The following is a 57,671-nucleotide window of genomic DNA, read 5'->3' on the forward strand; positions in this document are numbered from 1 at the left end:
CACCAACAATTAAAGACCATATAAATGCCATATCACTATACCTCCTTAATTTTACAAAACAAAAATAATACCTATAAATTATTGCTTACCATTAGTTATGCTACTATTTTTGATAAGTTATACCTTAAATGCCACGTATAGCTTTTTATACAATTGAATTAATACAGTTTTGTATCCATTCAAAATAAATTATTTTTCCAAACCATATTATTCCTCGATGATCTGATAGCCTTATTCCCTAAGAACAATCTGGTTTCAACATTGTTCTCATAAATTTTTTTAAAACGTTTGATAGTTAAAATCAATGGTCATTCTTTGTACAGACCGATTATCAAATCTTATGGGTTCAGCAATCTTTCTAAAATCAGCTACACTTTGTCCTCGAGTTTCGTCATTTGTTGTACTTATCCATACAGCAGACTTTTTATATTCAAAGATATTATCATTCATTAATGAAATAAACGGTAATAAATCATGAATGGGACTTCCACCAATTCCAAGGTATTCTTTTTTATAAAAGTTCTCATAATAAAAATCAATCATTGGCTTAATTAGTTTTGCTAGCCCTCTTCCCTTTTCATTAATAATGTTTCCATTTCAGGAGTAATAAGTGCCTGCTGCGTTACATTTAACGGATAAACACTAACATTCTTGGCATATTTCATGACAATATTAGTTGCAATTGGATCTCCATAAAGTGAAACTTTAATCAGTGGGGGTTTTCTTCATCCTCCTCTGTTTATTAGTTGAACGAATCGGGCTTTTATGGGCAGTTGATCCCCCACCTAACTTCTTTGCTTTCGCTGAACTTTGAGGTGGGGGTCTTACTGCCCGTTAATGCGGGGTAAAAGTTAGCTTCTGAAACAGGAGTAACATTACCTGGAAATAAAAATGCGCCACCCATTATATAATAAGCGCATACTTGGTCCATTACATCTGGATACAAAAGAAATAATATTGCATGTTTTATCGGCATAAATTAAAGCAACTGCATCATCGATACCTAAATCTCCAAAAAAGATTTTTTATTAACTCCTCTCACCCTCCTCATCATTTTCTACTATTATTATTATGCGAAAAAGACAAGGCGGTGAAACAGTATCAAATAAAAAAACCGCCTATTTACTGGCGGTTATATGGAGATAATAAAATTGTTTATATTTTATTCAACTATCGTGTATTTTTCACTATGAATACAATTTATTTACCTTTTCATTTTCCTCTTAAAGCCCAAAACAGCGATTACGAAGATAATGATTATATAACCAACTACCCATAATAAAGGTACAACAAGATCACCATATTCACCAGATAAAGCAAATCGTGTAGCATCAACCGCATGAGCAAATGGCAATGCATAACCGACTGTTTTAAACGTACCACCAATCATATCTAACTTAAACCAAGTGCCACTTAACCATGTTGTAAGATTAACAAAAATCGCAAAAATCCCACCAACTTGCTTATCCGTAAAATACGTACCAAGTAGTAGACCAAATCCAATATAAAGCATTGCAATGATAATGAGTAGAATAGTGGCACCTAATACATTCGCATTAAATGATAGACCTAAGAAGAATGCTGAAATAAAGCAAATAACAATTTGAAGAATGGCAACCGGTAATAGTGGAAGAGCGTACCCAGTAATATAATCAGAGGCAGACATAGGGGAAGCAAAAATCCGCATTAAAAATGAACTGCTTTTATCCTTACCAATCAGCATCCCTGAAAATAACGTAATAAAAGAAAAACTGAAAACGATTACACCTGGCGTTAAGTTTTCTATATGATAAAGGTCCAAAGGCATATTTTTCTGCATGATTGAAAAAAGACACATAATAATAACCGGAAGCACAATCCCAAAAAGAAGCGTCAGAGGATCTCGTAAAATCTCCGTACGATTACGTGAAGCAAATGCTAAATATCTCATAGTCCGCCTCCCTCTTCAGTTAGCGTAAGGAAAATATCTTCTAAAGAAGATTGTCCCGTATTTTCTTTTAACTCATCAATCGTTCCAAGTGCATGCAATTTACCACCATGCATAATACCGACGCGATCAGCAAGTGCTTCTACTTCTTCTAGATAGTGCGTCGTTAAAATAATCGTGATTTTACCCTTTAATTCAAGTAGAGTCTTCCACAGATCATGTCTAGCACGAATATCAAGTCCTAGTGTTGGCTCATCTAAAAAAATGATTTGGGGAGACGAAATAAGTGCCATCGCAATGCTTAGCCGGCGCTGCAACCCACCTGATAATGTTTTTGCTTTATTTTTTGCTCGCTCCGAAAGTCCAAACTTTGTCATCATTTCCACCGCTTTTTGCTTAGCCTCTTGCTTATTGCTTCCATAAATACTCGAGATGAATTCTAAATTTTCCTTTACAGAAAGATTCGGAGCTACCGCAGTTTCTTGCGGAGAAATGTTTATTTTTTGTTTTACTGCCGTAGGTTTTTTGATGATACTATCTCCGAACATCAGTGCATCGCCACTTGTAGGTGTAAGTAAGCAACTAAGCATTTTAATCGTTGTTGTTTTTCCAGCAGCATTTTGCCCTAAAAGTGCGAAGAATTCTCCCTTCTTAATCGTCAGTGAAAGATTGTCAACAGCTGTGCGCTCTTTAAATTTTTTCGTTAGATTTTTTATAATTATGGCCATTATTCATCACTTCTCCCTTCAAATTGCCTTGATTGAATCGCAGCATTAATTTTTTTTATATCATTCTTTGAAATCATGTATTGAATAGTCCATGTGATGACATACGTACCTAAAAAACCAATAAAAAAAATCAGTGTGCCTATAGATGTTTTGGGCATCCACAGTAGCGTTACAATCGGCCCCCATACTAGTGCTGTTATACAAAAATGAACGATGTACTGTTTTAGTAGACTCCACTTCACTATGTCAAAAACAAGCGAACTTGTAGCGAATGTGACCCCAATCAGCCCTGTTAACAGTATTTGTACCGTGACAGCTGACATCTCACTAACAAATAAAGAGCGAAACTGTTCCACAACTGGCATATATTCTCCTTGACCTAATGTGAGCGAAATAAGGAGTTGTACGATTTGTCCAATAATCACACCGATAACAAAACCACCAACAACTCGACTAATTATATTTTTCAAGATATTTTCACCTCATATTCCGAACAGTTTCTTAATTTTTGAAACATAGCGTCGAGAAGCATACGTTTTGATATTCCCTGTTAATGACACGCCAATTGTTCCTGTCATACTAATATCCATATTCGTAATCATTTTAATGTTAACAATCTCTGAATTTGAAATACGAACAAAAAATTGACTATTTAATTTCTCTTCCAGTTCATATAACCTTGAGCGAACGGTATAAATACCAGCAGCGGTTTGGAGAAATACCTTCTGTTTCTCTGTATAGATTCTAACGATATCTTTACATTCAACAATTTCAACACCTCTTTCTGAAAATACAGCTAATGAATCCATATGAGTCTCCGATAGTCGCTTCATAATATCAGATATCTCATCTGTCATTTTATCCGTTAGAATGATAATTTTCGGCTCTTTATAAGATGGATCAATCGACACTTCAAACTTCACTTCACTTCACCACTTCCCTTTCACTCGCTCTAAATATAAAAGCTATTTAAGTTACTGTAAATGGATTTTCGATAACCGGTTGTTTTCACACGATAACTGGTCAAAAGACAAATATAACAATTAGATACTCCAGGAACATATTCTCTCTTTACAATAAATAGGCACACAAAACAGAACTTCTGTGTGCTGATTCAACTTATGTATTTCTAAATAAAAATCAATTTATTAAATTATTTTTCCATATAGATGTATAGCTTATATAGGAAGGAACGAAATATTCAAAATACTTTTTCGCTAAAAAGTTCTCCCCTGTTAATTATATTTTTTACATTTCTATTATACATGAATAGAAAAAACGACACTGTATTTTGTGTCGTTTCGGCTCTCTATCATTAAACAATTTTATTGTTTTTAAAGGACTTTATTATTTGTGAACAGCATTTTCCATCTTTTTATACGACAAATATGCTAATACATTCTTACTTGTATCATATTTAGGATTGTTTCCTTTTTTCGGCTCTCTAACATGTGTCTTTTCAAACCCAGGAATTTCAGGCATTTTCTCCAAAAATTCAACAATCTCTTTTTCCGTTCCCTCAACGCGTACACGAATCATTGTTATTACTCCTCAATTCTCTATTTCTCTGTACTAAGTATAGCGTACTGAGAAAAGACTGCAAGAAAATTATCTTTTTAGCGTTGAACTTTTATGACATACAAACAGTGCCATCTCCGTATAAAATGATTCTACTTTATTATTGTTAAATTGTATGTTGAAGAACTCCTTCATTTCATTTGACGTTTTCATCATACAATCCGTTAACTTGGAGCGTGTTGGCGATGGGACATCCATCATGTTACACCACCAATCAAAATTAAATTGTTTTTCAAATGTGAAACATGATTGCATTTGTAAACCTTGCTTTTCTAATAATGAAATCCACTCTGTTTTTCTAAGCGCTCTCCTGTGACTTGGATCTCGCTTTTTCTCAATAAAATTATAAAATGTATCATATTCTAGGTTTTCTGGGGAGACATTATCAATTAATATAAATAATCCGTTCTCTTCTAACTTTCGATGTACTTCAAAAATAAATTGAGAAGGGTTTGAAAAATGATGCGCTGCAATGCGACAAATAATCGTATCAAACGATTGATTAGAAAATGGTAAATCCTCTGCATTTCCTACTACAAATGATACATTTTCATGTCCGTTTGTCTGGATAAATGCTTTCGCTTTTTCTAGCATTTTTTCTGTTAAATCGAGCGCAACAACCTCTTTAAATATCGGGGCTAATAAATTAGCAACATGACCGCCACCTGTAGCGATATCAAGAAGACGAATATTTTTACGATTTTTCACTTGTTGAACGACATACTGTAAATCTGGCCCTTTTGCATGAATTTGACTATTCACATACTTTTCAGCATTACTACCAAATTGTGTTTTCACAAGTTCTTCGTTACTCATTTCAATCATCTTCTTTCTACATATATTTACATATTCTTTTTCAGCAAGAATATATAAATATCCTCTTTATTCAATGAACTAAGCACTCTATTTCCTTCCAATTTTCTTCTTGTTTTATATATTTACATACATTTATACCATATGCTTGTACAATGAAGGGAAGTGACAATACAAATAGTTCTTTTAACACATTCTCTTCGTATTCATCAACCCAATCCTTTGTTTCTGCACAATAATTAAAAATCAACGTATAGAAACTTCCGCATTCAATTTCTGTTTTACCTACACCTATTTCTCTTAATAACTCTTTACATAATAACGAATGTCCATCAATAAAGCGTGGAAAGTAATAAGCATAAATCATTTCACGACACTTCTCCCTAATCATTTCCTCAAATTTAATATAGTATATTCTACTTTCAAAATAGAACGCTCCCCTTGTTTTCCCACTATACTCGCGTAAAAAATCTCCAATTGTATCATACGTATAGCCTTCATGCGTTTGATTCATATGTACTAAAATACCACTAGAATTCACCATATATTTTGGGACTGATATGTAATAATAGACAATCCAAAAACAAAGCTTTGCTATTATTTCCTCTTCCTGCTTCTCTAAAAACTGGTCGAACAATTTTTTGAAAAATTGTTGAATCATAAGTATCCCTCCCTCGTACATTTTAAATTTATTCCAATTTATTTTCTAATATGTAAATTTGATTTTTCAGCTCTATAAAAGCAAAGTTTTATCCAAATCAAAAAGATTGAACTTTCATTATCAAACACGTAATATAGACTCTGACTCTAAAAAATAATGATTCAAATGTATGAATGAAGAGGAGGATTTATATACGATTTTTCCTATTTTATAAGACTGAGAGGTTTTGTTATGTGGCGTAATAAAAATGTCTGGATTGTTCTAATCGGTGAGTTTATCGCTGGGCTTGGTTTGTGGCTTGGGATTCTTGGCAATCTAGAATTTATGCAGAAGTATGTACCTTCTGATTTTATGAAGTCGGTTATTTTATTTATTGGATTATTAGCCGGTGTTCTTGTTGGTCCGATGGCTGGTCGTGTTATCGATCAATACGAAAAAAAGAAAGTCCTTCTTTATGCTGGTTTCGGCCGTGTTATCAGTGTTATTTTTATGTTCTTCGCTATTCAATATGAGAGTATCGCCTTTATGATTGCCTTTATGATTGCCCTTCAAATTTCAGCGGCTTTTTATTTCCCTGCATTGCAGTCTGTTATTCCGCTTATTGTTCGTGAACATGAACTATTACAGATGAATGGTGTCCATATGAATATCGGAACAATCGCTCGTATTGCAGGAACCTCACTAGGTGGTGTTCTTCTTGTCGTTATGAGTTTACAGTACATGTACGCGTTCTCAATGGCAGCATACGCTTTATTATTCTTTTCGACCTTTTTCCTACAATTTGAAGATCAAAAATCAGATACATCAAGTAAAAAAGCAGCAAAAGATAATAGCTTTATGGAAGTATTTCGGATTTTAAGAGGAATCCCGGTTGCATTTCGGGCACTTATTTTAAGTATTATTCCCCTTTTATTCATCGCTGGTTTCAATTTAATGGTTATTAATATTAGCGAAATGCAACATGATCCGACAATTAAAGGGTTTATTTATACCATTGAAGGTGTGGCTTTTATGTTAGGAGCTTTCGTAATTAAGCGTTTATCTGATCATTTCCCACCTGATAAATTACTTTATTTCTTCGCCTTCTGTACTGCTTTTGCGCATCTCTCATTGTTCTTTAGTGATGTGAAATGGATGGCACTTGTATCATTTGGTCTATTTGGATTTAGCGTTGGCTGTTTCTTCCCTATCATGTCAACAATTTTCCAAACAAAAGTTGAAAAAAGTTATCATGGACGTCTTTTCTCATTCCGTAATATGTTTGAAAGGGTAATGTTCCAAATTGTCTTACTTGGAACTGGATTCTTCTTAGACACAATTGGGTTACGATATATGGTTCTTATTTTTGGCGCTATTTCATTATTAATTATTTTTATGTCGTTATCAAAGCACAAGCAGGCAAGTAAAAACACTTCCCAAGTATCGAACATGTAAAATCCATCTCCAAATTGAGATGGATTTTTCTCTTATTGTAAGAGATGACCTAAGTCTCCTGTTGTTATATTCCCACTATTTGCTTCATCTGTATCAATATGCATATCTAAGGCGTATGTATCTTTTACACGAATTAACACTTGATTAAAAATCAATCCTCTGCTTCCTTCTACTTTCACACTTGCATATTGTCCATCTTTCACTTGAAATTTTTCAGCATCTTGAGGTGTCATATGGATATGGCGCTCAGCGATGATTACACCTTTTTCAATTTTTAAAGAACCCTTTGGACCAATAAGAGTAATCCCTGGTGTTCCATCAATATTGCCTGATGCTCGAATCGGAGCATCCACTCCTAATTTACGTGCATCTGTTTTTGAAATTTCAACCTGTGTAAACTTTCGAATAGGACCAAGGATACGGACTTTTGGGATTTCCGCCTTTTCAGTCTTAATCGTTACTGTTTCTTTCGCTGCAAACTCTCCTGGTTGTGAAAGTTCTTTTGCAACCAGGAGCTCATATCCTTCCCCAAAAAGTTTTTCTAAATCTTCGCTTGTCAGATGGACATGCCGATTTGATACACCAATTGGAATTTGTTTCACCTTTAACACCTCTTCATTATGTGGTAGTATTCATACTCTTTAGCCTTCCCTTCTTTTTCTTTTTACACAACTGCGTTTTGAATTCTGACTCAAAAGTGATAAAATATAATTATGTGTTTTCAGAATAATAAAAGAATATAAAATTCAGAAAATGAAAGCACAGTTTTTTAGGAGGGGTTTTGATGACTTATACGTTAGCAGCTAGAATGAAAGCATTTCAATCTTCTATATTCAGTGAATTAGCAGCTTATAAAAAGGAAAAAATTGCAGCAGGTCACAAAATGATTGATTTGAGTATCGGCAATCCAGATATGCCTCCTGCTGATATTGTAAGAGAAGCTATGGTACATACAGCAAATGAAAAAGAAAGTTACGGTTATACTTTAACAGGTATTCAAGAATTTCATGAGTCAGTAATTGAATATTACGATAACAATCACAATGTTAAATTAGATCCAAACAATGAAGTTTTATTATTAATGGGTTCCCAAGATGGACTCGTTCACTTGCCTATGGTTTTTGCAAATCCAGGTGATCTTATTTTAGTACCTGATCCTGGATATACAGCATATGAGACGGGTATTCAAATGGCAGGTGCAAAACCTTACTTCATGCCTTTAAAGAAAGAAAATGACTTTTCACCTAATTTACAAGACATTCCTAAGGAAATTGCTAAACAAACAAAAATGATGATATTAAACTTCCCTGGAAATCCAGTCCCGGCAATGGCTCATGAAGATTTCTTCAAAGAGGTCATTGCATTCGCAAAACAGCACAATATCATTGTGGTACATGATTTCGCCTATGCAGAATTTTATTACGACGGAAAGAAACCAATCAGTTTCTTGTCTGTTCCTGGCGCCAAAGAAGTTGGTGTTGAAATTAATTCCCTATCCAAAAGCTACAGCTTAGCTGGTAGCCGCATTGGTTATATGATTGGGAATGAAGAAATTGTAAGTGCACTAGCGCAATTTAAATCAAACACAGACTACGGCGTGTTCTTGCCAATTCAAAAAGCCGCATCAGTTGCCTTACGTAAAGGGGCCGATTTCTGCGCCAAAAATCGGATTATCTACCAAGAACGTAGAGATACTTTAGTTGATGGATTTGCTTCTTTCGGATGGCATGTTGATAGACCAGCTGGTAGTATGTTTGTTTGGGCTGAAATCCCAAAAGGCTGGACTTCATTAGACTTTACCTATGCACTAATGGATCGTGCAAATGTCGTTGTAACTCCTGGTCATGCTTTTGGACCACATGGTGAAGGTTTTGTTCGCATCGCACTTGTCCAAGATAAAGAAGTATTACAACAAGTTGTTGAAAATATTGAAAATAGCGGTATTTTCTCTCCCGAAAAAGCAGATGCATTAGTCAATAATTAATTACAAATCCCCTGCTTACTTTTAGCAGGGGCTATTATTTTCCCATTTAAGGATTAAAGATCGGAGACCTTTATGAATATCAAAAATATTAACGATACACTTCCTCATCGCTACCCATTTTTAATGATTGATAGAATCACAGAAATTGAAAATGAAAAATCCGTAAAAGGATATAAATTAATCACAAGTAACGAATGGTTTATAAATCCGAATCAAAACAGCATGCCACACATGCTAATTGTAGAGGCCCTTGCACAGCTTGGAGCATTTGTAGGAACAAGTGAGTCTACCGGATTAGGATTCCTCTCCTCATTAGACGGTGTAACATTTAATGGCACTGCTATACCTGGTGACAAGCTAGATTTACAATATGAAGTTCTGCGGAATAAACGAGGATTTGTTCTCGGGAAAGGGATTGCTTCTGTAAACGGAAAAACGATTGTTACAATCGAAAAATTACTAGTTTATATCACAAAATAAAGGTTTTATTATAACTATACAATGACAAGGAGTACAAGAATGAAGAGCGCTGTCGGTATTGATGCTGGTGGAACATTAACGAAAATTGCTTATTTTAATGAAAACAATACATTGCATTTTAAAAAATTTTACTCCTATGAACAAAACAAAATTAAAGATTGGTTACATAATCATACACATATTAATAGATTATCTATAACTGGCGGTAAAGCTGAGCAATTACAAACATTATTTTTAGAAAAATACACTATAGAGTATGTTGCAGAATTCGATGCCACACTTGCAGGCGTTCATTACCTCATTAATAAAGAAAAACACTTTATCAATAACTTTGTTTTAACAAATATCGGTACAGGAACGTCCATTCACTATGTCCATAACAAAAAATATATCCGTGCTGGTGGAACTGGCATTGGCGGAGGGACAATCATGGGGTTATCAAAGCTGTTAACAAACATAGATGGTTTTGAAGAAGTCATTCAACATACAAAACTAGGATCTAGACAGAATCTCGATATAACAGTTGGAGATATTTATAACGGCGTTCTTTCCCCAATTGATAGTAGTTTAACAGCTAGTAATTTTGGAAAAGCTGCTATGAGTGAAGCGGATTATAACAAGTCTGATTTAATTGCTACCCTTCAAGGTCTTGTTGGTGAAGTAGTTACTGCATTAAGCCTTCAATTTGCAGAAGCAAAAGATATGGATCATATCGTTTATATTGGATCTACACTATCAAATAATACACATCTACAAGAAATTATAGGTAGTTATACTTTGTATCAAAATAAAAAACCTATCTTCTTAGAAGATCACGGTTTTAGCGGGGCTATTGGTGCCTTCCTGAGTATAGCGAAATAAATATATTACAAAGAAAAGAGCCTCTGTGAAAGAGAAAACATGAGTCGAAATTTTACATAATAAAAAAGCTGGTTTTTAGACCAGCTTTTTTATTTGAACTATAGCTCTACATACCCTTTTTCTCCACCGAGATACTGAAAGCCAGTTACACCAAATTCTTTCGTTACATATAATTTTATCGCTTCAATCCCTTCACCAAAATAAGGAATAGGGTTTTTCAAAAACGAGATTGTTTTTTCTCCATCATAAATTTTAGCTTTTATTATATCTTTGTCCGAATGAAACAATATATATATTCCCTTATAATAATATTCATAATATCCCTCTTCATCCTGTTCACTCTTGTCTTCAAAAGGTATACATTCCATTTTATAAGTATCCCCATTAATATTTATTAATTCCATGTAATCCGCCCCTTTAAGGAAAACTTAGGTACATTAACATGTAACAACCTCTTTTATTCCGCTTCTACATTTTCTTGTAACAATACGTTTTTGGAGAAACAGACTGTAAAAATTCATTCATCTCCCCTACAGAATAAATATATAACTCATGCATCGCACGCGTACAAGCGGTATAAAATAACTTACGTTCACTTTCTCGGCTGTATTTTTCCTCTGATGCATCGTAGATAATGACCGCATCAAACTCTACCCCTTTCGATAAATACGATGGGATAATCAAAATACCTTCATCAAACGAACTCGTTTCTTTCTTAATGAGGCGAACTGGTAATGATGTTTGTAGGGCATAGTACGCTTCTTCACTTTCTTCCGCTGTTTTACAAATAACCGCAATTGTTCTGTGACCACTTTGCTTCAATTGTTCGATTTGGTCCACAATCTTTTTATGATGAGCTTCTCCTTCTTTCACTTCTGTTATAATCGGTTGTTTTCCTTCACGCTGAAACGGTTCAATTTCATCACCGTCAATTAACTGCTTCGTAAATTCAATAATTTGCTTTGTAGAGCGATAACTACGCGTAAGAACAATTTTTTCACTTAGTTCTTCCCCATACAAGGTACTTAACTGTGAAAATTCATTCTCTGATGCATGTTCATAAATGGTCTGATTAAAATCACCTAGTATTGTCATTTTTGTATGCGGAAATATCCGTTTCAAAAATGCATATTGAAATGCAGAATAATCCTGCGCTTCATCAATAAATATGTGCTGCACAGATGTATTTTTTTGTAATTCTTCCAGTTGGTCTTTCATGTATAAATAAGGCGTTGCATCTTCATACGCCATATAAAAACCTTGCATTTTTTCTATTGTTTCTCCGCATATTTCATCCCATTTTTGTGGTAATTCATTTTCTTCTACAAGTTGCTTAGCAAACTGCGGATCTTTAAATAACTGCATATAGAGTGCTGGTGTATGAATAAATTGTAATTTTTCCACACGTCTTCGGAGCGGTTTAAAATATTTTTTCACAACAATAGCTGCTAACATATTTTGTTCACGTTCAAAATCATCAAACGTACCATCGGAATATTCTTGTCTTTTCTGTAATTTCTGATGAACTTTTGCGTATGTTTCTTTATCTAATAACTGTACTTCTTCTTCCACCCAAAGTTTTTTTCTCTCTATTTTTTCTTGCTCCTTCAGCTCCTTTAACAACCACTCAGAAATTAACTTTATTCGATTCGGAATCCGTATTGAAGGATCAAATTTATAAAATTGTTCTTTTATTTGTTCTTTAGAGATTAATACTTCCCCTCTAAATTTTATATCTTTAAATAACATACCTTCTCGTTTTAAATAAGATACATACTGATCTACTACTTCAATAAAATCAGAACTTGCTTTATATCTAATCCCTTCTAATCGTGTTTTATAACTCTTTTCTTCCATTCTTGTCAGTACATATTCCATTTGTGTAAATGGATCTTCTAATTCAAATTTCTTATCAATATGACGCTCTAAGTATTCTTGGAATGTCGTTTGCTTCATATTGTCTTCGCCAAGTTCCGGCAATACTGTAGATACATAGCTATTAAACATCGAGTTTGGAGAAAAGAGAACGATTTGATCGGCGTGTAATGTCTCTCGATAACGATATAATAAATATGCGACGCGCTGAAGTGCTGCCGATGTTTTACCGCTCCCCGCAGCTCCTTGAACAACAAGTAAACGACTCTTTTCATTCCGGATAATTTGGTTTTGTTCCTTTTGAATTGTTGAAACAATGCTTTTCATTTGTGTATTGGCGTTATTTCCTAATACTTCTTGTAGCAATTTATCGCCAATCGTCACTCCTGTATCAAACATACTTACAATTCGACCATTCCGAATAACATATTGCCTTTTTAAGGTCATTTCACCCGAAATCGTATCATTAGGTGCTTCGTATTTAGCTCTTCCTACAGAATAGTCATAATACAAACTTGATATAGGGGCTCGCCAGTCATACACAAGAAATTGTTCTGTCTGTTCATCGTAGAATGAGTGAATACCAAGATAAATAGCATCCTCACTTTTTTCACCGTCTTCTAAAAAATCTACCCTTCCAAAGTATGGTGATTGCTGTAATCTTTGTAATCCTTTTAGTTGATTGTAAGCATGGCGGTGACTTTGCTCTCGTTCAGATAATAACTCTGCTTGTTGTTTGATACTTGCTGCCGTTTCGATAGCCTCTTCTGTATTATCAACATTCACAGTTACATCGTCCCAAAAATGTTTTCGAATCTGGACAACATCTTTTGTTGCTGCACTTGTATATTGCTCTAATGTATCAATATGTTTTTCAATCTTTCCAACTACTTCTTTCACACGATGTTGTTCCTGTTTCCACTCTTGACCGGTTTTCTCCATATTGCCACTCCTTATCAACTAATCGTTCTGATGCTCATTGTTTGATGCTATAACAAATTCAATAAAAAGTTTGACAAACAAGCAATCGATTTGTTATAATTAAATTGGGTAATTATTGAGTTTTCACAAAAATAAACAATGAGCGTTTTTCCATTTTAACACATATATATGAAAAATCAATAAAAAGGAGATACAAATTTGTATCTCCTTTTTATTTTGGAAGTTCCACTTCAAATTCTATTATTGATTCTCCATCTTCTCCAATACGTTCAATACTTACTTTCTCAATTATACATTGCAATCGCGTGCTTAATTTCAGCATCTTCTCTGCGATTTTTATTGCCCGTTGTTCATTTTCTTTTCGTCCAACTGTAACGTGTGGTATATAAGGTATATCACTTCGCAAAAATTCCGTCAAAGGCCCTTTGTATAACTCATCATGTAACTCCCTTACCTGTTCCCTTCCCTTTTCAACACGTAAGAACAAGTACTCACCTTCATGACTTATTCGATCAATAAGCTCAATTTCTATTGGATGAATCCCTTGCAATTTCCGGGCTATATGCGCTCTTAGTTCATCATTAGAAAGTGCACTTTCAAAAGGAAACACAAGTGTAATATGTGGTTGAATGAATCCAAATAAAGGATCATGCTTTTTTCTAATTGCTTCAATTTCATCTATTTGCGCCTCACCTAGAAAAAGTAAAATAGTACGCACTCTCCACCCTCCCTCCAACGAAACAAAAAACTCAGCTCTATGAAACTGCACGAAAAACTTTTCTAAACTTCATATAACAAGCAATTCTCCATGGAACTATATAAGAAATCGCAACAACATAAAACAATAACCCTATCGTTTGCTGATCCAAATCAATTATATATTGCCTAGAAACGTACCTTAAAATTACAATCCCAATAAAAGTAATGAGAAAAGCTACACTTTTCTTCGTATAGACATTCCCATCTTCTCTTCTCTCATAATTTGTAAGTATAATAAGTGGAATCGCGAAAAGAATTCCAAATAACATCGCAAAGCCAATGTATACTGTAGCCGGATGAATAGGACCAAAAAACATTAAAATTCCTGGTGATAAAAAAAGCAGTGGTAATAAAATTCGCTTACCATTTCCCTTTATCGGTCTATGCATAGAGCGGTAACGCCGCCATAAAATCAATAATGCAATACATAAAAACATCGTTATTAATGAAGATGTATCTCCCATATGTTTTCCTTCTCTCCTAAAATATTTTATCTAACACTGCTATACAATTTATTAAACCGTTTGCTCAAAGGAAACTTTACGAATAACTATACTACTAACTATGAAATAGACTACAGTTAATCTATTGAAATCATAATAAAATATGGTATGTCTATTAAGGTTGCACTATTTTTAAATACTAAACCTTTTATTCCTACCTCTCCATAGAGTACACTCGTTAATCCTAAGAAAATCGCCCCCCCCAACAGCAAGGCCAATCCACTGAAATCGTTGCTTAAAAATAACTACTACTTGAAAAAAGCTCGCTATTGTAACGTAAAATAAAAACTGCACAAAAAACTGTCCTACTGAATGTCCTCCTAAACTAGCACTTTCCGTACTATATAATATATTCTGTAAAAGAATCACTTGAAGAAATGAGAACAATGCAGCTTGTAACGTCATATAACAAACTGATCCAATAAAAAACTGTAATCTTGTTACTCCAAACGAAACAGCTAAACGAAATACATCATCCTGTATAACAAAAGTGCTTACTACTATAAAAAATGTAATTGCAATCGAAGGATTATTTAAAACATCCTGTAAAAATCCTACTTTTATTCCGTTTAAATCTGCTGCACTCGTTGTTCCTTTTATAAGTAACGCCACAATCCAAAATATAAGAATAGCTTTATAATGAAAATTCATATGTAACTTCAATTGTTTCATTAACATCATCATTTCACCTCATCATCTGTTATATAAATAAATAGTTTTTGTAGTGTTACTCTATCGATTTCTAATCCTTCTTTTTCAATGAATCGATAATCTTCAGTAGAAAACTCCCCCCATATAACAGCAATCCCCTTATTTCCATATCCCTCTCGGTGTACAACATTTTTATTTATTAGAAACTCATCGACTTTATCTTTTCTTCCTGAAATAGAATGACCTTGCTGTAATAAATCTTCCACTGATGATTGAATAACTACTTCCCCATCTTTTAAAATCAGCACATTTTCTATAACATGAGCTACTTCTTCTACTAAATGAGTCGATAAAATAATTGTTCGGGCATAATTCCCATAGTCTTCTAGCAACATACTATAAAACAATTCACGGTGCGCTGCGTCTAAACCAGTAGTTGGTTCATCAAAAATTGTGATCGGTGCCCTGCTCGCTAAACCTTGAATAATTCCAACAACAGTCTGCATACCATGCGATAATTTATGGTATTTTTCTTTTACATTAAGCTGAAATCTTTTCGCAAGCTCTTCAGCATAGGCTTGGTCCCAATTTTTATAAAACATGTTACATAAGTTAAAAATCTCTTTCACTTTATAACTTAAATGAACTTCTTCTTTCACTTTTACAAAACAAATACTTTGCAGCGCTTTCCTATTTTCAAAAACATTTTCACCAAATACGGATACACTTCCACCATTTGAAACGATTTGTCCAGAAAGAAGATGTAATAATGTCGTTTTCCCTGCCCCGTTTCTACCGAGCAAACCATATATTTTATGCTTTTCCAACGAAATTGTTACTGCATTTACAGCCGTTTTTCTCCTATACTTTTTCGTTAAGTCTTTTGCCTCAAGTGCGATCATGATCATTCTCCCTCCTTCGTAATCTTTTGAATCATATTCATTAATTCTTCTTTTGAGATTTCAAGAACTTTCGCTTCTTCCCACACTTTAGGCAAGAATTCATTCATAAAAGCACTTTGCCGCTTCTTTAGTACAACTTCCTTGGCTCCTTTTGCAACAAACATTCCAATCCCTCTCTTTTTATATAAAATACCTTCATCGACTAGTAAATTTACCCCTTTCGCAGCTGTCGCTGGATTGATTTGCAACATCTTTGCAAATTCATTTGTTGATGGAACCTTTTCTTCTTCAAGCAGTATTCCTTTTAAAATATCCGACTCAATGGCTTCTGCAATTTGTACGTATATTAACTTATTTTGTTCGAGACCTGTTTTCATACCCTCACCACCTTAGGTTCATAGGTTAATTACTTATGTAATTAACCATATCACAAGAATATATTACCATTCAATATTTTTCCATAAATTCTTTCAAAAAAAAGAAGTATCCTACCTTGAAGGATGATACTTCTCTATAAACTATTTATAAAACTGTTGTATTTTTTATACGTAGCCTTAAGTTCTTCTCATTTAAACCATTTTGGCAAAAGTCCAGTTTCTGTCCTCTTAGTAATTTTGTACGATCTACAATCTGTCCTAGATGATAACTTGTATGCTCCACTAAATGAAAAAGATCATGCATATCTATACTACTTCTTTCATTACAAGCTTTAACATACTCTTTTTTCCATTCATCAAATGTCTCTTGTACAGCTTTAGATAACATTTCTGGACTAAAATACATAATTGGAAAATACTCCTCAATCCCTTTTTCAAAATGTATATTCGGATTTGAATAACGAATGGCATTCCTTTTTACATGCTCACAAATATGAAGTACAATACCACCGATAGAATTCGCTGACTCTCCCTGTTTCCACAACTCTTCTGCATTTAAGTGCCCAATTGTTTGCATTAGTTTAGGTAAATAATGATCATACATCCGATGATAGGCAATCTTGTAAAATAACTCCACTTTCTTCCTCCATCTCTTCACTTAGCTTCCTTCCCGAATGAAGTTAAGTAAAAACTCAATTTCTCTAACTACTTACAAAACCATGCTCCACTCTCCTCATAATTAATACGTCAATTTATTTAATCACCTTTCAAGATATACGCATTTTAATCAAAATTAAAAATTTTCATTTTTTATGTTTACAATTATCCATTAATTGTATATACTTACTAACGTAAGAAAAAAATTCTAAAAGGAGGTCGAATAAAATGATGAAATTACAATTACATGTTGCATCTATTTTACAATTAAATATGAATTCGACCACCCTAATGGAGAATTGAAAATCGTTCGGTATTTTCTTTAATTAGCAAATTCGCCACAGGAGGTCGTATACTTTCCTGTGGCTTTTTCATGCCTGTCACAGGAGAATTATATCTTCCTGTGGCTTTTTTGTGCGATTTTTTAATCTCTAACACTATTTCTTTTCGGAAGGAGCAAATTTTCAATGACTTTTCACGTACTTTTTTTCAGTATTACAATCCAACGAAAGCAATTATCTGAAGTTGAAATGTTACACGATCAACACATTCAAAAGACTATGAATGACATAAAGGAGCGTCAATGTCCTTACAGTAGTCACCTGTAATTCCTTTACGAAAGGAGGAATTCATTTATGACGATTCATATTTTCTTTTTTACGTTTGCTCTTCAGAAAAAATCTTTATCTGAAACTGAGATTTTACGTAAACAACAATTAAAAGCGATTACGGACGAAGTAAAAGATCGCAAGAGTTCTTATTATAATCAAATGTATTAAAAATTAATTTATAAAAGGAGCAATCTTCTGATGAAATTTCGAGTATTCTTTTTAACCATTACTGTTCACAAAAGTAAAGTCTCTGAAACTGAAATTTTACAAGAACAGCAAATCAAAAAAATGATGGATGAAGTGAAAGAACGTCAAGTTTCTTATTACAACCATATGTACTAAAAATTTATATAAAAAGGAGCAATCACCTTATGAAATTCCAAGTTTTCTTTTTAACGATTACAATTCACAAAAACAAATTTTCTGAGTTCGAAATGTTACACGATCAACACATTAAAAATGCTATGGATGAAGTGAAAGAACGTCAAGTCCCTTATTGTAGTCACCTATAATTCCTTTACGAAAGGAAGAATTCATTTATGAAATTTCATGTTTTCTTTTTAACGATTACCATTCAAAAGATGCGATTATCTGAAGCTGGAATTGTGCAAGAACAGCAATATAAAAAGATTATGGATGACATTTGAGATCGTAGAAGCAAATATTATACACATCTATAATGATGCGATTTAAATCTTATGAGAGGAGAGGATTAAGATGTTAATGGCGCGTTGTAAAGAAATGATTTGGATTATTGAGAGGGATTCCACATAGTCCAATGTATGATGTTTTAAAAGGTTATTTTTTTCAAATAAACACGAAAAGATCACACAATAAAAACGCCTAATTTCCATTTAAAACTAGGTGCTTTTATTGTGATACCTAAAGTTAACTTTCATCCTCATTTATAACAAGGTAGTAATTTTCTCTAGTATTCCCACGCCTTCAAGTAATCTTTTAAATCATGCGGATGAACTTTCGCACAGACCCCACCCCAATGCGGGTATATACTTGAGCAATTACCTCTTCTATTAATCTTGAGTTTTCGACCTTCAAATCGTTCAATTGCGAAAATGCCGTAAATAACGTCTCTGTGTCTAGATTATTTGGTGAGGAACAAAATGCGTATGTAAAATCATAAAATAATGACCCCACCATCGGCGAAGGATCAATAATTCCATTCAACACTTCATGATGAAACAAAAAATTATGAATACTGGCGTCATCATGTAGAAAATATTTTTCTTCTTGATCTTCCCATTTTGATCAGGAATGAACAAAAGCTATCACTTTCTCATAGTCTTCTTTTGGTAATACGCCACTCGTGATACCTCTCCTCTATAAAATCAAGAAGGATACATCGCTTAACAAGCAATGTATCCTTCTTGATTCATATGAATTCTTTTTATTTCCGATTATTTCTTTTCATCTTAAATAATCTCACCAAGTTTGAAACAACTGTTTTTGTCACAGCGTAAGCTGGTACTGCTAAAATCATCCCAATAATACCCGCGAAATTACCTACACCAAGAATTAACACAATAATTGTTAAAGGATGGATATTTAATTTCGAACTCATAATACGCGGTGAAATGATGTTACTCTCAAATTGTTGTACAATTGTTACGATAACAATTACCCACAATGCTTGCATTGGAGATACAAATAATCCAACAATTACAGCTGGTGCTGCCCCAATAAAAGGTCCTAAATTCGGGATAATATTTGTAAATGCCGCTATAATACCTAAAACAAAAGCATATGGCAAATCCATGATGACATATCCGATAAATGTAAATGCACCGACGAATAAACAAACGAGCGCTTGCCCCTGAATATAGGCAGACAACGTTTCACCTGTTTCTTTTATAATACGAAGTCCTTCTTCACGATACGATTCTGGTAAAAAACTAACAGCTTTTCCTGGAAATGCATGACCATCTTTAAACATGTAAAACAAGATAAATGGTACTGTAAATACGACTAATGCAACGTTTGTAATAATACCGAATAAAGCCGTTGCACTCGACGTTATTGTATTTGGTATCTCTTTTAAATACTCAATTGCGTTTTTTTCAATCGTTTCAATTGATACATAATCTTGTGTAGCCAGCCATTCAAATAGCCTATGATGAGATAATTCTTGTATGTATACTTTCCCCTCTTTAATATATGTTGGCATGTTTTTCACTAGGTCCATTAGCTGCTGTGAAATCGTTGGAACGACTACACCAATTGCAACTGCTGCCAGTGTAATGATAAAAACATATAACAACAATATCGCTAAACTTCTAGGAACTTTTTTCGCCTCTAAAAACACTAACACTGGATTAAAGATAAAATATAAAAACATAGCGATTAAAATTGGGAAAAATAAAGTGGAAATGAATATGCCAATCGGTTGAAATAAAAATGATATTTTTGTGCAAATAAATATAATTCCTACAACCATTAGCACTTCTAATGTCCAAAAGTGCACTTTCGATTTCAAAAAAACGTCCTCCTTTAAACTAGCACTTCCCTATATTGTATCAAAACATCCATGAATTTTACATGCTATTTTCATCTTCAATGTTCCAAAATGCGAATAAATACACTACAATGAGATTACATACAAATTTGCAGGGTAAAAGGTGATAAATATGACGCAATGTATTATTTGCAGAAAAGAAACGAAAGAACTTAGTGAACAACATGTTATCCCAGAGATTTTATGTGGACATTATTTTACAAATTCAATTTGTGATACTTGTTATGAACATCTCATAACAAACGTGGATCGACCATTAATTCGGCATAAACTGATTCAATATAAAATCGAACAAATGAAACAACAAATTGATTCTCCTCTTTATACGAATGAATATGGTCAAGAATTAGCTGCGGCAGAAACTGAAGAAGTTGAAACAAACGATGAAATATACTATTCTAATGAATTAATTATGAAACTATGTAAAAAACATGATATTTCATTGCATAATGAAATTTGGAAAGAAGAGCGCGTAACAAAAGTAGCAAGCTCAATTCAACGTGAATTACTTTTAGATAACCGTAAATATAAAATGAGTATCTTAAAAATGGCTTATACATTCGCAGTACATACAATTGACGGTTATTTTAATGATCCAGATGCGATTGATATTTCTACTATTATATCGAATGTTGACTTTATCGAATTAAAAGAACGAAGCATTGTTCGTGACCTAAGTAAAAGTTCATTGTGGAATACCCTCAATACCACTAGCGATAATCACTACTTTATTTTATTAAGTGACAAAGATGGTCTATTCTGCTTCATTCGTCTATTTGATATTTTTGATGTTGTTGTCCATCTTTCTAGAAAAAAATATCAACTTCCATCTCCAATTGTTGGAGTGAATGATATAGAAAAACAAGAATTCTATATTGAAAATTTAAAACAATACATGGATAAGTTATTTAAACAAAAAAGCCCAAAAACTCATATCTAATTACAAACCAGAACATACGGTCTCCTTTCTTGATGAAAAGACACTATGTTATAATGTGTATGAAAAGAACAATACAATCACATAAAACAATTATAAATTGTATATAAATAAAAAAGACTAGTGTGCGGCTACACACCAGTCTATGTAACTTAGCAGATTGGATTGTTCATTTATCCTATTTGTTTCTTACAAACGAGACAACCCACATTCTATTGGCATAGGTGGGTTGTTATTTTTTGAGCTTGTCAATTAATACGACAACAAACGTTAACAATGCAACGAGAAATAATCCGCCTTGCAGTAACAACGCAATTTCACTCATTTATTATCACCTCCCTTCTATCCGGAGAAGTGATAATTGAACAACCAACCATACCATAAGTTACCTCTTAATTTTATCATATTTTCTAATCTTTTACGATGAAAACCGGCAAGTCTCTCGCTTGCCGGTTTTACTGATTCCTATTCTTTTATTCTCCATCTTGCACTAGTTTTCCAACAATCGCTTCATAAAATTCCCGCTCATCATCCACATTTACATGTACACGATTCACCTTTTTGGTAAACCCATATAATAACTGCGCTGTTAACGGCTCTTTTAATTTTATTTCAAAAGTAGCCGGTTCCTTTATAAATTCCATTACCGTTGCTTCGAATACTTCTTTTCCTTCTTCCTTCGTTAATACCTCGCCTTTATAAAATGTAATCTCCTTTATTTGAGTAAATGGGATTATGATTTTCTTCCCAAATCCAACTTGGATAATTACTTCCGTTTCCGTCATCATATATGGATTCGTACGAATTGCTTGTATCTCAGCTAAAAAATAAAGAATTCCATATATATTTACAATAAGTAAGCCCCAAGCAACTACCTCATTCCACTGATGAAGTAAATAATGAAATCCAATTGATTCAATTAATGTTGCGTGAATCAGCATAATATAAAACGGGATTGCTCCGGTCTTTTTATGATATGAAAAAACATGCTGACTTTCCGGCATCTTTGTACACCACGAGAATAAAGCGTAGTAAAATAATTTACATTCCGAAACAATAACATCTACTACAGTATTTCTTTTCAACACAGTATCAAAGGCTTTATCAATTGCAAAGGAGAATGATGGATATTCGTTCTTATATTGTTTATAACATCGTATAACCGTAGGCAAAGCTCTAGCAATCTTATACAGCATAAATAACTCTAAACCTATAAACGCAATTTCTCCTGCCACTAAAATATAAGAAACAAACGAAAACGACTGTAAATAATCGCTTGGAATAACAAATCTTGCGGCAATATAGCCTGCTATTACAACTGGAAATATATAAGTTAACGAATAGCGTTTACGTATAATAAAGAAATACGTAATGACTGGAATGACAATAAGAAAATCTAACAAGGACCCTAACACCATTTCCTTCGGTACAGCGGGTACAATAGGAAGTGTATATGCTAGATAATTTGATATTACAATTAAAGCTATAAAACCAATCGAAATATTTCTTCTTTTACGTGAAATGGATTTACTCATATAATCCCACCTTTTTATTTAAAAATCTCATTAAGATGATCTTTATAGAACAAAATAGCTCGTTCATATTCTTTTACACCTTCTAGTTTTACAACAGTTTCAAGCAATAATTTCATTGCTTCTTCATATTCTTTAATGTTATATTTGGCAATGGAAAGAAATACTTTCATGGTATCATTGTCTGGAAACTGTTTGATTCCAGCTTCTAACGTAACAATCGCTTTATTATATTGACCAATACAGCGATATGTGCTACCGAGTCCAATATATGCCCCACATAATGATTCTCCTTTAAGTCCATTTACAATTGCTTTTTCGTAAAATGGAACAGCTTCTGTTTCAAGTCCCATTACATCATGTATACAAGCGCATTCATAGAGGACTTCTGGATTTTGAGTAAAGTTAGTTAACCCAATGAGTATGTCCCTTGCTTGTGCATATTTTTTTTCATTCCGAAATTGAATCGCTTGCTCAAATAACTGTTTCACCTGCATCGCTCCTTATTTGATCCAGAATAGATGCTACACCATCATCTTCATTGCTATCAGTTATGCAATATGCTAATTCTTTTAACTCTAAAATTGCATTTCCCATCGCAATTGGATAACCACATTCTTTAAACAAACCAATATCATTCCAATCATCACCAAATACCATGACTTGCTCTGCACTTATCTCATGCCTTTGGCACCAATTTAACACAGCATTCTCTTTCGAAACATTATGCCCCATAATTTGGACAAGCTGATTTTGATCTGTACAAATTACATTTACTTTATGTCGAAATTGTTCTTCTAATTTCTCATGATGAGAAAACGAGTGTAACAGTATTTTAGATACAGAGCGTTGCTTCATTTCTTCATTTGTAATCACAATAGGCTTTGTTGCTGTTATAAAATTTGTTTTTATATTTTGATTAATGTAACATGTATCTTCCACCTCAATAGCGATGAAAGAATCAGGTTCCTTCTGCGTAACAAAATTGATAATTTCTGCGGTATACATAGCATCAATTGGGTAATGGTAATTCATTTTTGTTATTTGATCCCGTAATAGAGCGCCATTGTAATACACCATCATGCCAATATTCTGTAATTCCTTGGGAAGAAACTGCTTTACAGAACGAGGAGCTCTTGCTGTCGCAAAAATGATATGTATACCTTTTCTATGGCAATCCATAACCGCTTTTATATTTCTCTCTGATACCTTCTTTTCGTTATTTAATAATGTGCCATCTAAATCTAATACAATAACTTTTATATTTTTAAAAAGCATAAGCTCCTCCTTCTATTTACATATGACCAATACTTATTTCGTTTACACGATTACACAAATCTTCTAACCTGTTTACAATCTCTTTCGCTGTTTCATCTTTCCCTTCACAAACCCAAACATTGCCATCTTCTCCAATCACATGATGAATGGCTGCATGTGAATACAGTGAATGCGGAGAATTTGCTATCATCAGATTTGCTTTTGCCTGTTCCATTCTTTCACTTGCTCGTTGGATTAATCCAGCTTCTGTGACATCGCTTTCAAGTTTAAATCCAACTAAAATCGTTTCCGGATCCCATTGTTTAATTTATTTTAATATTTTAGGTGCCTTTTGAAAATGAACGATTGGTGCTATATCACTCGAAATCTTCCCATTCTTATCAAGTTCATTTCCTTCTTGATCACAAATTTTATCAACAATCCAATCCGATCCAGCTGCCGCCATAATCACAGCATCGATTTTCTCATGTGTAATGATACTTTTCATTTTATCTTGTAAATCAATAATACCTTCAAATGGATGTAATTCTAATTCGCTATTTGTAGCATTCGGTTTTTCAGCAAAATAACCATGTAAGTATATGACATGTGCTCCTTTTGACATCGCTTCTTCAGCAAGAATTTTTCCGATTGTACCTTTTGCTAAATTCGTATGACCACGTACTTGATCCCATTTTTCTAAACAGCCACCACTCGTAATTAAAATCTTTTTCCCCTTCATCATAACCATCCCTTACTTATTTTTCGAACGAAACCATTGTACACCAAAGTCAACAATTTCTCGTTGTTTCATTAATCTACACGTTGCATTTCCCACTTTACCAATTGTTACAGCGTTTATATGTTCAAACTCTTTTCCAATCTCAACAAACAAGTCAGAATCATAGTCCATTTCATCGAACTCTTTCCATACTCTGACACCGTTTTCTATAATAGGCGCCCCCACTTTCACCAATTCACGTGCACCGGTACGTATTTCAGATAAATGAACTGATGTGTTAGAATCATAGCCTACACCTATCAACAATACATATCCATCTAAATCATATATTTTCTTTAGTGGTGAGTACTCTCCAAAACTAATTGAAAGTGAATGCTCCGCTATAATAGCCTCCGCATGTTTCCCCCATGCAGCAAAACTATTTAACGGATGATTACTACGTTTTACATTTGGATATGTACGAAAACATTCTACAACTTTCCCCATCGCGCGTGTTGGAGTTATATCCGGATGAAACGCTGGAACATTGTCTCGAATAATTTGCCACCAGTTTTCTGGAACGGGTGGCCTTACCCAGTTTTTCGGATCAGACAAATCCGACGTTTGAGTTGGCATGATAATCGTACCTTCTTCAGTAATTACATTCATTAAAGCTTCAACTACGGCGACGGCACCACCAGATACCCAGCCAATTGAGCTCAAAGAAGAATGGACGATCACTGTCATTCCTGTTTTAAGTCCTAATGCCTGTAAATCATTCGATATAGTTTCAATTGTATTTGGTAATTGCGTTTCTGCCACAATGTCGTTTATTTTCATGATTACTCCCCCATAAGGTTCTCTCTACGCTTATAAACTATCAAATTGAATTTTAAATCTCATCAATATATTATCATATTTTTCTTAATTTTTAATCCAAACGCCAAAGAGACCTCCTAAAAAATTCTGTTCATACTGACTTATGTATCCTAGACAACTGAACCATAGCACTACTCCATATACACTTGTATTATTATGGTAAATATTATACAATAAAACCGACTGGTCGGTCTATAAAAAGAAGAATTATGAAAGACTATCACAACCTTGCATAGCGTCAACATACATAAAATGTCTTTCTTAGTCTATTTTCAAGGGAGATGAAACCATATGTTCAACTGGATCTTTGTATTCAGCATTGCTATACCAGGAATTGTTACAATGAGCTTAGCGGAACAAAAAATAAACAAAAAGTTAGAAAACACTCCAGAAACACCCTCTATCTACCTAAGTCTTTTTATCCATACTCTACTCGTTTTACTTTTTTCCGGAATGGGTGCATTTTTCTTATCAAATATCCAAGATGGAAATATTATTTTACCGAGCAACATTGGTGAAGCAGTTCTAATTGGAATAATTTGCTCCCTCGGACACGTTATTATATATTATGGATTCTTTAGAAAAGTTATTGATAAAGAAACGTTTCTACAAATTGAACATCAGCGCCATAGTGTAGGATTAGGAGCCAGAGTCCTATATGGCGGAGTTGTTGAAGAAATCATCTTCCGGTGGGGTCTTATGTCACTTTTCATCACGTTGATGAGTTTTTTTCATGCTGTCACTCAGATTATTGTAGTTCTTGGAATTATCCTATCTAGTATTCTATTTGCAGTCACACACTTTCTAGGTGTAAAAGGAATGAAAAAATCAAGATGGCTATATTCTTATGCTGTATTAGGAAATTTGTGGGTAGGTATTTTTTGTGGCTGGCAATTCTGGTTGAATGGTTTAATTGCCGCTATCATTGTTCATATGCTTTTTCACCTATTATTGTATCCTTGTGAACTGTGTTATCGTAAAAAGCTAGGGAATGATGAAACGACTGCTGTAAACATGTAACATTTTTCTTGCCCCATTAAAGGTGCAATAATTGAACATGTATGAATTACCTACATATGATAAAAGCCCCCTTTTGTATTCACTTTAGAAGGAGGCTTTCAATCGTTTAAAAATAATCAAAAAAGCATGGCGGTGAATCCGGAATTAAATTCTCAAGCACCTCTATCATTTCATGCCTTCCTTTTATTCTTCCGATATCATACAAAAATGCAGGACTTTTATAACTTAATAACATAGTTGTTAATGTTTGAATCGTTAAGGACATTCCCTCCATATTATTTGGTTCTTTCTCATATGTTATATGTAATTGTTTGTCATAATCCCACTTTAAAGAAAAAGTCCCTTTATTCCACTCCAACATTGGATCATCTATATGTAAAATTAGCTTTTCATTTTTTACATGTTTAAATGGATATTGTTTCAGAAAACCAACTACATCGACAATTCTTCCCATATAGTAAGGGGCGATTGTCTGTTTTATTTCACTATCTTCAAGTAAGAAAGCAACCGGTTCATGAACGCATGTCTTTCCTTTAACATAATACACCATTGAAAAGTGTGCACTAATGAAATTCCATAACCCTCTTCTCGCCTCTTCATTTAAGTAAATCATTTCTTCTATATAAAACTTCTCTTCAAGGACACGATAAAATAAATAGCCATGTGGAATATCTTCATCTGTATAATAAATTGCTAATTGCAAATCAATTGTTTCCTCACGAAATCGTTCTTCCCATGCAAGTGTATTTCGAACCATCGCTCCATTTGTTTTTCTAGCAAACTCATCATAAACTTTTTCTTTTTCTTTACTTTTTAATCCAACTCGCCTTACTCGGCCACTAATGTTTCCACGATACTTAGGAAGCTGTGTATCTTTAATTTGGTATTCGATGATATCAGAAATAATTTCCCAGCCTTTTTTGCGATAATAAGGAATCGAGTAAGGGAACAAATAAGAAATATATTGTCCATTTTCTCTCATCGTTTTTAAGCTTTCTTTCATTAATGAGTTCATTAATCCATGCCCTGCATATTCTGGATATGTACCAACTCCAGTAACTCCTCCCATTTCATAAATCACACCATGGATATTTATTTGGAATGGCAAAACAACAATTTGAGAAATTAATTTATCATGATCAAACCAGCCTAATGCAGTCCCTGGCTTTAATTGATGGCTTTTCTTTTGTACCATCTTCTCTTCATCATTAATCATCTTTCTAGAAACTTGAAACACATATTTCATTAAGTTTGAAAACTGATCCACTTCACTTTCCTTAATAGGTCTCATAATCAAACCTTTATAATACTTCTCATTCATTTTCATATGCTCCTTTGTAACACAAACTAAAATATCATATTATTTTTATCATTTAGTTAGTATATACAAAAGATAATAAAAACACGCATACAGCATTATCAAGACTGTATGCGTACATTTTTATAATTCCACAATTTCTCTTCCTTTTTCAGCATAACTCATATCGCCAACAGATTCGACTTTATATGCCCCATCTTTATAGAGAATTTTAGTTACACTTGCATTTTCTACTCCCATTTTTGTTTTACTACTATCAAGCATTTCTACTAATGTAGTGATCATCAGTCCATGAGATACGACTAAAACGTTACCTCCTCCATTTTTAGCGGTGTCTTCACTAATTTTATCGATTTCTTTTTTTATACGAGTTGAAAATACTTCCCAATTTTCAGCTTGTTTCGTAGTGTCTGCTTCTGCAATGAAATTCGTAATTTCTTTAATAGAGAACTTCATTAATTCAGATACTACTTTAACACCAGCAGTATCTTGCATAGCCTTCCACATATTTTCAATCTTATCGCCTTCAAAAATCCCAAAATTCAATTCACGTAAATCTTTCCGTTGTTCAAATTTTAACTTTGATTGTCCACTATACTTTAGTACTAAGTTAGCAGTTTCAATTGCACGGCCACTATCACTACTATACGCATCAACAAAAGGTATATCTTGTAGTCCATTTCCTAAACCCTTTGCTATTTCAATGCCCTTCTCTACTAATGGAGAATCTGCCCAGCCTTGTACACGTTCACTAGTGTTTAACATTGTTTTTCCATGTCTAGTAATATATAACGTAACGGTATTATCCTTGTTATTATCTGTTAAGTTCATATCTTTTTCCATATTCATTATTCATGTCTCTCCCTTTAGAGTAATCCATTGCTTGTAAAGTCACTGCTTCTTATCGACCAAAACTTAAAAATCTGCTTCCTTTACTAACAACTATATTATAATTTTATCAAAATAGTTTCATACGTGGATAAAATATATAATTTTAGTTTCCATCAATTCATATTTTTTAAACGGAACAAAAAAGAACAGACCCTTATAATTACGAATCCATTCCTTTTCTATCTTTCACTTTTTATGCTGTTATCTTTTCTTCCTTTTTCATAACAACTGCAACATAACTATGCAGAATCATTCCTACAACAACTAAACTCATTCCAATCCATGATAATGATGATGGAAATGGAGCAGATAGCCAGATTAATTCTCCGAGTAATGCAAATAAAACTTCACCTGACTGCGTTGCTTCTACTGTTGCCAATTTCTGCGGATCATCCTTTACAAGATCTGTTGCAAAGAAAAATAATACAGTAGCAATTAAACCAGAACTAATTGCTACGATGAAGCATTGAAAAACTTGGTCACTTGATGGTAATCCATTTGTAGAAACCTCATAGCCTGATAACAAAAACCAAAATGGTAAACTTGCGAGTGTCATTCCAAGAACTCGTTGAAAAACATCTAACTCTCCTTTACATACTTGCATCATTTTTCGATTTCCAAGCGGGTAAGCAAATGCTGCTACAATTACGGGCACCACACATAAAACTGTTTCACGAATCCCTAAAGAAGAAGCATGTTCCACTTGCATAAGAAGCACACCTAATAATATGACAGCAGACATCATCAATTCTTTCATTGGAATTTTTTTATGTAGCGAATTTGTTGCAAATAATGGTGTTAATAAAATCCCTGCTATAATTGTAATTTGCCATGTTGAGGCAACGAGCCATCCTGGTCCAAATGCACCTGCGAAACTAAGTGGTGCGTAAAAAAGACCGAAGCCAACAATACTCCATAACAACCACTCTTTCGGATTACTTTTCATATATTGAAAGAGTTGCTTTAAATTCCCTCTATACATGACAATAATTAAAAGTAGTGGAACCATAAAGTAATATCGTAACGATGCACTCCAAATCCAGCTTCCGCCTTGTAAATCCATCGCACGGTTTAAAATAAATGTAAAGGCAAAGAAAAACGATGCCAATACCCCCGCTGCAATTGCTTTCATCCTAAAACCCCTTATACATTTTTTCTTCTACTATATAACAGAACACAATTAATTTAAAATAAATTTCATACTACAAGTGATATCTTTGTACATTTATCTAGAATCATATCGGTACAATTTCCGCAATCGACTTATATGAGCTTGATGATACCGATTATGATCAGCTATATGCCAGATTCCCCACCTAATCGTAGCAGTTTCACCATCTTCATAATATACTTCTCGTGTTAAGTCTGCCTCTGTTAGCTTCATACATTCATCATAAAACATATTTTGAACATCTTCATAATCTCGCATGATTTCTCGCAAAGAACCTTTTGTTGTATTAGGTAATTCTCCTTTTTCATCAAGCATAGGACCATATTTTTCTTGTAATGATAGTGGAACTTGCGCATCTTTCAAGCGATACACCCAATGTAAATCTACAACCGCTAGATGTTGAAGAATCTGCCCAATGTTATTTTCATCATTAGAAGAACCTTTGTAATGTAGTTCTTCTTTCCCTACATCCTTTACTAATTCTCTTAATCTTTTGAATGTATCACTTACAGTAGCATATAACACTGCAACGTGAGGGTTCATATCCCTTTCTACATATAAATCTTTCACTGCAATTCTCCTATCCAACTCTTAATCCTTTCATTGATCTCATGTGCCTTTTCATGATGAATATAATGCTTTGTATTTGGAAATATAATCTGTTCCGTTCTTGAAGATATTTTTAACAGTTCATTCTGCGTTTTCTCCCAATTTTCATATCCATTATTTGTTGCGGAAAATTGCAATACTGGCAGAGTTCCTAGATCCCCTTGTTCTATTACCTTTTTACCATTTCTACTCATCCACTCTAATTCTTCTTTCATATTTCGATTATTTGTATTTTTAAGAGCCATTGAAATTTTAAGTTCTTGTAATTCTTTTGGTAAATTAGGGATATCTATAAATACGTTATCCATGATTCCAAACAATGATAACGTACGCGATATGCCGATATTTTTAGCTGTATTCATTGTGTGCCAACTAACTTTCATACCTATATCCATTTCAAAATTCTGTGCGTATTCCGGACTAATTCCATCGATAAAAACTAATCCCTCAATTTCATTTGGATATAATTGTGCATAACGAATACTTTCTAATGCTCCCATTGAATGTCCTAATGTCCTACTAATATAAAGGGAGGTTTCTCATCAGACTCTATTAATAATGCATGCAATTCGCTTACAACTGTATCAATATCCCTACTTCTCTCTGTTTTTTCACTGTATCCGTAGCCAGGTCGCTCATACACAACTACTCTATTTTCTTTTTCTAACTTATTATACAGTGGATAAAAATCTGCATACGGTGTAGTCGTTCCACTTCCTACTGTCATAACTATCACTGGTTTATCCTCACGTTTTCCTGTTGCAAAAATGTGCATATCATGATTGTTAACTTCAATTATCTTACCAGGTACTTCCGTATAATTATTTACACAAATAGCTTGATACAGTACACTAGCAATAAAAACAATTAACGCAATAAACAAAACAATACGCTTTTTGTTTTTAAACATCAGATACTCCTTTTGGATATATTTTTAGAGAAATAAAACCATATGTTCATCATCGCGGTATATGCCATTCATTTTTAGTGCCTTTTTTTCTATCCCATACGTTGTAAAACTCATTGATTGATACAATTTTTTTGCTGCTTCATTATCTGAAACAACCCCTAAACTAATTTGCTCTATTTTTAGTTCTCTTGCCTTTTCAATTAACGCTCGAATTAAGCATTTTGCTAAGCCTTTCCCTCTACTTTGATGATCTACATACATGGCAACAAGATGCCCCTTATGCTTATATGCTGCTTTTTGTTCCGTTAGTAACGTTACTACACCCATTAGTTGATTCTCTTTATTAAAAGCACCGAATGTGTAACTAGTTTTTGAATTTAAATTTCGAACAACTTCCTCAACAGGGTTTTCTTTTTGCATCGCTTCTTCATAAGTTGTCACGAATGATTCTGGATTCATTTGTAGTGCTTGTAAGCGTAAGTTCCAATATTGTACTGCATCTAAGTCTGATAAAACTCGAATCATTTGTATGCATCCTCTCATCATTAAATTTCTAAACTTAATCCACTTTTGTTTACATAATAATATTATATGTTCAAAACTTTTTTATTAATAATTTCATATTCTTCTTTCAACATACTAAAACGATGCCGATTAATAAATGCACCTTCTCGTAATCTATCATTTCTCATGATTCCTTCACAAACAAACCCAGCCTTTTCATAACTTTTTATCGCATTTATGTTATCCGCATCAACACGTAGCCACACTTTCTCTAGACCAAATTCATAAAATCCAATTTGTAACATGCTGTATAGCGCCGCAATACCATATCTTTGCCCCCAATATTCTTTGTTACCAATTGCAATTCCTAATTCAGCATTTTTATTCGTTGTATCAAAGTTTTTTAAATCGACCCAGCCGATATGCACACCATCTCTAGTAACAATAGCTCGTTGTTCATACCCATTTTCTCGATTCATACACATCTCAATCCATCTTTTTGTCTCATCACGTGTAAACGGTGGATATTGATCAGGTACAACTAAATGTTTTGTTACTTCTTTATCTAATGACCATTGATATCGATCTTCTATATCTTCTAGTGAAAGTTCTCTTAATTGAACAATTGGTACATTCATTTTTCCATCTCCCTTTTATTTCCCTATAGAAAAACCTTCAAACAACCTGCCTCCACAGTTTTCTAAAGTGTTCTCTACAAAAGCAATAAGTTTCTTCTTCTCTCCAGTTTTATAAAAATGATCAAAAGCTTCAACAAACTCTTCTGCAAATGATGTATCATATTTCCTTAACACCCTAATAAACCATTTAGAATTGCCAACCCATTGTCCATTTACTCGAAGTACAAATTCATGAACTAAATCAGCCAAAAGATTAGCAATAAACAATTCTTCTTCCCTCTTTGTCGCACCAATAAAATCGTCTAGTGCATCCGTAATAAAGTAACGCTTCTGTCTGATAAGTTCTTCTGTCCACTTTTCAGGCCCTTTATCTAATAATTGTCGTGCTTCCAGTTTTAAGCTAGTTACAATTCCTTCCTCCCCTTTTAAAATGATCCCTTCCGAAACTAATTGTGGTAAACTAGGTCTCCCACGCTTGCAGTCACCTTTAAAATATTCTTTATATGTTTTAAAATTATGTACAAACACTTCAACTGGCCAACCATTGCTAAAAAAAGATTCACGATAACAATGAGATAGACTATCATCCAATATTATAATATCAAGATCAGATGTTTTGGTTGCTTCTCCCCTTACAATACTTCCTCCTAATAAAGCGACGTCGCAATGTGGAAATTGTGATTCAATAATTTTTTGTGCAGCGTCAATTGCTTTCATGCTGTTCTCCTTCTTTCATTTTCTTTTTTTATTTCTTTCTCTATCCCGTGCTTTTATAATATATGCCTCTGCTTCAGGTGTTTTACATGAAGTGGCACCATGATCAACATCAACCTTTCCAATTTCACGTGCAATTGTGATTGCTTTTTGCTCAAGCTCATCATTTCGAATTCCAATCGCAATAAGTGCACTATTCATTGCTTCTTTTTTTCGATTTTTTTCAGTATGTATATGAGCCTTAATTTCTTTTAAAAATGGTAGAAAAAATTCATCTTCTAACGATTTATCCTTTATAGCAACATGAGCGAGTAAAGACCAACCCGCTCTACCAATCCATTCATCTTGAGATGCTGTCCACTTTTTCAATTTCTCTATTGCAATTGGAGACGAACTTACAGCTGACATGAGTACATCCATCAAACAATAATAATCAACCTTTTGTACCCATTCATCCAACTGCTCTGACGTGAATTTTTTTGGATCAACAATCATTGTAGCTAATGTCATTGCATCCATATTTTTTGTTTCCCATAATGACATGGCTAATTCATGATCTTTTTTGATTTTCTTCTTTAATTGTTTTAAATTTGCAAAACTAACACCGAATAGTGGCTCTTTTGCCCCATGGTTCTTATATGTTTTACGATTTTGTTCTGTTCCACATTCCTCAAGCTGATGCGTGACTTCTTCTAATATCATTCGGGCACCTCGTTTTTATGTTATTTCTCCTTGCCCTAAATACGCACTTACGATATATTCGACATTATTTATTATTTTCCTAGTTTTTATTTTTAAATACGGTATGTGAAATTAAATAAACCTAAAAAAAGATGCAATGAAATATCTTACCTAACTAAAGAAGGAATTTTGATTTTTATGTTATATAATATTACACATATGCAATGAATAAGGGGGTGAATGATACATTGCTTTCGAATTTTGAATTAATGTCTATTCAGACTGAAGTTTTATTTTCTCATAATCAATTTGGAAAAATAACAAGTATTAACGAACCTGAAAGCACAGTTGCACCTCGTTTTTTTCTTGGTCATACAAAAGATGGTACGATTAGACGATATCGCTTTGATCTACCCAACGTTCTAACAAATGAGATTGAAGAATTATTTACCAATCATCCTAATCACATAGATTTAGCAAAAATTATGCACATACTAAGCGGAGAACAGCCGATACATAAAATCTGGATAGGGCCTGCTTTTGTATTTCCAAATAAGCTAGATAATCCTATCCGAGCAATAAAGATTACGGAGACAAATAAAGAACTTCTTCAATACAGCTTTCCAAATTTATTACATCAGTTAAAATGGCGACAACCTTGTTTTGCAATTCTTGAAAACGAGATGATTGTTTCTATATGCTGTAGTGCAAGAAGTATAACTATAGCCGCTGAAGCAAGTGTAGAAACATTAGTGTCCTTCCAAGGGAAAGGATATGGCTATAATGTTGTAGCAGCTTGGGCGAAAGCCGTACAAGATGAAGGTCGTATTCCTCTTTATAGCACTTCTTGGGATAATTTCGCTTCACAAGCAGTAGCAAAAAAATTAAAACTGATTAACTATGGAACTGACATTCACTTCTCTTAAAACTGCATCTATATTACTTTCTGCTATCCATTTCAGCTGATTTTTCAACTTGTTTTGAGCTTGAGCCCTTCCAAACCCCTTATCATTTTCTATCCTCCTCGACAAGATGGGATCCACAAAATGAATTAATTCTACCTCCAATACTTCAAATGCTCTTTCTATATATTCAATATTTGAATGATGGGCATGTAAACAAGCTATTTTTTTCACTTTTATCACACCTTTTTCATTTTAAAAACGCATATGTACAATTATAGAATTTAGATTTTTTTAACCAACGCATTACTGTTTTTTGTCCATTTCTCTTTTCATTCTCAAAAACCTGCTAAGCAAGAATAATTATCACAGTAAAAACAACAAAATCTTGCATACTTTTTTACAAACTTTTTTGTACTTGTAAAAATCTTTTTTTGCATTTACCTACCTAAAATTGCTAATATAGTAGAGTAGAACTATTATAGAGAGAAGGAAAACTATGCACAATGGAATTCGAATGACAACCTTAGTAAAAAGGGCATTGTTAATTTGCGTCGGGGTATTATTTTTATACGAAGCAATGTACGGTCCAACTCATATTGCTCGGGCAAGTACGGGAGATGAAACAAAATCTGTTCAACTTGTAAGTGAAATTCAAACTGCTCTAGCTCCGAAAGAAGCTCCAAAACAATATAACGGGCAAGTTAGAAAAGTTGCTTACTTAACATTTGACGATGGTCCTGGAAAGTACACTGCTGAGCTATTAGAAATGTTGAAAAAAGAAGATGCGAAAGCTACATTTTTCCTAATTGGAGCAAACGTTAAAGCATTTCCAGATCTTGTGAAACAAGAATTAGCCGAAGGACATTATGTTGGTATGCACAGTATGACACATAACTACAAAAAGCTATATACTGAAGGACATTATGTGGATGAAATGAAAGAAGATCAAGGTTTAATTGCTGGGATTATCGGAAAATCCCCTATCTTAACACGTCCACCATATGGCTCAATGCCAGGATTGAATGAAGCGCTCCGCAATAAAGTTGCTGAAGGTGGTTTTAAGGTTTGGGATTGGACAATTGACTCTTTAGACTGGAGATATAATAAAATGCCAGTAGATGCTGCCTCGGCGCAAATTGTACAAAATGTTCTTGCTGGTGCTACAAATCCAATCGAGGTCGTGTTAATGCATGATATTCACCCACAATCAGTAAAAGCTGTGCCTGGGATCATTAAAGGTCTAAAAGAAAAAGGTTATGAACTGGAAAGTTATCAAGAAGATGAACATTTCCCATTAAACTTCTGGCATGATAAACGTATGTAATAAAAAAAGACTTGATTTTCTTCATAGGAAAATCAAGTCTTTTTTTATTTTTATTTGTTTAGAAAATAGAAGTTATTAATTTTACAAGTATAGATACTAACTTTGCAAAATTAGATTGTTTCAATCACTTTCTACTAATATAGTATCTTGTATCTCCCATTAAATTAAGTCCAAATTATCGTTTTTGTAGTGTGCAATAATTGTACTCTTTTCATACATTCATTATACTCTATCAATTCGGTATGTGAAATTATCAAATGTCTCCAAAATAGAAAAGCCTCCTCACAAGGATATTTATCCTTATAAGGAGACTAACGTTGATTTATTTTATTACGTTTAACCTTCTTGCGTAGTTTTTACTTTCGTCTTATTTTTATCACGATGATTATAGTTATATTTCGAACGATCTACTGGTGTAAATCCTTCTGGTGTGTAGAATCGTAATAAATCTCCGTTTACAACTTCATCAGAAAATTTAAGTTTCTGTTGAACTATTTTTTCATTTTGTTTGATTTCATCCGTTGCTTCTACTGGTTTTCCAGTGGTTGTGTCATAATACTTTCCATTAAGCGCAGTAACAGCCGGACTTACATAGTTACCATTACGGAACGGAACAACTTGTTGATGCTCTGGTGATAATAAATCTGTACCAAATTGGATATAATTCTTTGTATCGGTACCTAGTAAATGTAACAGCGTTGGAAGAACATCGATTTCTCCGCCATATTGGTGTTGAACTCCGCCCTTCATTCCTGGAACATGAATGATTAAAGGTACACGTTGTAATTGTGCATTTTCAAATGAATTAATTTCTTTACCCATGATTTGTGACATCGCTGCATTATGATTATCTGAAATACCATAATGGTCTCCATACATCACAATGATCGAATTGTCATATAAACCAGATTGCTTCAAGTAATCCATAAAGCTTTTTACAGATTCATCTAAATAACGGGCTGTTTGGAAATACGTATCTACAGATGAATCACCAGTTTTTGCTGGTTCAATTGTCGCTTCATCCTTATTAATTGGATAAGGGAAGTGATTTGATAACGTAATAAACTTCGCATAGAACGGTTGTTTTAATGTTTGTAACATTGGAATAGACTCATTAAAGAATGGTTTATCTTTCAGACCATAGTTTACAACATCTTTTTCATTCATATCATAATATGATGCATCAAAGAATTTATTAAATCCAAATGATTTATAAATATCATCACGATTCCAGAATGTTTTATAGTTACCATGGAACACCGCAGATGTATAGCCCTGCTGTCCTAAAATAGCTGGTGCTGCTTGATACGTATTATGAGCTTTGTTTGTAAATACAGACCCTTGTGGTAAACCGAATAGTGAGTTCTCTAACATAAACTCCGCATCAGATGTTTTACCTTGTCCTGTTTGATGGAAGAAGTTATCAAAATACAGTGTATTTGCATCTTGTGTAAATGAATTTAAGAATGGTGTAACTTCTTGTCCGTTCAACTTGTAATTAATTAAAAAGTTTTGGAACGACTCTAAATGAATATAGATAACGTTCATACCTTTCCCCTTACCAAAATACTCTGGGTTAGGGCTTGCATAGTTCGATGTAATATAGTTTCTTACACCGGTCATGCTATCTCCATCCGCTAAAGCACGTTCTGTCGATGCTTTCATACTTTGGATGCCATCATATATTGTATAGTTGTACGCACCTAAGTATTTCACAATGTAGTTGCGGTCAAACGTTCTTGTTAGTAATTCAGGACGATCAGATTCTGCTAAACCTAAGTTGATGCTAAAAATTAAAATCCCCATAATAAATACAAGTGACAATTTATATTTTGCAACACGAATTGGTTTTGGATTAGCAAATTTTGTTATTACCAACACAAGCAAGATAATTGTGTCTAAGAAATATAATGGATCATATAGATGTAATAACGCTAAAATACTACCACCTAAATCTCCAAAGTTATTCGTTTGTGTTAATGTCGGGAACGTAATAAAATCGCTGAAAAAGCGATAATATACTACGTTTGAGTATAAGATAATTGACAGTAACAAATTAATAATAATTAACCAAATATAAGATCGTTTCCCTTTTGCAAATAATGCAAGTCCTAAAAATAGGACCGCTGAGCTTAGCGGGTTAAAAAATAGCAAGAATTTTTGGATTGTGTTCGATATTCCTAAGTCGAATTCTGTAACATATGCTGCATATGTTTTTAACCAGAATAAAACAACTGCAAAAATAAAGAACCCAAAATGATTACTTAACACACGTTTGCTCTTTAATAATAATTGTTTCATCTCTCCACCTCTTTTAATCATCCAAGGTTTATTTTTTATAAGTCTACCTCTGTTTTGAATTTACTTTCCCAAAACAACCCTTACTTTTCTTTAACCTTATGAAGAATATTAGTAATTATAAGTTTAAGGTTGTATTTATTCAACTATTTCTTATTAAATATGTTGACCTAGATATATATTTAATAAAATGCATTTGTAACATTTTTTATTTCTATCTAACTTTCTAAAAATCCGTCCGGTTATTAGGACACTCCCCACTATAAACTTTTATTCTTCACTCCGCAAACATTCTTATTTCCAAAATTACCAATTGGATTTATTGCTGCTAATTTATTCATTCTGAGAAAACTTCTTCTTACTGCATCCTTTATATGTAAAAAAATTATAATTTACATACATATTTTTTATTATTAACTTCTATAAACAACATTTAATTCCATTATTTCTCCTGTTCATTTAACATTAGCCTTGTGATACGAAAAGAATATATTTAATCTGAACAGGCCGGTTCCGTTTGGAAAGACATGTAATTTTTCATTATATGTAAATCCATTTTAATTTTTCGATATCTAAATCCCTGCTATGCAGAATAAAAAGTAACTTACACTCGTTTGCTTTTGCTCTTTCTGTTTTTACTTCGCACGTGGCAGAAAAAGGCCCTGACCGCTTCTATGCATGGCCAGATGCTCTCCCCCACCTAAAAAAAGGGATTTTATGTCGGTTTTTTAATTGATGTACATATAGTAAAAAAACAAAACCCTCGCTCTATTCTAAGTGCGAGGGTTTTGTTTTTACAGATTATTTCCCTTGATACATTGCATCTACTTGCTTTTGAAGTTCTACATTTTCTAAGAACTCATCGTATGTCGCTTCTTTATCGATTACACCGTTTGGCGTCACTTCGATAATACGATTTGCAATTGTTTGTACGAACTGATGGTCATGAGATGTAAATAGTAATGTTCCTTTAAATGCGATTAAACCGTTGTTTAATGCTGTGATAGACTCAAGGTCTAAATGGTTCGTTGGATCATCAAGTGTTAATACGTTTGCTCCGCTTAACATCATTTTAGAAAGCATACAACGAACTTTTTCTCCACCTGACAATACAGAAACATTTTTCTTTACTTCTTCACCAGAGAATAGCATACGACCTAAGAAACCACGTAAGAAACTTTCTGTTTCATCTTGTGGAGAGAACTGACGTAACCATTCAACTAAGTTATATTCACTGTTCTCGAAGTACTTAGAGTTATCTCTTGGGAAGTAAGCTTGAGATGTTGTAACGCCCCACTTAAATGAACCGCTATCTGGCTCCATTTCACCCATAAGAATTTTAAATAATGTTGTCATTGCAATATCATTGCGTCCGATAAATGCAACTTTATCACCTTTATTTAATGTGAAGTACACATTATCTAACACTTTTTCTCCATCAATCGTTTTTGAAAGACCTTCTACAGTTAATAAGTCATTTCCTACTTCACGCTCTGGTGTGAAGCCAACGAATGGATAACGGCGTGATGATGGTTTAATATCATCTAATGTAATTTTATCTAATAATTTTTTACGAGAAGTCGCTTGCTTCGCTTTAGATGCGTTTGAGCTAAAGCGTGCAATGAAGTTTTGTAACTCTTTTACTTTCTCTTCTTTTTTCTTATTTGCATCTTGTGTTAGTTTTAATGCTAATTGGCTTGATTCATACCAGAAGTCATAGTTACCAACATACAATTGAATTTTACCGAAATCAAGATCCGCCATGTGCGTACATACTTTATTTAAGAAGTGACGGTCATGGGATACAACGATAACTGTATTTTCAAAGTTCATTAAGAAGTTCTCTAACCATTGAATCGCTTTTAAGTCTAAGTGGTTGGTAGGCTCATCTAATAATAGAATGTCAGGTTGACCGAATAATGCTTGAGCAAGTAATACTTTTACTTTCTCTGCCCCTGTTAACTCTGACAATTTTTTGTCATGAACGTCTTCTCCAATGCCTAGGCCTTTTAAAAGGATTGCCGCTTCAGATTCAGCTTCCCAACCGTTTAGCTCAGCAAACTCACCTTCCAGTTCTGCAGCACGCATACCGTCTTCATCACTGAAATCTTCTTTCATGTAAATTGCATTTTTTTCTTGCATTACTTTGTAAAGACGTGTGTGGCCCATAATTACTGTTTCTAATACAGGAAACTCTTCGTATTCGAAGTGGTTCTGTTTTAATACTGCTAAACGCTCACCTGGCGTGATGTTTACATCACCTGTTGATGGATCAATTTCTCCAGATAAAATCTTTAGAAATGTTGATTTACCAGCACCGTTTGCTCCGATTAAACCGTAGCAGTTACCTGGTGTGAATTTTATGTTAACATCATCAAATAATTTTCTGTCCGCAAAGCGCAATCCTACGTTACTAACTGTAATCATGTGTTTCCTCCAATTTCGATACTTTTATATACATACTTCACTTACTATAACATACTTAGGCATCTAAAGGTATATCTAATCATCTTTCTATTTCAACAAAATAAAAAGCACTTTTCAAATCGTGCTTTTTATTTGAAATTTTAAAAGAAATCATAAATAAATGGTCTATGTAATGGAATCAACTGTTCAAGTGTTTTTACTTCTTCCTCACTCCCTAAAATATGGTCCATTTCGTATAACTCTAATGGACGCTTATATCCAAATAACATTGTTGATAACGCATTTATATTTAAATGGATTCCGCTACTATTTTGTTTTTCGGTTTCTTCTTTATTAACAATCACTATTTCTTTATTCTGTAATTGAACCGTCACATTATTCCACGCGGCAAATGAGTCTGAAATATGTAAAATGACATTATTTTGTTGATTACTCCAAACAAATGGATATTGATTTAAAAACTGCTCCACGTCTACAATCCGAGCCATAAAATAAGGAGTAATTTCAGCCTTAACTCGAGGCTCTTGTAAAGTATAACGTAATGGCTCTGTTTCACTTAGTATCATCTTAAGCTCTTTTATCATCGAATCATGTTGGCAAATAAAATTCCAAAGTCCATTTCGAGCTTCATTATTTAGCGGTACAAATTCTTCCACTGTCATTTTTGAATCATTTATTTTGTACAGCATATAACCAGTAGCTTCATCTTTTTCATTGTAATAGACCGCTGCCGTCAAATCATGGTAAACTGCTTGCGTCCACCAATCCGTACTTCGAACTAGCATACCAGCGAATCGCTTCGCAAATTGCTCATATACTGCTTCTATTTCTTTTGGATGTGAATCTTTATTAAAACGTCTCACATTCCCTTTCACATGCTTTTGCATCACTAAATCACTCTTCGTCATGGAACATATGAAACGATTGGCAAATAGTTCCCATCCATACTTTCTATAGAATGAAACTGCAAATGGATGTAACATTGATACACTAAATCCATCTTGTTTCATTTTTTGTAGCACATACTTCAGTAATTCTTTTACATGCCCACTCCGTCTATACTCTGGGTATGTCGCTACTCCTGCAATTCCACCCATTTTAAACATTTCATCACCAATATTTATTTCGAATGGAAAAAGGTGCAATTTTGCTGCAAGTTGATTTCCTTCCAAAATCCCAAACAGTTGATGGTGCTTTTTCATTAATGTAAGACGCCTTTCAATTTGATCTTCCGGTACCTTATATTGAAATGCATATTCAGATAAAGCAATCGCTTCTCTATATTGTCGCTCTGCTAATTCAATTACTTTCATGACTTTCTCCTCCTATTCCCTTTATTACATTCGTACTCATACAGATAAAATCCTATCTAAAAAATTAGAAAGGTCGATGAAATATACATCGACCTTTCTATAATTATTATATCTCGATATAACACACACTATCTTCCAAATAAAGATTTGCCATAAAACAAAAAGCTTTGCTTACTAAGCTAATCACTTTTATCATGTCCCCTGTATACCATATAAAGTGAAACTTTATGCTTTTTCCAATTCGGTTTGTAGTTTGCTTAGTTCCTTAAAAAATGTAGGGTACGAAACTCCAACAGCCTCCGCATCTCCGAGTACTGTTTTACCTTCTGCTATAGAGCCCGCAATCCCAAGCATCATACCGATTCGGTGGTCACCATGACTATTTACTTTATTGCCTTTTAACGAAGACTTACCGTAAATAATCATTCCATCATCCGTTGCTTCAATACGTGCTCCTAGTTTTGTTAATTCAGCTACAACTGTATCGATACGATTTGTTTCTTTTACTTTCAGCTCATGTGCATCCTTGATAACTGTAATTCCTTCTGCTTGCGTTGCTGCAAGCGCAATGATTGGGATTTCATCGATAAGTCTTGGGATAATATCCCCTCCAATTTCAATCCCTTGAAGTGAAGATGTTTCAATCGTAATATTCGCAGCTGGCTCTGACGCATCCTTATTAATAGGCTGTATTTCTAACTTAGCACCCATTTTAGTAAGAACATCTATAATTCCTGTACGAGTCGGATTCATTCCAACATTTTGTAATACAAGTTTACTATTTGGAACAACCGCTCCCGCAACTAAGAAAAATGCCGCTGAAGAAACATCACCAGGTACCTGTATATCAGTCCCTATTAATTTTTGTCCACCAGCAATTTTCACAGTTTTATCTTCACGAGTTACCGTAACGCCAAACGCCTCAAGCATTCTTTCTGTATGGTCTCTTGAAATATGAGGTTCTGTAACAGTTGTTACACCTTTTGCAGTCAGTCCCGCAAGTAAAATAGCCGACTTCACTTGTGCGCTTGCTACAGGTGAAGTATAGTCGATTGCTTTTAAACTTCCACCTCGTATTGTAAGCGGAGTAAACGTCCCTTCTTCTCTACCATCAATTTTCGCTCTCATAAGTCCAAGCGGATTCGTTACACGTTTCATTGGTCTTTTTCCAATTGATGAATCACCTTGGATGCAGGAATGGAAAGGTGTGTTCGCAAGTATTCCAGACATTAATCGGATCGTTGTCCCCGAATTACCAACATCTAAAACATTTTTAGGTTCTTGTAACCCTTCTAATCCTTTTCCCATTACAATTACTTCATCACCATTTTGTGAAATTTCTACTCCCATTTCTCTAAAACAAGAAATTGTACTTAAACAATCTGCACCGGGCAGAAAACCTTTAATTGTTGTTTTTCCCTGCGCGATTGCTCCAAACATGACAGCACGGTGTGAGATAGATTTATCTCCGGGGATTCTAATTGTTCCTCGCAATCCACTTGTTACATTTTGTATCGTTTTCTCCTTCACGGTGTCATCCTCTCCTTATTACATTGTTTCATATGTTTGGTATTCTTCTTTTTGTAATGCGATCACTGCTTTTAAGCGATCCTCTTCTCTTTGGAAGCTAATACGAAGCACACCAAGTAATCCCTCTCGCGCTTCTATAATTTGCAGATTTGTAATACTAATTTCTTCATGAGCTAAAATACTCGTAATATGAGCTAATGCCCCTACTTTATCTAAAACATCAACATATAAGTCATGATAAGCTGGAATCGCTCCACTTTTACGAACTGGTAAAGAATCACGATATTCTTTCGCATCTGCAAAGTAGTTTTGTATTTCGCCTGCATCTCCTATAGAAACCGTCTTATATAACTCTTCCATTTCAGAGATCCACTCTTTTAATAATACCATTAAATGCTCACGATTTTGCTTTACAATGTCACTCCACATTTTCGGACTGCTAGATGCGATACGTGTAATATCTTTAAATCCACCGGCAGCTAGTTGATGAATGAGTGGATTATCTCCTGCATGTTTCTCGACTTGTTTTACTAAACCTGCCGCAATAAGATGCGGAAAATGACTAACGATTCCTGTTACATAATCGTGTTCTTCTGTATTTAAGACGAGAAAATGTGATCCTGTTCCTTTCAACCATACTTTTAGCTCTTCCACTTGATCATTTGGCACATGATTCATCGGTGTTAAAATGTAAAATGCATTTTCAAATAAATGCGCCTTTGCACTTTCAACACCAGTTTTATGAGACCCTGCCATCGGATGTCCGCCAATAAAAGAAACTTTCTTTGAAAATAAAGCTTCCGCTTCATTCATAATTGTTCCTTTTGTACTTCCAACATCGGTCACTATTACATCATCCCGTAAACGAAATGACGCTAGTTTGTGTAATAACTTCTTCGTTTCTTCAACTGGAGAGGCAAAAATAATTAAATTTGCCTCTTCACATGCACGCTGTAAATCTATTGCTACTTCATCTACTACATATAATTCTTTCGCACGCTCTACCTGCTCTTTAAATAAATCATAACCTGTTATCGTTACATCGTGCTCTTTCTTAATTGCTAATGCGAGAGAGCCTCCTATTAATCCTGTTCCAATTAATACTACCTTTTTACACATTGGCCTCATCTCGAGACTTATGTTTTTTATTTTCAAAGTGTTGTTTTAACACTGAAATCACTCCTTCATTTTGTTCCCTTGTTCCGATTGTAATACGGACACCATTTGGAAACGGACGAATAATAAACCCTGCGTGCGCGCAAGCTTCATAAATTTCTCCAGCATCATCTACCGGCAAGAAGATGAAGTTTGTTTGCGACGGATAGAATGGAATTTCATTTCTCTTACAAAAACTTTCGTATTGTTGCAGCCCCTCTGTATTAACACGTACTATCTTTTCAATAAATGACTCATCGCTTAAGGCAATCGTTGCTGCATTTTGTGCCAATGAAGATACGTTAAACGGCAAACGTACAACATTTAATTTCTCGATTAACTCTTCATGTCCAATCGAATACCCAACACGGAATGATGCTAATCCGTATGCTTTAGAAAACGTTCTTAGTATAAGAATGTTTTTATGTTTTTCTAAAAGCGGTAATGTCTCTGGGAAATCTTTTGCTGTTACGTATTCATAGTACGCTTCATCAATGACAATTAACGTATTTTTACTAATTCCCTCAATGAATTGAGTCAATTTTCGCTCATTTACATATGTGCCTGTCGGATTGTTCGGATTACAAATCCAAACGATTTTTGTATTGTTATCAACCGCTGAAGAAATTTCGTCTAAGTCATATACACCGTTATTTAAAGCTACTTCTTTCACTTCGCACCCTTCAATAACTGCATGATGACGATATTGCGGGAAAGTTTCTCCTGCTGTTACTACATTATCTCCCTTACAAAGTACCGCACGGCTTATAATTTGAATGACTTCATCAAGTCCGCTTCCACATATAAATTGTTCCTTTTGAACTTGTAGTTTTTCTGCAATTGTTTGGCGAAGTTCTACAGCTCCTCCATCTGGATATAAGGCATGTTCATGCCATGCTTTTTGCAACTCTTCTATAACACGTGGTGAACAACCGAATGGATTTTCATTTGATGCTAATTTTACAAATGAATGATCCCCATATATCTCTTTCATTTGCTGCGCTGATTTACCTGGTTTATATGGCTGTAATGATGATAATTGCTCTTTTACCTTCATCTGGCATCCATCCTTTTTAAAATTCTTTTGCATATTTGTTATGCTGCGTAATATTTTGCTTGATTAATTCCATGCGGTCTTTTCCGAATTGTTCAACTAATGCGTCCGCAAGCTCCCATGCAACCACAGCTTCTGCAACAACACTTGCAGCTGGTACTGCACAACTATCAGATCGTTCAATACTTGCTTGGAATGTTTCTTTCGTATCAATATCTACACTCGCAAGTGGCTTATATAATGTAGGAATCGGCTTCATTACACCTCTTACTACAATTGGCATTCCTGTAGTCATACCACCTTCTAATCCACCTGCATGATTTGTTTTTCTTGTATAGCCTTTTTCTTCATCCCATAGGATTTCATCGTGTACTAAGCTTCCTGGCTGCCTTGCCGCCTCAAATCCAATCCCAATTTCAGCGCCTTTAAAAGCATTAATACTCATAATTGCTCCCGCGAGTTTTGCATCTAATTTACGATCATAATGTACGTAGCTACCAACACCAATTGGCATCCCTTCCGCAATTACTTCTACAATTCCACCTATTGAATCCCCACTGCTTTTTGCAGTATCGATAGCATCCATCATCTTTTGCTCTACCTCTTTATCTAGGCAACGCACAGGTGAATTTTCTGTAATTGTTTGAATTTCTTCTATTAGTAGTCGGCCTACACGATTTGCTTGTATCCCGCCAATCTCAAGAACATGTCCTGCAATTTGCACACCTAATTCTTTTAAAATTTGTTTTGCAACTGCACCAGCAGCTACTCTTACAGTTGTCTCTCTTGCAGAAGAACGTTCCAAAACATTTCGTATATCACGGTGACCATATTTAATTGCACCATTTAAATCAGCATGTCCTGGACGTGGTTTTGTAATTGTACGTTTCATTTCTTTACTTTCTTGCTCCGAAATAGGTTCAGCCCCCATTACTTTCGTCCAATGTTTGAAATCATCATTTTTTACGATTAATGTAATTGGTGAACCAAGTGTTATTCCGTGGCGCACACCACTTACAATCTCTACTGTATCCGTTTCAATTTGCATGCGTCTCCCGCGACCATGCCCTTTTTGTCTTCTTAATAATTCCTTATTAATATGTTCTGCTTGTAACGATAATCCTGCAGGTACACCTTCTAAAATAACAGTTAACTGCGGACCATGTGATTCTCCGGCTGTAATATATCTCATTTCTCTTACCCCTTTATTATTTTTTTGTACAAAAAAGTCCCTACTGAGCGCTCAGTAGGGACGATTCATATCGCGGTACCACCCTAATTGTAGACTATTTTTTTGTCTACCTCTTATCATTGTTAACGATCTATGAGACCGTCTTTCCCTTCATAAAGATATGATCTTTACTACGAAAAAGATGCTCTAGGGCTGTAATTCATGCTTATCTTTGTACTGATTCTCACCGGCCATCAGCTCTCTATAAACAGGGAGATAAGCACTACTGTTTCCCTTTCTACGCATATTCAATATGAAATTAAGATAATTTATTTTTAAATCCTTTTAACTCTTCCATGAATTTATGGAACTCTGGAATATCCATTTGCTGTGCAGAATCAGATAATGCAACTGCTGGGTCTGGATGTACTTCTGCCATGACTGCATCTGCTCCAATTGCTAGTGCTGCTTTTGCAGTAGGTAATAATAAATCTCTGCGTCCTGTAGAATGCGTTACGTCCACAACAACAGGTAAATGTGTTTCTTTCTTTAAAATTGGTACTGCTGAAATATCTAACGTATTACGCGTTGCTCTTTCGTATGTGCGGATACCGCGCTCACATAGTATAATTTGATCATTTCCTTGTGCGATGATGTATTCAGCTGCATTAATGAATTCATCAATTGTCGCTGCTAAACCACGTTTTAATAATACAGGTTTATTTACTTTACCCACAGCTCTTAATAAATCGAAGTTTTGCATGTTTCGTGCCCCAACTTGAATGACATCAACGTAATCAAGAGCCATTTCTACATCATTTGGATTTAAAATCTCACTGATAATCGCTAAATCGAATTCATCAGCTACTTGGCGTAAAATTTGTAAGCCTTCAACCCCTAATCCTTGGAAGTCGTATGGTGACGTTCTCGGTTTGAAAGCACCGCCGCGCATTAATTTTAATCCTTGTGCTTTCATCGCTTGCCCCACTTGGCGAACTTGCTCTAAACTTTCTACCGCACAAGGACCCATGATGAATGTTTGTGTTCCATTTCCTAATAATTCACCTTTTACATCAACAATTGTATTTTCTTTTTTCTTTTTACGTGAAACAAGTAATGCTTTACGGTTGTCATCTTCTTGCAATTCTAAGCTCGCTTTGAAAATCGTTTTGAAAATGTGTTGAACTGTTGAAGTTTCGAATGGCCCTTCATTATGTTCTGCGATCATATCCAGTACTTCACGCTCACGAACTGGGTCAAAACGTTTCGTACCTTGCACTTGTTTTTGTTCCCCAATCTTCTGAACAATTTTACCTCGTTCATTTAAAAGCTCTAGTAACTGTAAATTGATTTTATCCACCTGTTTACGTAATTGTTCTAACTCATGATTTGCCATTTTAAAATCCTCCTTTTAATGTTTAAAACTATGTGAAGAGAATAAAAATTCCCTATTTTCTGAATTGAAACTCCACAAAAACTTATTATGAGATCGATTCCGCCTTTTATGTGTACAAAAAATCCCTACTGATCTACTCAGTAGGGACGATATTTATCGCGGTACCACCCTAGTTGCAGACTTATTTCGTCTACCTCTCTTCACTGTTAACGATCATTTGACCGTCTTTCCCTTCATAAAGACAATTATCTTTACTACGAAAAAGATGCTCCAGGACTGTAATTCGCACTTGTCTTTGTACTGGTTCACACCAACCACCAGCTCTCTGTTACAGGGAAACAACTACTACTTCTTTTCCTTTCACCGCATGTTATATTCCATTTTCAAGTTGGGCCACAAAAATACAAAAAGTCCCTACTGATCCAATCAGTAGGGACGATATTTATCGCGGTACCACCCTAGTTGTAGACTTATTTCGTCTACCTCTCTTCACTGTTAACGATCATTTGACCGCCTTTCCTTCATAAAGAAAACAAATCTTTACTACGAAAAAGATGCTCCAAGACTGTAATTCATGATTATCCCTGTACTGATTCACACCAACCATCAGCTCTCTGTTACAGTAAGATCCTCACTACTGTGATCTCTTCATTGCACTTTGTTTATTCAAATGTTTTTGAAATTGAATAAGTTATGATTCGTATTATAGAATGCTTTTTCAAATACTGTCAACACCTTTTTAGTTATTTTTTTAAAATTCCACTCTTTACCCACTATTAATCTTGTAAATTTGTCATCACAAGTCCAATACGAATCATTTCGTTTTGAATAGATATTAGCAAATGTTTCTCCACTTGGTACTCTGTTAACAATTGTTTAATCTCAATGATTTCATTTTCAAAAGAATTTGCCTCATGAAGGTTTTGTAATAACGAAAAAAACAACTCACCATAGGCTTCTACATGATATTTCATATTATTTTTCTTTTCCAAAATAGACAAAAATAGTTGTTTCATTTCCGCTTGATCGTAACGTTCTGATGGTGGAGAGAAACGAGTAAGAATTGTTTGTAATCCTTTTTCGGCAACTTCATCCATACATAATACAAAACGTAAAAACATGACATATTCCCTACCAGTTACGGAACTCATTTTTGGACGTTCAATTAAAAATCCAGCTAACCAAGCTTCCCAAAATTTTTGTTGTTCTCTCACGCTTAATGTTTTCACATAATAACATAAATGTTCCATAAACTTAATTTTGTCATTTTCCGTTTCCTGTATAAAAAGCGGATATAACCAATCTGCTCGCTGTTCCCAATATAATACACATTTAATAAAAACAAAGCTGAGCCACTTTAAGAATACTTCTTTTGTATGTGGATGTAACAAATATAAATGCTCGACTGCATATTTAATATGTCGCTTTATCTCTGTAAATAACGGTAAATTTATTTGTGTATAGCAAAGTCCTGCCCATGCATATTTTATTGATTTTTCTTGTTTTTTTAAATCGAGATAAGGTAGCAAATTTTTTCTGCACCATTGTTTCTCAATATGATATAAAAATGTTATATCTGCTGTTAATCGTGCAAACATGAAGTTTGTACTCTGTGAAAATGTTCGCATTTGTTCTTCAAATAAAAACAAGTATTCGTGAATATTCCGATCGTATAAGTGGTCATATGCTAGTAACTTTAATAATACTGACGTCATCTTTCCAATAGGATGTTGAATAGATTCATTATAAAAATCATGCTCTTCTATCTTAAAATTCGGATCACCTTTCATTACTTGAGGAAATAAAGAAAAGGCAAAACGTTTCACCACACGTATACTATTCTCTTGGAATTCTTCTAATCGATTGCTGATTTCATAAAGAAAACTGCTAATTAACCAACGAAAAGATGTATTTCTTACAAATTGTTGCAGGAGTGGAATGATTTTTTGTATTTGTTGATTTGTCAGCTTACGATTATTTCTCCATGCCCGAATACAGACAAACCATACTTCATTACTTACATTACTTTCCCCTACTAATTGATACGCAAGCGAAATACTCCACTCTGTATCCAATTTACATGCTTTTGATAACATTTCTAAAAAATGACGCTGTTCAAAAATACCATCATGAGAAAAAAGCCTAACTTGTTTCATCATTTCATGGTCTTTCAACTGCAATAATCCATCGGCTGTTACGTTGCATGTAATACTTTGTACAGCATCCTCTACTCGCTTTTCACCGTAACGTTCTGGGGAAAAATGAGGATGTTTTTGTTTCATTTTTTTATATGCTTGTACTGTACAATTACTATTTGGATCACATGTATAAAGTAAATCCATAATAAGGCAAGCATCAAAAGCCCTCTCATTAACAAGGTGTTTCATAACCTTTTGTAACACTTCTTGCTTTCTTTGTTCCGAGGTAAATGGATAATGCTTCTTTAAAAATTTAAATACTTCATGCCTATATGTAACATGTAAAAGTAATTTTTGTTCTAGTAGCCATTTGATTTTTTCATCGTCAGTTACAAATGAAATTTTACTCATCGCAGCTATTGCAATCCGTTTTTGTACTATACTATCTGTTTCTATCATTTGGGCGATATAGTAGTTTGCCTTTCTCTTATTATTTTCACATAAATAGGAGAGACATTCTTTTACAATACGAATTAAAAAAGTAAAATCTTTCGGCTGTAAATCATACTCTGAAAATTCGACTGTATTATATGTCACACCGTCCTTTTTCTGCAGTGCAGTCTGCCTTAAAAATAACATTTGGATTTTTTCTAACCCCATAACCATAATTGGGTCAGCAAAATATGCGATATGCGGTTTCATTCTTTCATCCCAGATTCTTTGTACAAATGCAAATACGGGAACTGGTAAACGGCTTGTCTCCTCTAATTCAATTGAATCTTGCATATCGTGTTCCCATCTTCTGACACGCTTTAATTTAATTTTCCCATCCAAAATAAACGCCAACAATAAGACGAAAATTTCTTTATGATCAGGAAAGGAACATTTATGTAACAAATATGAAACCAATTCTATAGAGCTACTATTTTTTTCTGCTGTTTCCAGTAAGAGCAATGTCCATTTTGCAAATAATAGCGGTTCAATTGGCTCTTTTGTTTCGTTTAAATACGTACAAATCGTTCGCCATAACAAAGGAGAAATTTTTGAGTGATTTTTATAAATAAGCTGAAATAATTCTTTTTGGTGGCTAAAAAGAAATTGTTTGACGAGCCATTCGGCCAACAATTCATCCTCTTCACTATGAATAGTGGAAAGCAAAAATAAATTTTGGATTTTGCCTTCTGCCTCTAACCATTCTACCCATCCATAATCGCGAGCAAATTCTATAAAATACCGGAGTGTTTCAATTTTTTTTACTGATTGTTTTATATATGATAATTGCTCTTGTTCAACTGATGGTGGAACTGTCACGATATCACGAATCCGCATTCTTTTTGTAATATAGTTATCTCCCATTAATTCAGCCCAGCGCTTCACCGCTTGAACAAGTGCCTGATGATTATTCGCCTTATTTGGATAAACAATGGGCCTTACTCCTAAATGCTCCCAGTGATATGTATTATCTCCTTGCGCAACAAATGCATAACGTTTTGTACTCGGTGGTAAACCTGTTGCTAAATATTTCATGACAGGATCATTATGACTATATCCGATGAATAACACCGTATAATTTGAAAATAAATCAACTAAAAATCTTCTTGCCCAACCCTCTGTTAAGTAAGCCCTTCCAAAATCGCCATCCGTTAATATTAAATTTTCTTTTTCCTGTTCTACATTGCCGTGTATATATGCTAAACCTTTAAATGCTCTACCTGTTGGAAGTGCAGGTGCGTAATATATATTAATATCTCGATTCATTTCCCGAATCACACTTGTAAAATGCTGATCAAAATTTGTAGTAACGATGCGAACATCAATATCATCTGAAAAAAGCCGTGGAATGGCATAGTGTAATGGATTCGGTTTTGAATTTTTCACATCAACAAGATCTTGTGCAACTTGATGTACATCTTTCGTCTTCGCAACTTTTCCAAGATAATAATCATGCGGTTCTGTATTTTCACGCTTTTCAACATATAAAGCTTCCGCAATTTCATCAACTAAATCATCGAAATTTGGTAAGTTTGATTTCCCTTTCATAGAAACTCCTGCTCCGACAAATAATACAAGCCTTCCTTGTTCAAGATTATCAAATAGTTCATCTGGAATTTCTACTTCTGAAGTAATCCACATTTGGATCCCCCCTTACCTAAAAATGTCATACACTCTCATTTTACTATAACATTTTTCGTTTATTTTTTTAATATTTTGACAAGATGTTCAACATGAAAAAATTTTATTTGCAACTATGTACATACATAAGAAATGTATGAACTTCTTGTTTTATACCAAAACTATATAAAAAACGGGAGGTGTGCAATTTGAGTAATTTTACGATTGTGCTTATCAAATTTATATCGTGTATCATTGCTTTTGCTATCGGACTTGATTTATTTTTTGATGCAACAATTGTTGATGTTATTTCCTTTAGCCTGTTTGTAACAATCGTTTCTTATATGTTTGTTGATAAAATCCTTTTGAATCGTATTGGCAATTCCGCCGCTATTATGGCTGACTTTTTGTTAACATATTTAAGTGTGTGGATTTTCGGTAATATTTTATTGGACAATTATATGCAGATTGCATGGGGTAGCATTCTATCCGCTATTGTCTTTACATTATCTGAAGTATTTGTGCATCGTTTTTCTCATACGCATGAACGGCTCAACAATGAACGAATTAATATGAATGGCCGCTTCGCGTATGGAACTGAATTTGCTGAAGAACAAAACATCTTAGATAAAGATAAGAAAAAATAAAAAAGAAGGATGTCATTACACTGGTAATGACATCCTTCTTTTACACTAACTATTCTTCCTTCCACCCTTTTACATCCACTGACATATGTACAATTACTTGAAAGCCTAAGCTACCTGTAGAGCCAACTGCAATTGAATATTGAGAAAAAACTCTCGAAATGCAGCATTTCATAAATGACCTCACATATGTACTAATTTCCCTTTAATCAAATCTGATGACACTTCTCTTTCCTCCCAAATCTAAAACTGTAGGTTTCGAATAAAGTTTGATCAAATTAATGCTATTAACCGTAATAGAAGAACAAAAGAAAAGAGCGTGTTTTGAAAAAAAGATTAATCAAAACATGCTCTTATAGTATTTAATCGGATTATTCTTTTATAAAAAGATTGATCTTTTTTGTAATCCTTCAATATTTCGGATATCAGGAGTAATTGCATGAACTTCAATAACTTTAACCAAAAAACATTCCATTTTATAAAAAGTTTGTTTGAAGCTTTCGTAGAATTCTTTAATTGAAAGAGGTGAAGTTTCGTGACTTTATTCAAAGCAACAATAACAGAAAATAAAACCTAGCAACATAACGCTATGCTGCTAGGTTTTATAACGCTAAAAACTATCATCAGTTTTGTTTTTAAGATTTCTGTTTAAAAACTAAGAGGGTTATTTACTTTTCAACCACTTGGCTCTAACCAATTCTCTATCGTTTAATAAATTGTTCTTAGCTAGTTCAAAACACACTAACCAAAAATCTTTTTGCCACTTTACACAATCTTCCTCGTAATCCATAAGCATCTGAAGCATACAATATGAATCAGAAGGCTGAATATGAATCATATCATTTTTAAAAAATAAAGCTATGAGACCATGTTCAATAGATAGCAAGCAACCTTCATCAAATGAAATTGCAAAGTAAGCATAGTTATCCTTCGTATAGTCAGGTAAAATCTCAAATGTAGGAGTTCCTATATAAGGATGGATTTCTTCCATATTATTAAAAGTAATGGGACTAAAGGAATGATCATTTTCATTATATATCTCGTAACTCATTAAATCTTTACATTGCAATTCAAATAGACCCTTTAGTATATTTTCATAAACAATATCAAAGTGTTCCTTTAAATAACATAGCGTATTATAAGATTCTTTTGTTAAAGGTTGATTACTCTCTAAATACCCCTTTATCTCAATTTTTTTTTGTTCAAAAAACGAAACGGAACAATTTACGTTTATAGACCCATCCCAACAGTCATATTTCCCAGAAAAGTTAAAACCTTCCACTTTATATACCACCATTCACACCTACCTAATTAAATTTTATTATTCATAATTAACGCCCTCTTATTATGTCACAACCGAAGCATAGCGGAGGGCGTAGTATAATTGTAATTAATCTACAAAATGGAAAGCAATTTTTAATCTTGAAAAATAGCTATAATCCTTATAAAACCCATCAAAAATAAATAACACCCCTTTAAATACTAAATCCAAAGGGTAGAGCTGTATATATACCTTCTTGAACATCTATTACTACCAAAGCTTTCTTCATCACACATCGCTCCCCTTTTTAATGTAGATTTATATATATTAATAATATGTAACTTTAATAAAATTAAAATCACTACATACCTTTATCGTCTATACTCTATCATCCAGCAATCTTCAAGCTTCCCTTCATGAAGTTCATGTTTTGTTAACCTTTTTATCTTTTGAAACCCACATTTTTCATAACACCGCATAGCACGTTCATTACTTACTCTTGGATCCATTGCAATTGCTTCTGCCCCTAACTCCTCGGTGATATATGTAATCGCAACTTGCACAAGCTCTGTTCCTATTCCTCTATTCCAATATGTTGGTTCTCCAATAAACTGATCCATGCCCCATATATTTTGGGCTTCTTTATATCCATACAGCTCTTTCCATTCTGAATCTATCGGGTAAATTTGTATATAACCAATCGGTTCTCCAGCATGTTCTACTAAACATCTTTTCTCAGCACTCTTTGGGTCATGAATAAAATGAGTACGAACTTGCTCTGGAGATTGCGGATTATCTCTGCCTTCGTAATACTGTAAAACTTCTGGATTTGTTAACCATTTTGAAATGGTATTCACATCATCTTCTATAACATATCTAATCGATAAACTCCCTTTTTGAAATAACATATTTCACCTCCTTATTCATAACGTTATAATATCCTAGACTCATTGAGTTAACTCCTCTTATTAGATAACGAATTCGATTTAGAGAAAAATATAAATATAAGTATATAAAACCATCTTTCCATCATACCTTCGTATAAGTCTCTCCTCAAAAAATGCTACTATTGCTGGATGTTATAGCACCTTTACTTTAGTAATCTATAGATATCAAACCAACATTGGAGGAATGAATATGTCTAAAGGTTATGATTCCAAAGAACATCAGCAAAGAGAAATACATGCAATCCAGCAAACGATCACCGAAATAGAAAGTGCATTTAATGCACATGATGCAGATGAATTAGATCGCTACTTCACTTTAAATGCCACATGGGTCAATGTATTTGGCAAGCGGCTTTCAGGTTGGAAGCAAATCAATGAGACACACAAAGTTCTTTTACCAGGACCTCTTCGGGACTCATACGCTTGTTATACAGTTGAAAGTATTAACTTTATTCGCTCTGATGTAGCTATCGCACATATTAGACAATACCCAACAACCTCTGAAGGAAAAATAATAGAAGATGAGCAAGGGAGCCTTGCTGTTTATGTGATGGTTAAAGAAAAAGAATCATGGAAAATTGCTGCTGGGCAAAATACGCTTGTTCAATAGCTCTTCCCATATCCCCTATTTAAACTGGAGGTTTCAACTTATGTCTCAAGTAACTCTGAAAAAAATAACTTCTGACAACTGGCGAGAGGCTCTCACGCTTTCTGTAAATATTAAACAACAAAAGTTTGTTTCTGAAGTTACACCACCTGTTGCTATTGCACTTGCTAAAGCGTATATTAGGCCGGATGATAGAATGATTGAACCTTTTGGAATTTATCATAACGAGAAAATGGTTGGTTTCTTTAATCTACATTACGAACTAGATTGTCAAAAGGACTTTTGGCTGTTTCATTTTTTTATCGACAAAGGACATCAAAGAAAAGGATTTGGAGCCGCGGCAATAAAAGCGTTAATTAACCATTTAAAAATCGTTCATCCATCTTGCCATCGCATTCGCTTAACTGTGCATCCTGAAAATGATTCGGGTCAAAAATTCTATTCTAATCAGGGGTTTACCGATGATGAAATTCTCACATACGGTGAACTAACCTATTCCTTGTATCTTTAGAATTTTTTTTAGCATGATAACGAACAAAGAGTGCCATGAAAAGCTCTAAAGACACTCTTTGTTCGAGTGAAGCACTATAGGTTATATCGGACTGTCTTTAAATCTCAAATACCAATATATTGCAACTTCATCATTTTGCTCATGAATGCCTTTATATACAAGAAAATCAAAGCCTCCTATAACAAATCCACAGTTCTCATAAAACTTGCATGCTCTAACGTTATTGCTCTGTGTCTCCAGCATGATTCCTGGCATTTCACAAGCTTGCGCCCAATGCTTTGCCTGCTCAATTAATTTCCTACCAACTCCACGTTGTCTAAACTGCTTATCCACTTTTATATCTTCCACGTAGGCAAAACTGTTCCAGTTCCTTTTTAATATAATCATTCCAATTATTTGGTGATTCATAAACGCCAAATAAATTATCTTATCTAGATTATTAACATATTCACTATAATCTAAATCATTCTCTTGATCCTCTTTATATATATCTTCTGAATAAGTTTTCTCATAGCTTGGTATTTCCCGTACTGTGTATTCTATTCGTTGATTCTTCGCTTCTAATGAAAGAACTAACTTAGAATCAACCGTAAAACTATCATCAATTTCAGGAATTTTATTCAAATCCTTGATTTCTAGTTTTCTAATAAAAATATCCATCCTTATCTCCTCTAAGTAAAATATAATATATTCCTCATACTAAATATTTATGGCAATTCCTGCAATGAATAAACTAACTATTATGAGGAAAGGCATACCAATTATAGCTCCTCTTAGATGCATCCTATAATTTTTATACGCCTTCATTCCTTCTGTACTAGGA

At 34.0% G+C, this 57,671-nt stretch carries 64 protein-coding genes, 3 pseudogenes and 3 other annotated features (2 of these 70 cut by a window edge); of the genes and pseudogenes, 16 read left to right on the top strand and 51 right to left on the bottom strand.

The genetic code is table 11. The annotated features are described in order from the left end of the window. The 9 genes and pseudogenes from NSQ40_RS14320 to NSQ40_RS14365 all read right to left on the bottom strand — a co-directional run. Positions 1-31 carry the 5' portion of a GlsB/YeaQ/YmgE family stress response membrane protein gene (locus tag NSQ40_RS14320; RefSeq protein ID WP_003197984.1) on the bottom strand. It extends 218 nt beyond the left edge of the window, so 31 of the gene's 249 nt are visible here — the first part of the coding sequence; it begins with the start codon at positions 29-31; the stop codon falls past the left edge of the window. Between the two features lie 207 nt (positions 32-238). Further along, positions 239-961 (bottom strand): annotated as a pseudogene (locus NSQ40_RS14325) (nucleoside hydrolase); the annotation flags it as partial. 243 nt (positions 962-1,204) lie between these two features. Continuing rightward, complete coding sequence (locus NSQ40_RS14335; RefSeq protein ID WP_341286125.1) at positions 1,205-1,930, bottom strand: ABC transporter permease; 726 nt, start codon at positions 1,928-1,930, stop codon at positions 1,205-1,207. Next, on the bottom strand, positions 1,927-2,655 hold the full coding sequence (locus NSQ40_RS14340) for an ABC transporter ATP-binding protein (protein WP_003198191.1): 729 nt from the start codon (positions 2,653-2,655) through the stop codon (positions 1,927-1,929). The genes NSQ40_RS14335 and NSQ40_RS14340 overlap by 4 nt, the downstream gene beginning before the upstream one ends. Then, the gene (locus NSQ40_RS14345; protein WP_003198189.1) at positions 2,655-3,125 is read right to left on the bottom strand and encodes a DUF3021 domain-containing protein; all 471 of its coding nucleotides are present in this window, start codon (positions 3,123-3,125) and stop codon (positions 2,655-2,657) included. The genes NSQ40_RS14340 and NSQ40_RS14345 overlap by 1 nt, the downstream gene beginning before the upstream one ends. 12 nt (positions 3,126-3,137) lie before the next feature. Beyond that, positions 3,138-3,578 (bottom strand): LytTR family DNA-binding domain-containing protein, encoded by a 441-nt coding sequence (locus NSQ40_RS14350; RefSeq protein ID WP_003198186.1) that lies wholly within the window; start codon positions 3,576-3,578, stop codon positions 3,138-3,140. 424 nt (positions 3,579-4,002) lie between these two features. Continuing rightward, positions 4,003-4,194, bottom strand: a complete 192-nt coding sequence (locus NSQ40_RS14355; RefSeq protein ID WP_003198184.1) for a YvzF family protein — start codon at positions 4,192-4,194, stop codon at positions 4,003-4,005. A 69-nt stretch (positions 4,195-4,263) separates the two neighbouring features. After that, positions 4,264-5,049 carry a class I SAM-dependent methyltransferase gene (locus NSQ40_RS14360; protein WP_018780673.1) on the bottom strand — a complete coding sequence of 262 codons (786 nt, stop codon included), beginning with the start codon at positions 5,047-5,049 and terminating at the stop codon, positions 4,264-4,266. Between the two features lie 70 nt (positions 5,050-5,119). Then, positions 5,120-5,707 (bottom strand): hypothetical protein, encoded by a 588-nt coding sequence (locus tag NSQ40_RS14365; RefSeq protein WP_003198179.1) that lies wholly within the window; start codon positions 5,705-5,707, stop codon positions 5,120-5,122. A gap of 231 nt (positions 5,708-5,938) precedes the next feature. Here NSQ40_RS14365 and NSQ40_RS14370 point away from each other — a divergent pair, with 231 nt between their 5' ends. After that, positions 5,939-7,141 (top strand): MFS transporter, encoded by a 1,203-nt coding sequence (locus NSQ40_RS14370; RefSeq protein ID WP_003198177.1) that lies wholly within the window; start codon positions 5,939-5,941, stop codon positions 7,139-7,141. Positions 7,142-7,173: 32 nt separating this feature from the next. On the opposite strand, the gene pduL is transcribed toward NSQ40_RS14370, so the two are convergent. Continuing rightward, positions 7,174-7,743, bottom strand: coding sequence for a phosphate propanoyltransferase (gene pduL, locus NSQ40_RS14375; protein ID WP_033796213.1), 570 nt, complete (start codon positions 7,741-7,743; stop codon positions 7,174-7,176). Positions 7,744-7,925: 182 nt separating this feature from the next. Between pduL and NSQ40_RS14380 the strand changes: the two genes are divergently transcribed. The 3 genes from NSQ40_RS14380 (at position 7,926) to coaW (ending at position 10,466) form a co-directional block, all read left to right on the top strand. Continuing rightward, positions 7,926-9,125: an LL-diaminopimelate aminotransferase gene (locus NSQ40_RS14380; protein WP_141547646.1), complete on the top strand. Its 1,200-nt coding sequence runs from the start codon at positions 7,926-7,928 to the stop codon at positions 9,123-9,125. Between the two features lie 72 nt (positions 9,126-9,197). Then, positions 9,198-9,605 (top strand): 3-hydroxyacyl-ACP dehydratase FabZ family protein, encoded by a 408-nt coding sequence (locus NSQ40_RS14385; RefSeq protein ID WP_003207393.1) that lies wholly within the window; start codon positions 9,198-9,200, stop codon positions 9,603-9,605. 39 nt (positions 9,606-9,644) lie between these two features. Continuing rightward, positions 9,645-10,466, top strand: coding sequence for a type II pantothenate kinase (gene coaW / locus NSQ40_RS14390; protein WP_003198169.1), 822 nt, complete (start codon positions 9,645-9,647; stop codon positions 10,464-10,466). 98 nt (positions 10,467-10,564) lie between these two features. Here coaW and NSQ40_RS14395 read toward each other — a convergent pair whose 3' ends face one another. From NSQ40_RS14395 to NSQ40_RS14435, 9 genes are all read right to left on the bottom strand, one after another. Further along, positions 10,565-10,870 carry a hypothetical protein gene (locus tag NSQ40_RS14395; RefSeq protein WP_003198167.1) on the bottom strand — a complete coding sequence of 102 codons (306 nt, stop codon included), beginning with the start codon at positions 10,868-10,870 and terminating at the stop codon, positions 10,565-10,567. A 64-nt stretch (positions 10,871-10,934) separates the two neighbouring features. After that, on the bottom strand, positions 10,935-13,283 hold the full coding sequence (gene helD, locus NSQ40_RS14400; RefSeq protein ID WP_003198165.1) for an RNA polymerase recycling motor HelD: 2,349 nt from the start codon (positions 13,281-13,283) through the stop codon (positions 10,935-10,937). A gap of 211 nt (positions 13,284-13,494) precedes the next feature. Then, a complete protein-coding gene (locus tag NSQ40_RS14405) occupies positions 13,495-14,001 on the bottom strand; it encodes a 2'-5' RNA ligase family protein (protein WP_258248337.1) in 507 nt (168 codons plus the stop codon). A 37-nt stretch (positions 14,002-14,038) separates the two neighbouring features. After that, a complete protein-coding gene (locus tag NSQ40_RS14410) occupies positions 14,039-14,506 on the bottom strand; it encodes a CcdC family protein (protein WP_258248336.1) in 468 nt (155 codons plus the stop codon). Between the two features lie 116 nt (positions 14,507-14,622). Further along, on the bottom strand, positions 14,623-14,697 hold the full coding sequence (locus NSQ40_RS29470) for a hypothetical protein (RefSeq protein ID WP_445684663.1): 75 nt from the start codon (positions 14,695-14,697) through the stop codon (positions 14,623-14,625). After that, positions 14,678-15,226: a DUF4052 family protein gene (locus tag NSQ40_RS14420; RefSeq protein ID WP_445684661.1), complete on the bottom strand. Its 549-nt coding sequence runs from the start codon at positions 15,224-15,226 to the stop codon at positions 14,678-14,680. The genes NSQ40_RS29470 and NSQ40_RS14420 overlap by 20 nt, the downstream gene beginning before the upstream one ends. Beyond that, positions 15,226-16,098: an ABC transporter ATP-binding protein gene (locus NSQ40_RS14425; RefSeq protein WP_003198157.1), complete on the bottom strand. Its 873-nt coding sequence runs from the start codon at positions 16,096-16,098 to the stop codon at positions 15,226-15,228. Before NSQ40_RS14425 ends, NSQ40_RS14420 begins: the two co-directional genes overlap by 1 nt. Positions 16,099-16,100: 2 nt before the next feature. After that, on the bottom strand, positions 16,101-16,475 hold the full coding sequence (locus tag NSQ40_RS14430; RefSeq protein WP_003198155.1) for a GntR family transcriptional regulator: 375 nt from the start codon (positions 16,473-16,475) through the stop codon (positions 16,101-16,103). 145 nt (positions 16,476-16,620) lie between these two features. Beyond that, positions 16,621-17,112, bottom strand: a complete 492-nt coding sequence (locus NSQ40_RS14435; RefSeq protein ID WP_033797808.1) for a hypothetical protein — start codon at positions 17,110-17,112, stop codon at positions 16,621-16,623. Between the two features lie 487 nt (positions 17,113-17,599). Between NSQ40_RS14435 and NSQ40_RS14440 the strand changes: the two genes are divergently transcribed. From NSQ40_RS14440 to NSQ40_RS14460, 5 genes are read left to right on the top strand one after another with little or no spacing between them, the layout of a single operon-like run. After that, complete coding sequence (locus tag NSQ40_RS14440) at positions 17,600-17,740, top strand: YrzI family small protein (RefSeq protein WP_016115192.1); 141 nt, start codon at positions 17,600-17,602, stop codon at positions 17,738-17,740. 27 nt (positions 17,741-17,767) lie between these two features. Then, a complete protein-coding gene (locus tag NSQ40_RS14445) occupies positions 17,768-17,911 on the top strand; it encodes a YrzI family small protein (RefSeq protein WP_003198152.1) in 144 nt (47 codons plus the stop codon). Positions 17,912-17,941: 30 nt separating this feature from the next. Next, on the top strand, positions 17,942-18,085 hold the full coding sequence (locus NSQ40_RS14450) for a YrzI family small protein (RefSeq protein WP_003198150.1): 144 nt from the start codon (positions 17,942-17,944) through the stop codon (positions 18,083-18,085). A gap of 29 nt (positions 18,086-18,114) precedes the next feature. Then, the gene (locus NSQ40_RS14455; RefSeq protein WP_003198148.1) at positions 18,115-18,255 is read left to right on the top strand and encodes a YrzI family small protein; all 141 of its coding nucleotides are present in this window, start codon (positions 18,115-18,117) and stop codon (positions 18,253-18,255) included. Between the two features lie 27 nt (positions 18,256-18,282). Then, positions 18,283-18,390, top strand: coding sequence for a YrzI family small protein (locus NSQ40_RS14460; RefSeq protein ID WP_018765715.1), 108 nt, complete (start codon positions 18,283-18,285; stop codon positions 18,388-18,390). A 758-nt stretch (positions 18,391-19,148) separates the two neighbouring features. Here the strand turns inward: NSQ40_RS14460 and NSQ40_RS14465 are convergent. Continuing rightward, on the bottom strand, positions 19,149-20,234 hold the full coding sequence (locus NSQ40_RS14465) for an AI-2E family transporter (RefSeq protein WP_033797807.1): 1,086 nt from the start codon (positions 20,232-20,234) through the stop codon (positions 19,149-19,151). 151 nt (positions 20,235-20,385) lie between these two features. Between NSQ40_RS14465 and NSQ40_RS14470 the strand changes: the two genes are divergently transcribed. Further along, the gene (locus NSQ40_RS14470) at positions 20,386-21,213 is read left to right on the top strand and encodes an HNH endonuclease (protein ID WP_003207379.1); all 828 of its coding nucleotides are present in this window, start codon (positions 20,386-20,388) and stop codon (positions 21,211-21,213) included. A gap of 229 nt (positions 21,214-21,442) precedes the next feature. Here the strand turns inward: NSQ40_RS14470 and NSQ40_RS14475 are convergent, their stop codons facing one another. The 6 genes and pseudogenes from NSQ40_RS14475 to NSQ40_RS14500 form a co-directional block, all read right to left on the bottom strand. Beyond that, positions 21,443-21,535, bottom strand: a complete 93-nt coding sequence (locus NSQ40_RS14475) for a putative holin-like toxin (protein WP_001289320.1) — start codon at positions 21,533-21,535, stop codon at positions 21,443-21,445. Positions 21,536-21,683: 148 nt separating this feature from the next. Beyond that, positions 21,684-22,745, bottom strand: coding sequence for a hypothetical protein (locus NSQ40_RS14480; RefSeq protein WP_258248335.1), 1,062 nt, complete (start codon positions 22,743-22,745; stop codon positions 21,684-21,686). Between the two features lie 14 nt (positions 22,746-22,759). After that, positions 22,760-23,233 (bottom strand): tetratricopeptide repeat protein, encoded by a 474-nt coding sequence (locus NSQ40_RS14485; protein WP_018765719.1) that lies wholly within the window; start codon positions 23,231-23,233, stop codon positions 22,760-22,762. Beyond that, positions 23,217-24,020 carry a Cof-type HAD-IIB family hydrolase gene (locus NSQ40_RS14490; RefSeq protein WP_018765720.1) on the bottom strand — a complete coding sequence of 268 codons (804 nt, stop codon included), beginning with the start codon at positions 24,018-24,020 and terminating at the stop codon, positions 23,217-23,219. Before NSQ40_RS14490 ends, NSQ40_RS14485 begins: the two co-directional genes overlap by 17 nt. A gap of 16 nt (positions 24,021-24,036) precedes the next feature. After that, positions 24,037-24,741, bottom strand: a pseudogene (locus tag NSQ40_RS14495) (phosphopantothenoylcysteine decarboxylase domain-containing protein). 12 nt (positions 24,742-24,753) lie between these two features. Beyond that, entirely contained in the window at positions 24,754-25,560 is an 807-nt protein-coding gene (locus NSQ40_RS14500) for an aminoglycoside N(3)-acetyltransferase (RefSeq protein WP_098159292.1), read from the bottom strand. 330 nt (positions 25,561-25,890) lie between these two features. On the opposite strand from NSQ40_RS14500, the gene NSQ40_RS14505 reads away from it, so the two are divergent. Beyond that, positions 25,891-26,619 carry a CPBP family intramembrane glutamic endopeptidase gene (locus NSQ40_RS14505; protein ID WP_003207373.1) on the top strand — a complete coding sequence of 243 codons (729 nt, stop codon included), beginning with the start codon at positions 25,891-25,893 and terminating at the stop codon, positions 26,617-26,619. A 106-nt stretch (positions 26,620-26,725) separates the two neighbouring features. Here the strand turns inward: NSQ40_RS14505 and NSQ40_RS14510 are convergent, their stop codons facing one another. The 10 genes from NSQ40_RS14510 to NSQ40_RS14555 form a co-directional block, all read right to left on the bottom strand. Further along, the gene (locus NSQ40_RS14510; RefSeq protein WP_033796211.1) at positions 26,726-27,940 is read right to left on the bottom strand and encodes a GNAT family N-acetyltransferase; all 1,215 of its coding nucleotides are present in this window, start codon (positions 27,938-27,940) and stop codon (positions 26,726-26,728) included. Positions 27,941-28,060: 120 nt separating this feature from the next. Further along, positions 28,061-28,780 (bottom strand): histidine phosphatase family protein, encoded by a 720-nt coding sequence (locus NSQ40_RS14515; RefSeq protein WP_003207371.1) that lies wholly within the window; start codon positions 28,778-28,780, stop codon positions 28,061-28,063. Positions 28,781-29,021: 241 nt separating this feature from the next. Next, positions 29,022-29,960, bottom strand: a complete 939-nt coding sequence (locus NSQ40_RS14520; protein ID WP_006095128.1) for a DMT family transporter — start codon at positions 29,958-29,960, stop codon at positions 29,022-29,024. A gap of 93 nt (positions 29,961-30,053) precedes the next feature. Next, positions 30,054-30,569 (bottom strand): DinB family protein, encoded by a 516-nt coding sequence (locus NSQ40_RS14525; protein WP_033796210.1) that lies wholly within the window; start codon positions 30,567-30,569, stop codon positions 30,054-30,056. After that, entirely contained in the window at positions 30,566-31,108 is a 543-nt protein-coding gene (locus NSQ40_RS14530) for a hypothetical protein (RefSeq protein WP_003198124.1), read from the bottom strand. The genes NSQ40_RS14525 and NSQ40_RS14530 overlap by 4 nt, the downstream gene beginning before the upstream one ends. Positions 31,109-31,116: 8 nt before the next feature. Continuing rightward, complete coding sequence (locus tag NSQ40_RS14535) at positions 31,117-31,518, bottom strand: alpha/beta fold hydrolase (RefSeq protein WP_003198120.1); 402 nt, start codon at positions 31,516-31,518, stop codon at positions 31,117-31,119. Between the two features lie 24 nt (positions 31,519-31,542). Next, complete coding sequence (locus tag NSQ40_RS14540) at positions 31,543-32,043, bottom strand: GNAT family N-acetyltransferase (protein WP_018765729.1); 501 nt, start codon at positions 32,041-32,043, stop codon at positions 31,543-31,545. 62 nt (positions 32,044-32,105) lie between these two features. Continuing rightward, positions 32,106-32,660, bottom strand: coding sequence for a GNAT family N-acetyltransferase (locus NSQ40_RS14545; RefSeq protein ID WP_003207366.1), 555 nt, complete (start codon positions 32,658-32,660; stop codon positions 32,106-32,108). Positions 32,661-32,675: 15 nt separating this feature from the next. After that, entirely contained in the window at positions 32,676-33,377 is a 702-nt protein-coding gene (locus tag NSQ40_RS14550; protein WP_003207364.1) for a nucleotidyltransferase domain-containing protein, read from the bottom strand. A 15-nt stretch (positions 33,378-33,392) separates the two neighbouring features. Continuing rightward, the gene (locus NSQ40_RS14555; protein ID WP_003198110.1) at positions 33,393-34,076 is read right to left on the bottom strand and encodes a DNA alkylation repair protein; all 684 of its coding nucleotides are present in this window, start codon (positions 34,074-34,076) and stop codon (positions 33,393-33,395) included. A gap of 203 nt (positions 34,077-34,279) precedes the next feature. Here NSQ40_RS14555 and NSQ40_RS14560 point away from each other — a divergent pair, with 203 nt between their 5' ends. Further along, positions 34,280-34,981 carry a GNAT family N-acetyltransferase gene (locus tag NSQ40_RS14560; RefSeq protein WP_003207362.1) on the top strand — a complete coding sequence of 234 codons (702 nt, stop codon included), beginning with the start codon at positions 34,280-34,282 and terminating at the stop codon, positions 34,979-34,981. Here NSQ40_RS14560 and NSQ40_RS14565 read toward each other — a convergent pair. Further along, positions 34,940-35,191 carry a hypothetical protein gene (locus tag NSQ40_RS14565; RefSeq protein WP_033796209.1) on the bottom strand — a complete coding sequence of 84 codons (252 nt, stop codon included), beginning with the start codon at positions 35,189-35,191 and terminating at the stop codon, positions 34,940-34,942. The genes NSQ40_RS14560 and NSQ40_RS14565 overlap by 42 nt on opposite strands. Positions 35,192-35,456: 265 nt before the next feature. On the opposite strand from NSQ40_RS14565, the gene NSQ40_RS14570 reads away from it, so the two are divergent. Further along, positions 35,457-36,284 carry a peptidoglycan-N-acetylglucosamine deacetylase gene (locus NSQ40_RS14570; protein ID WP_003207360.1) on the top strand — a complete coding sequence of 276 codons (828 nt, stop codon included), beginning with the start codon at positions 35,457-35,459 and terminating at the stop codon, positions 36,282-36,284. Between the two features lie 336 nt (positions 36,285-36,620). Here the strand turns inward: NSQ40_RS14570 and NSQ40_RS14575 are convergent, their stop codons facing one another. From NSQ40_RS14575 to NSQ40_RS14615, 9 genes are all read right to left on the bottom strand, one after another. Continuing rightward, entirely contained in the window at positions 36,621-38,585 is a 1,965-nt protein-coding gene (locus tag NSQ40_RS14575) for an LTA synthase family protein (RefSeq protein ID WP_033796229.1), read from the bottom strand. 798 nt (positions 38,586-39,383) lie between these two features. Continuing rightward, a complete protein-coding gene (locus NSQ40_RS14580; RefSeq protein WP_003198439.1) occupies positions 39,384-41,009 on the bottom strand; it encodes an ABC-F family ATP-binding cassette domain-containing protein in 1,626 nt (541 codons plus the stop codon). 140 nt (positions 41,010-41,149) lie between these two features. Further along, a complete protein-coding gene (locus NSQ40_RS14585) occupies positions 41,150-42,322 on the bottom strand; it encodes a GNAT family N-acetyltransferase (protein ID WP_099000015.1) in 1,173 nt (390 codons plus the stop codon). Positions 42,323-42,547: 225 nt separating this feature from the next. After that, a complete protein-coding gene (gene aroA / locus NSQ40_RS14590) occupies positions 42,548-43,852 on the bottom strand; it encodes a 3-phosphoshikimate 1-carboxyvinyltransferase (protein ID WP_003198435.1) in 1,305 nt (434 codons plus the stop codon). 18 nt (positions 43,853-43,870) lie between these two features. After that, entirely contained in the window at positions 43,871-44,971 is a 1,101-nt protein-coding gene (gene tyrA / locus NSQ40_RS14595) for a prephenate dehydrogenase (protein WP_033796228.1), read from the bottom strand. Further along, the gene (gene hisC / locus NSQ40_RS14600; RefSeq protein WP_003207486.1) at positions 44,964-46,064 is read right to left on the bottom strand and encodes a histidinol-phosphate transaminase; all 1,101 of its coding nucleotides are present in this window, start codon (positions 46,062-46,064) and stop codon (positions 44,964-44,966) included. Before hisC ends, tyrA begins: the two co-directional genes overlap by 8 nt. Before the next feature lie 16 nt (positions 46,065-46,080). Next, complete coding sequence (aroC, locus tag NSQ40_RS14605) at positions 46,081-47,253, bottom strand: chorismate synthase (RefSeq protein ID WP_003198429.1); 1,173 nt, start codon at positions 47,251-47,253, stop codon at positions 46,081-46,083. A 53-nt stretch (positions 47,254-47,306) separates the two neighbouring features. Beyond that, positions 47,307-47,542, bottom strand: a binding site (T-box leader). A 9-nt stretch (positions 47,543-47,551) separates the two neighbouring features. Beyond that, positions 47,552-48,628: a bifunctional 3-deoxy-7-phosphoheptulonate synthase/chorismate mutase gene (locus NSQ40_RS14610; protein WP_003198427.1), complete on the bottom strand. Its 1,077-nt coding sequence runs from the start codon at positions 48,626-48,628 to the stop codon at positions 47,552-47,554. A gap of 139 nt (positions 48,629-48,767) precedes the next feature. Continuing rightward, positions 48,768-49,001 (bottom strand) — a binding site (T-box leader). Between the two features lie 55 nt (positions 49,002-49,056). After that, positions 49,057-49,289 (bottom strand) — a binding site (T-box leader). A 115-nt stretch (positions 49,290-49,404) separates the two neighbouring features. After that, positions 49,405-52,899: a DUF4020 domain-containing protein gene (locus tag NSQ40_RS14615; protein WP_098159296.1), complete on the bottom strand. Its 3,495-nt coding sequence runs from the start codon at positions 52,897-52,899 to the stop codon at positions 49,405-49,407. Positions 52,900-53,087: 188 nt separating this feature from the next. Between NSQ40_RS14615 and NSQ40_RS14620 the strand changes: the two genes are divergently transcribed. Further along, on the top strand, positions 53,088-53,525 hold the full coding sequence (locus tag NSQ40_RS14620; protein WP_018765744.1) for a YndM family protein: 438 nt from the start codon (positions 53,088-53,090) through the stop codon (positions 53,523-53,525). A 49-nt stretch (positions 53,526-53,574) separates the two neighbouring features. Here the strand turns inward: NSQ40_RS14620 and NSQ40_RS14625 are convergent, their stop codons facing one another. The 3 genes from NSQ40_RS14625 to NSQ40_RS14635 form a co-directional block, all read right to left on the bottom strand. After that, on the bottom strand, positions 53,575-53,697 hold the full coding sequence (locus NSQ40_RS14625; RefSeq protein ID WP_003198421.1) for a hypothetical protein: 123 nt from the start codon (positions 53,695-53,697) through the stop codon (positions 53,575-53,577). Between the two features lie 489 nt (positions 53,698-54,186). Further along, complete coding sequence (locus NSQ40_RS14630; RefSeq protein WP_239500270.1) at positions 54,187-54,804, bottom strand: DUF6985 domain-containing protein; 618 nt, start codon at positions 54,802-54,804, stop codon at positions 54,187-54,189. A 350-nt stretch (positions 54,805-55,154) separates the two neighbouring features. Then, a complete protein-coding gene (locus NSQ40_RS14635; protein WP_003198417.1) occupies positions 55,155-55,691 on the bottom strand; it encodes a GNAT family N-acetyltransferase in 537 nt (178 codons plus the stop codon). Positions 55,692-55,920: 229 nt separating this feature from the next. Here NSQ40_RS14635 and NSQ40_RS14640 point away from each other — a divergent pair, with 229 nt between their 5' ends. Beyond that, positions 55,921-56,340, top strand: coding sequence for an SgcJ/EcaC family oxidoreductase (locus NSQ40_RS14640; protein ID WP_033796227.1), 420 nt, complete (start codon positions 55,921-55,923; stop codon positions 56,338-56,340). A 40-nt stretch (positions 56,341-56,380) separates the two neighbouring features. Then, the gene (locus NSQ40_RS14645) at positions 56,381-56,848 is read left to right on the top strand and encodes a GNAT family N-acetyltransferase (protein WP_003207475.1); all 468 of its coding nucleotides are present in this window, start codon (positions 56,381-56,383) and stop codon (positions 56,846-56,848) included. 81 nt (positions 56,849-56,929) lie between these two features. On the opposite strand, the gene NSQ40_RS14650 is transcribed toward NSQ40_RS14645, so the two are convergent. Together NSQ40_RS14650 and NSQ40_RS14655 are read right to left on the bottom strand one after the other, a co-directional pair. Continuing rightward, positions 56,930-57,508, bottom strand: coding sequence for a GNAT family N-acetyltransferase (locus tag NSQ40_RS14650; RefSeq protein WP_003207472.1), 579 nt, complete (start codon positions 57,506-57,508; stop codon positions 56,930-56,932). A 39-nt stretch (positions 57,509-57,547) separates the two neighbouring features. After that, positions 57,548-57,671: pseudogene (locus NSQ40_RS14655) on the bottom strand (nitroreductase); its annotated part runs 209 nt beyond the window's last position; the annotation flags it as partial.

Origin of the sequence: Bacillus sp. FSL K6-6038, assembly GCF_038050455.1 — a bacterium.
GTDB classification, from domain to species: domain Bacteria; phylum Bacillota; class Bacilli; order Bacillales; family Bacillaceae_G; genus Bacillus_A; species Bacillus_A pseudomycoides.

Bases quoted from the DNA above. Each gene is read 5' to 3' on its own strand.
- NSQ40_RS14520 (WP_006095128.1), bottom strand. From the start codon at position 29,960: ATGAAAGCAATTGCAGCGGGGGTATTGGCATCGTTTTTCTTTGCCTTT.
- NSQ40_RS14335 (WP_341286125.1), bottom strand. From the start codon at position 1,930: ATGAGATATTTAGCATTTGCTTCACGTAATCGTACGGAGATTTTACGA.
- NSQ40_RS14475 (WP_001289320.1), bottom strand. From the start codon at position 21,535: ATGAGTGAAATTGCGTTGTTACTGCAAGGCGGATTATTTCTCGTTGCA.
- helD (WP_003198165.1), bottom strand. From the start codon at position 13,283: ATGGAGAAAACCGGTCAAGAGTGGAAACAGGAACAACATCGTGTGAAA.
- NSQ40_RS14550 (WP_003207364.1), bottom strand. From the start codon at position 33,377: ATGAAAGCAATTGACGCTGCACAAAAAATTATTGAATCACAATTTCCA.
- NSQ40_RS14515 (WP_003207371.1), bottom strand. From the start codon at position 28,780: ATGGAAAAAGATATGAACTTAACAGATAATAACAAGGATAATACCGTT.
- NSQ40_RS14645 (WP_003207475.1), top strand. From the start codon at position 56,381: ATGTCTCAAGTAACTCTGAAAAAAATAACTTCTGACAACTGGCGAGAG.
- NSQ40_RS14490 (WP_018765720.1), bottom strand. From the start codon at position 24,020: ATGCTTTTTAAAAATATAAAAGTTATTGTATTAGATTTAGATGGCACA.
- NSQ40_RS14510 (WP_033796211.1), bottom strand. From the start codon at position 27,940: ATGAATGAGAAGTATTATAAAGGTTTGATTATGAGACCTATTAAGGAA.
- NSQ40_RS14370 (WP_003198177.1), top strand. From the start codon at position 5,939: ATGTGGCGTAATAAAAATGTCTGGATTGTTCTAATCGGTGAGTTTATC.
- NSQ40_RS14410 (WP_258248336.1), bottom strand. From the start codon at position 14,506: ATGGGAGATACATCTTCATTAATAACGATGTTTTTATGTATTGCATTA.
- NSQ40_RS14545 (WP_003207366.1), bottom strand. From the start codon at position 32,660: ATGAATGTACCAATTGTTCAATTAAGAGAACTTTCACTAGAAGATATA.
- NSQ40_RS14585 (WP_099000015.1), bottom strand. From the start codon at position 42,322: ATGAAAGTAATTGAATTAGCAGAGCGACAATATAGAGAAGCGATTGCT.
- NSQ40_RS14480 (WP_258248335.1), bottom strand. From the start codon at position 22,745: ATGAGTAAATCCATTTCACGTAAAAGAAGAAATATTTCGATTGGTTTT.
- NSQ40_RS14425 (WP_003198157.1), bottom strand. From the start codon at position 16,098: ATGATCGCACTTGAGGCAAAAGACTTAACGAAAAAGTATAGGAGAAAA.
- NSQ40_RS14360 (WP_018780673.1), bottom strand. From the start codon at position 5,049: ATGAGTAACGAAGAACTTGTGAAAACACAATTTGGTAGTAATGCTGAA.
- NSQ40_RS14615 (WP_098159296.1), bottom strand. From the start codon at position 52,899: ATGTGGATTACTTCAGAAGTAGAAATTCCAGATGAACTATTTGATAAT.
- NSQ40_RS14450 (WP_003198150.1), top strand. From the start codon at position 17,942: ATGAAATTTCGAGTATTCTTTTTAACCATTACTGTTCACAAAAGTAAA.
- tyrA (WP_033796228.1), bottom strand. From the start codon at position 44,971: ATGTGTAAAAAGGTAGTATTAATTGGAACAGGATTAATAGGAGGCTCT.
- NSQ40_RS14555 (WP_003198110.1), bottom strand. From the start codon at position 34,076: ATGATATTAGAAGAAGTCACGCATCAGCTTGAGGAATGTGGAACAGAA.
- NSQ40_RS14365 (WP_003198179.1), bottom strand. From the start codon at position 5,707: ATGATTCAACAATTTTTCAAAAAATTGTTCGACCAGTTTTTAGAGAAG.
- NSQ40_RS14470 (WP_003207379.1), top strand. From the start codon at position 20,386: ATGACGCAATGTATTATTTGCAGAAAAGAAACGAAAGAACTTAGTGAA.
- NSQ40_RS14385 (WP_003207393.1), top strand. From the start codon at position 9,198: ATGAATATCAAAAATATTAACGATACACTTCCTCATCGCTACCCATTT.
- NSQ40_RS14340 (WP_003198191.1), bottom strand. From the start codon at position 2,655: ATGGCCATAATTATAAAAAATCTAACGAAAAAATTTAAAGAGCGCACA.
- hisC (WP_003207486.1), bottom strand. From the start codon at position 46,064: ATGAAGGTAAAAGAGCAATTATCATCATTACAGCCATATAAACCAGGT.
- NSQ40_RS14395 (WP_003198167.1), bottom strand. From the start codon at position 10,870: ATGGAATTAATAAATATTAATGGGGATACTTATAAAATGGAATGTATA.
- NSQ40_RS14575 (WP_033796229.1), bottom strand. From the start codon at position 38,585: ATGAAACAATTATTATTAAAGAGCAAACGTGTGTTAAGTAATCATTTT.
- NSQ40_RS14635 (WP_003198417.1), bottom strand. From the start codon at position 55,691: ATGTTATTTCAAAAAGGGAGTTTATCGATTAGATATGTTATAGAAGAT.
- NSQ40_RS14380 (WP_141547646.1), top strand. From the start codon at position 7,926: ATGACTTATACGTTAGCAGCTAGAATGAAAGCATTTCAATCTTCTATA.
- NSQ40_RS14580 (WP_003198439.1), bottom strand. From the start codon at position 41,009: ATGATTACAGTTAGTAACGTAGGATTGCGCTTTGCGGACAGAAAATTA.
- NSQ40_RS14355 (WP_003198184.1), bottom strand. From the start codon at position 4,194: ATGATTCGTGTACGCGTTGAGGGAACGGAAAAAGAGATTGTTGAATTT.
- NSQ40_RS14640 (WP_033796227.1), top strand. From the start codon at position 55,921: ATGTCTAAAGGTTATGATTCCAAAGAACATCAGCAAAGAGAAATACAT.
- NSQ40_RS14420 (WP_445684661.1), bottom strand. From the start codon at position 15,226: ATGATGTTAATGAAACAATTGAAGTTACATATGAATTTTCATTATAAA.
- NSQ40_RS14505 (WP_003207373.1), top strand. From the start codon at position 25,891: ATGTTCAACTGGATCTTTGTATTCAGCATTGCTATACCAGGAATTGTT.
- NSQ40_RS14445 (WP_003198152.1), top strand. From the start codon at position 17,768: ATGACGATTCATATTTTCTTTTTTACGTTTGCTCTTCAGAAAAAATCT.
- NSQ40_RS14560 (WP_003207362.1), top strand. From the start codon at position 34,280: ATGAATAAGGGGGTGAATGATACATTGCTTTCGAATTTTGAATTAATG.
- NSQ40_RS14430 (WP_003198155.1), bottom strand. From the start codon at position 16,475: ATGAAAACAGGTCTCGAACAAAATAAGTTAATATACGTACAAATTGCA.
- NSQ40_RS14530 (WP_003198124.1), bottom strand. From the start codon at position 31,108: ATGGGAGCATTAGAAAGTATTCGTTATGCACAATTATATCCAAATGAA.
- NSQ40_RS14455 (WP_003198148.1), top strand. From the start codon at position 18,115: ATGAAATTCCAAGTTTTCTTTTTAACGATTACAATTCACAAAAACAAA.
- NSQ40_RS14440 (WP_016115192.1), top strand. From the start codon at position 17,600: ATGACTTTTCACGTACTTTTTTTCAGTATTACAATCCAACGAAAGCAA.
- NSQ40_RS14610 (WP_003198427.1), bottom strand. From the start codon at position 48,628: ATGGCAAATCATGAGTTAGAACAATTACGTAAACAGGTGGATAAAATC.
- NSQ40_RS14540 (WP_018765729.1), bottom strand. From the start codon at position 32,043: ATGATTCGAGTTTTATCAGACTTAGATGCAGTACAATATTGGAACTTA.
- NSQ40_RS14535 (WP_003198120.1), bottom strand. From the start codon at position 31,518: ATGTTTAAAAACAAAAAGCGTATTGTTTTGTTTATTGCGTTAATTGTT.
- aroC (WP_003198429.1), bottom strand. From the start codon at position 47,253: ATGAGATATATTACAGCCGGAGAATCACATGGTCCGCAGTTAACTGTT.
- coaW (WP_003198169.1), top strand. From the start codon at position 9,645: ATGAAGAGCGCTGTCGGTATTGATGCTGGTGGAACATTAACGAAAATT.
- NSQ40_RS14650 (WP_003207472.1), bottom strand. From the start codon at position 57,508: ATGGATATTTTTATTAGAAAACTAGAAATCAAGGATTTGAATAAAATT.
- NSQ40_RS14460 (WP_018765715.1), top strand. From the start codon at position 18,283: ATGAAATTTCATGTTTTCTTTTTAACGATTACCATTCAAAAGATGCGA.
- NSQ40_RS14500 (WP_098159292.1), bottom strand. From the start codon at position 25,560: ATGAAAATAAACGACATTGTGGCAGAAACGCAATTACCAAATACAATT.
- NSQ40_RS14625 (WP_003198421.1), bottom strand. From the start codon at position 53,697: ATGAAATGCTGCATTTCGAGAGTTTTTTCTCAATATTCAATTGCAGTT.
- NSQ40_RS14570 (WP_003207360.1), top strand. From the start codon at position 35,457: ATGCACAATGGAATTCGAATGACAACCTTAGTAAAAAGGGCATTGTTA.